46 protein-coding genes and 1 tRNA gene (1 of these 47 running past the window's edge) are annotated in these 57,671 nt (G+C 65.9%); 19 read left to right on the top strand and 28 right to left on the bottom strand.

Annotation, left to right across the window (positions count from 1 at the left end):
• Together VGK20_04235 and VGK20_04230 are read left to right on the top strand one after the other, a co-directional pair.
• A protein-coding gene (locus tag VGK20_04235; GenBank protein HEY2773245.1) for an SDR family oxidoreductase crosses the window boundary here: on the top strand, positions 1 to 331 show its 3' end. The gene continues 506 nt to the left of window position 1, outside the view; the window shows 331 of its 837 coding nt (coding positions 507–837); the start codon falls outside the window, past its left edge; its stop codon occupies positions 329 to 331.
• Positions 328 to 1,293, top strand: a complete 966-nt coding sequence (locus tag VGK20_04230) for an MBL fold metallo-hydrolase (protein ID HEY2773244.1) — start codon at positions 328 to 330, stop codon at positions 1,291 to 1,293. The genes VGK20_04235 and VGK20_04230 overlap by 4 nt, the downstream gene beginning before the upstream one ends.
• 80 nt (positions 1,294 to 1,373) lie before the next feature.
• Here VGK20_04230 and VGK20_04225 read toward each other — a convergent pair whose 3' ends face one another.
• The 3 genes from VGK20_04225 to VGK20_04215 all read right to left on the bottom strand — a co-directional run bounded on the left by VGK20_04225 (position 1,374) and on the right by VGK20_04215 (position 4,955).
• Positions 1,374 to 3,629, bottom strand: a complete 2,256-nt coding sequence (locus VGK20_04225; GenBank protein HEY2773243.1) for an FdhF/YdeP family oxidoreductase — start codon at positions 3,627 to 3,629, stop codon at positions 1,374 to 1,376.
• A complete protein-coding gene (fdhD, locus tag VGK20_04220; protein HEY2773242.1) occupies positions 3,626 to 4,489 on the bottom strand; it encodes a formate dehydrogenase accessory sulfurtransferase FdhD in 864 nt (287 codons plus the stop codon). The genes VGK20_04225 and fdhD overlap by 4 nt, the downstream gene beginning before the upstream one ends.
• Before the next feature lie 73 nt (positions 4,490 to 4,562).
• Positions 4,563 to 4,955 carry an MAPEG family protein gene (locus VGK20_04215; GenBank protein ID HEY2773241.1) on the bottom strand — a complete coding sequence of 131 codons (393 nt, stop codon included), beginning with the start codon at positions 4,953 to 4,955 and terminating at the stop codon, positions 4,563 to 4,565.
• Positions 4,956 to 5,200: 245 nt separating this feature from the next.
• Here VGK20_04215 and thyX point away from each other — a divergent pair, with 245 nt between their 5' ends.
• The gene (thyX, locus tag VGK20_04210) at positions 5,201 to 6,127 is read left to right on the top strand and encodes an FAD-dependent thymidylate synthase (GenBank protein ID HEY2773240.1); all 927 of its coding nucleotides are present in this window, start codon (positions 5,201 to 5,203) and stop codon (positions 6,125 to 6,127) included.
• A gap of 7 nt (positions 6,128 to 6,134) precedes the next feature.
• On the opposite strand, the gene VGK20_04205 is transcribed toward thyX, so the two are convergent.
• Both VGK20_04205 and VGK20_04200 read right to left on the bottom strand, forming a co-directional pair.
• Positions 6,135 to 6,917, bottom strand: a complete 783-nt coding sequence (locus VGK20_04205; GenBank protein ID HEY2773239.1) for an alpha/beta hydrolase — start codon at positions 6,915 to 6,917, stop codon at positions 6,135 to 6,137.
• Positions 6,918 to 6,933: 16 nt separating this feature from the next.
• Positions 6,934 to 7,797: a class I SAM-dependent methyltransferase gene (locus VGK20_04200; protein HEY2773238.1), complete on the bottom strand. Its 864-nt coding sequence runs from the start codon at positions 7,795 to 7,797 to the stop codon at positions 6,934 to 6,936.
• Between the two features lie 229 nt (positions 7,798 to 8,026).
• On the opposite strand from VGK20_04200, the gene VGK20_04195 reads away from it, so the two are divergent.
• Positions 8,027 to 8,893 carry an amidohydrolase family protein gene (locus tag VGK20_04195; protein ID HEY2773237.1) on the top strand — a complete coding sequence of 289 codons (867 nt, stop codon included), beginning with the start codon at positions 8,027 to 8,029 and terminating at the stop codon, positions 8,891 to 8,893.
• Positions 8,894 to 8,966: 73 nt separating this feature from the next.
• Here VGK20_04195 and VGK20_04190 read toward each other — a convergent pair whose 3' ends face one another.
• Entirely contained in the window at positions 8,967 to 9,935 is a 969-nt protein-coding gene (locus VGK20_04190) for an LLM class F420-dependent oxidoreductase (protein HEY2773236.1), read from the bottom strand.
• 106 nt (positions 9,936 to 10,041) lie between these two features.
• On the bottom strand, positions 10,042 to 12,186 hold the full coding sequence (locus VGK20_04185) for a thioredoxin family protein (protein HEY2773235.1): 2,145 nt from the start codon (positions 12,184 to 12,186) through the stop codon (positions 10,042 to 10,044).
• A gap of 376 nt (positions 12,187 to 12,562) precedes the next feature.
• On the opposite strand from VGK20_04185, the gene VGK20_04180 reads away from it, so the two are divergent.
• Both VGK20_04180 and def read left to right on the top strand, forming a co-directional pair.
• Positions 12,563 to 13,702, top strand: a complete 1,140-nt coding sequence (locus VGK20_04180; protein ID HEY2773234.1) for a phospholipase — start codon at positions 12,563 to 12,565, stop codon at positions 13,700 to 13,702.
• A gap of 53 nt (positions 13,703 to 13,755) precedes the next feature.
• Complete coding sequence (gene def, locus VGK20_04175; protein HEY2773233.1) at positions 13,756 to 14,316, top strand: peptide deformylase; 561 nt, start codon at positions 13,756 to 13,758, stop codon at positions 14,314 to 14,316.
• A gap of 81 nt (positions 14,317 to 14,397) precedes the next feature.
• Here def and VGK20_04170 read toward each other — a convergent pair whose 3' ends face one another.
• Entirely contained in the window at positions 14,398 to 17,943 is a 3,546-nt protein-coding gene (locus VGK20_04170) for a hypothetical protein (GenBank protein ID HEY2773232.1), read from the bottom strand.
• A 10-nt stretch (positions 17,944 to 17,953) separates the two neighbouring features.
• Positions 17,954 to 19,336 carry a hypothetical protein gene (locus VGK20_04165; protein HEY2773231.1) on the bottom strand — a complete coding sequence of 461 codons (1,383 nt, stop codon included), beginning with the start codon at positions 19,334 to 19,336 and terminating at the stop codon, positions 17,954 to 17,956.
• Positions 19,337 to 19,659: 323 nt separating this feature from the next.
• Here VGK20_04165 and VGK20_04160 point away from each other — a divergent pair, with 323 nt between their 5' ends.
• Complete coding sequence (locus tag VGK20_04160; GenBank protein HEY2773230.1) at positions 19,660 to 21,819, top strand: adenylate/guanylate cyclase domain-containing protein; 2,160 nt, start codon at positions 19,660 to 19,662, stop codon at positions 21,817 to 21,819.
• A 118-nt stretch (positions 21,820 to 21,937) separates the two neighbouring features.
• On the opposite strand, the gene VGK20_04155 is transcribed toward VGK20_04160, so the two are convergent.
• From VGK20_04155 to VGK20_04145, 3 genes are read right to left on the bottom strand one after another with little or no spacing between them, the layout of a single operon-like run.
• Complete coding sequence (locus tag VGK20_04155; protein HEY2773229.1) at positions 21,938 to 22,843, bottom strand: FecR family protein; 906 nt, start codon at positions 22,841 to 22,843, stop codon at positions 21,938 to 21,940.
• A gap of 1 nt (position 22,844) precedes the next feature.
• Complete coding sequence (locus tag VGK20_04150) at positions 22,845 to 24,443, bottom strand: tetratricopeptide repeat protein (protein ID HEY2773228.1); 1,599 nt, start codon at positions 24,441 to 24,443, stop codon at positions 22,845 to 22,847.
• On the bottom strand, positions 24,428 to 25,807 hold the full coding sequence (locus tag VGK20_04145; protein HEY2773227.1) for a hypothetical protein: 1,380 nt from the start codon (positions 25,805 to 25,807) through the stop codon (positions 24,428 to 24,430). Before VGK20_04145 ends, VGK20_04150 begins: the two co-directional genes overlap by 16 nt.
• Positions 25,808 to 26,155: 348 nt before the next feature.
• On the opposite strand from VGK20_04145, the gene VGK20_04140 reads away from it, so the two are divergent.
• The 3 genes from VGK20_04140 to VGK20_04130 all read left to right on the top strand — a co-directional run bounded on the left by VGK20_04140 (position 26,156) and on the right by VGK20_04130 (position 28,009).
• Positions 26,156 to 26,407, top strand: coding sequence for a GlsB/YeaQ/YmgE family stress response membrane protein (locus VGK20_04140; protein HEY2773226.1), 252 nt, complete (start codon positions 26,156 to 26,158; stop codon positions 26,405 to 26,407).
• 57 nt (positions 26,408 to 26,464) lie between these two features.
• A complete protein-coding gene (locus tag VGK20_04135; protein HEY2773225.1) occupies positions 26,465 to 26,956 on the top strand; it encodes a GreA/GreB family elongation factor in 492 nt (163 codons plus the stop codon).
• A 246-nt stretch (positions 26,957 to 27,202) separates the two neighbouring features.
• Positions 27,203 to 28,009, top strand: a complete 807-nt coding sequence (locus VGK20_04130; GenBank protein HEY2773224.1) for an SAM-dependent methyltransferase — start codon at positions 27,203 to 27,205, stop codon at positions 28,007 to 28,009.
• Positions 28,010 to 28,073: 64 nt separating this feature from the next.
• Here the strand turns inward: VGK20_04130 and VGK20_04125 are convergent, their stop codons facing one another.
• Positions 28,074 to 28,910: an enoyl-CoA hydratase-related protein gene (locus VGK20_04125; GenBank protein HEY2773223.1), complete on the bottom strand. Its 837-nt coding sequence runs from the start codon at positions 28,908 to 28,910 to the stop codon at positions 28,074 to 28,076.
• Between the two features lie 249 nt (positions 28,911 to 29,159).
• Here VGK20_04125 and VGK20_04120 point away from each other — a divergent pair, with 249 nt between their 5' ends.
• On the top strand, positions 29,160 to 29,774 hold the full coding sequence (locus tag VGK20_04120; protein ID HEY2773222.1) for a glutathione S-transferase family protein: 615 nt from the start codon (positions 29,160 to 29,162) through the stop codon (positions 29,772 to 29,774).
• A 440-nt stretch (positions 29,775 to 30,214) separates the two neighbouring features.
• Here the strand turns inward: VGK20_04120 and VGK20_04115 are convergent, their stop codons facing one another.
• A complete protein-coding gene (locus VGK20_04115; protein HEY2773221.1) occupies positions 30,215 to 31,924 on the bottom strand; it encodes a sigma-54 dependent transcriptional regulator in 1,710 nt (569 codons plus the stop codon).
• On the bottom strand, positions 31,921 to 33,750 hold the full coding sequence (locus VGK20_04110; GenBank protein ID HEY2773220.1) for a histidine kinase dimerization/phosphoacceptor domain -containing protein: 1,830 nt from the start codon (positions 33,748 to 33,750) through the stop codon (positions 31,921 to 31,923). The genes VGK20_04115 and VGK20_04110 overlap by 4 nt, the downstream gene beginning before the upstream one ends.
• A gap of 195 nt (positions 33,751 to 33,945) precedes the next feature.
• Here VGK20_04110 and VGK20_04105 point away from each other — a divergent pair, with 195 nt between their 5' ends.
• From VGK20_04105 to VGK20_04090, 4 genes are all read left to right on the top strand, one after another.
• On the top strand, positions 33,946 to 35,022 hold the full coding sequence (locus tag VGK20_04105; protein ID HEY2773219.1) for an ergosterol biosynthesis protein: 1,077 nt from the start codon (positions 33,946 to 33,948) through the stop codon (positions 35,020 to 35,022).
• Positions 35,023 to 35,138: 116 nt separating this feature from the next.
• Positions 35,139 to 37,679 carry a PAS domain S-box protein gene (locus VGK20_04100; protein HEY2773218.1) on the top strand — a complete coding sequence of 847 codons (2,541 nt, stop codon included), beginning with the start codon at positions 35,139 to 35,141 and terminating at the stop codon, positions 37,677 to 37,679.
• 122 nt (positions 37,680 to 37,801) lie between these two features.
• The gene (locus VGK20_04095) at positions 37,802 to 38,932 is read left to right on the top strand and encodes a nitronate monooxygenase (GenBank protein HEY2773217.1); all 1,131 of its coding nucleotides are present in this window, start codon (positions 37,802 to 37,804) and stop codon (positions 38,930 to 38,932) included.
• Between the two features lie 193 nt (positions 38,933 to 39,125).
• Positions 39,126 to 40,184, top strand: a complete 1,059-nt coding sequence (locus VGK20_04090) for an LLM class flavin-dependent oxidoreductase (protein ID HEY2773216.1) — start codon at positions 39,126 to 39,128, stop codon at positions 40,182 to 40,184.
• 85 nt (positions 40,185 to 40,269) lie between these two features.
• On the opposite strand, the gene VGK20_04085 is transcribed toward VGK20_04090, so the two are convergent.
• Positions 40,270 to 41,046, bottom strand: a complete 777-nt coding sequence (locus VGK20_04085; GenBank protein ID HEY2773215.1) for an NYN domain-containing protein — start codon at positions 41,044 to 41,046, stop codon at positions 40,270 to 40,272.
• Positions 41,047 to 41,205: 159 nt separating this feature from the next.
• Here VGK20_04085 and VGK20_04080 point away from each other — a divergent pair, with 159 nt between their 5' ends.
• From VGK20_04080 to VGK20_04070, 3 genes are all read left to right on the top strand, one after another.
• Entirely contained in the window at positions 41,206 to 43,917 is a 2,712-nt protein-coding gene (locus VGK20_04080; protein HEY2773214.1) for a DUF4215 domain-containing protein, read from the top strand.
• A 244-nt stretch (positions 43,918 to 44,161) separates the two neighbouring features.
• Positions 44,162 to 44,935, top strand: coding sequence for a hypothetical protein (locus VGK20_04075; protein HEY2773213.1), 774 nt, complete (start codon positions 44,162 to 44,164; stop codon positions 44,933 to 44,935).
• Between the two features lie 196 nt (positions 44,936 to 45,131).
• Positions 45,132 to 45,207, top strand: a tRNA-Thr gene (locus VGK20_04070).
• A 1,284-nt stretch (positions 45,208 to 46,491) separates the two neighbouring features.
• Here the strand turns inward: VGK20_04070 and VGK20_04065 are convergent.
• From VGK20_04065 to VGK20_04055, 3 genes are all read right to left on the bottom strand, one after another.
• Positions 46,492 to 47,190: a DUF1566 domain-containing protein gene (locus VGK20_04065; GenBank protein ID HEY2773212.1), complete on the bottom strand. Its 699-nt coding sequence runs from the start codon at positions 47,188 to 47,190 to the stop codon at positions 46,492 to 46,494.
• A gap of 170 nt (positions 47,191 to 47,360) precedes the next feature.
• Positions 47,361 to 47,510 carry a hypothetical protein gene (locus VGK20_04060; protein ID HEY2773211.1) on the bottom strand — a complete coding sequence of 50 codons (150 nt, stop codon included), beginning with the start codon at positions 47,508 to 47,510 and terminating at the stop codon, positions 47,361 to 47,363.
• A gap of 3 nt (positions 47,511 to 47,513) precedes the next feature.
• Positions 47,514 to 48,293, bottom strand: coding sequence for a tetratricopeptide repeat protein (locus VGK20_04055; protein HEY2773210.1), 780 nt, complete (start codon positions 48,291 to 48,293; stop codon positions 47,514 to 47,516).
• A 555-nt stretch (positions 48,294 to 48,848) separates the two neighbouring features.
• On the opposite strand from VGK20_04055, the gene VGK20_04050 reads away from it, so the two are divergent.
• The gene (locus VGK20_04050) at positions 48,849 to 49,532 is read left to right on the top strand and encodes an FRG domain-containing protein (GenBank protein ID HEY2773209.1); all 684 of its coding nucleotides are present in this window, start codon (positions 48,849 to 48,851) and stop codon (positions 49,530 to 49,532) included.
• Positions 49,533 to 49,887: 355 nt separating this feature from the next.
• Here the strand turns inward: VGK20_04050 and aroD are convergent, their stop codons facing one another.
• The 9 genes from aroD to VGK20_04005 form a co-directional block, all read right to left on the bottom strand.
• Positions 49,888 to 50,655: a type I 3-dehydroquinate dehydratase gene (gene aroD / locus VGK20_04045; GenBank protein ID HEY2773208.1), complete on the bottom strand. Its 768-nt coding sequence runs from the start codon at positions 50,653 to 50,655 to the stop codon at positions 49,888 to 49,890.
• 771 nt (positions 50,656 to 51,426) lie between these two features.
• The gene (locus VGK20_04040; protein HEY2773207.1) at positions 51,427 to 51,678 is read right to left on the bottom strand and encodes a hypothetical protein; all 252 of its coding nucleotides are present in this window, start codon (positions 51,676 to 51,678) and stop codon (positions 51,427 to 51,429) included.
• A complete protein-coding gene (locus VGK20_04035) occupies positions 51,668 to 51,898 on the bottom strand; it encodes a hypothetical protein (protein HEY2773206.1) in 231 nt (76 codons plus the stop codon). The genes VGK20_04040 and VGK20_04035 overlap by 11 nt, the downstream gene beginning before the upstream one ends.
• Positions 51,882 to 52,319 (bottom strand): hypothetical protein, encoded by a 438-nt coding sequence (locus tag VGK20_04030; GenBank protein HEY2773205.1) that lies wholly within the window; start codon positions 52,317 to 52,319, stop codon positions 51,882 to 51,884. Before VGK20_04030 ends, VGK20_04035 begins: the two co-directional genes overlap by 17 nt.
• 286 nt (positions 52,320 to 52,605) lie before the next feature.
• Positions 52,606 to 53,784, bottom strand: coding sequence for an AAA family ATPase (locus tag VGK20_04025; GenBank protein HEY2773204.1), 1,179 nt, complete (start codon positions 53,782 to 53,784; stop codon positions 52,606 to 52,608).
• A gap of 2 nt (positions 53,785 to 53,786) precedes the next feature.
• Complete coding sequence (locus tag VGK20_04020) at positions 53,787 to 53,930, bottom strand: hypothetical protein (protein HEY2773203.1); 144 nt, start codon at positions 53,928 to 53,930, stop codon at positions 53,787 to 53,789.
• A 731-nt stretch (positions 53,931 to 54,661) separates the two neighbouring features.
• Complete coding sequence (locus VGK20_04015; GenBank protein ID HEY2773202.1) at positions 54,662 to 55,342, bottom strand: hypothetical protein; 681 nt, start codon at positions 55,340 to 55,342, stop codon at positions 54,662 to 54,664.
• A 183-nt stretch (positions 55,343 to 55,525) separates the two neighbouring features.
• A complete protein-coding gene (locus tag VGK20_04010) occupies positions 55,526 to 56,740 on the bottom strand; it encodes a site-specific integrase (GenBank protein HEY2773201.1) in 1,215 nt (404 codons plus the stop codon).
• Positions 56,741 to 57,231: 491 nt separating this feature from the next.
• On the bottom strand, positions 57,232 to 57,671 hold a 440-nt coding region (locus VGK20_04005), incomplete at its 5' end, for a hypothetical protein (protein HEY2773200.1).

Here is a 57,671-nt window from a genome sequence, read left to right as displayed (position 1 = left end):
CCACACGAGCGCAGCGCGTGCGGGCGTTCTAGAGCTGTCGCGTACGCTGGCATTCGAATGGGGGCCGAACGTGCGCATCAACTGCGTCGCTCCCGGCCCGGTCCGCACCGAAGCGTTCGAGAACACCTACCATCCCGAGATCATGAAGCTCTGCGAGGGCATTCCGATCCCGCGCTTCGGCCGCCCGGAAGAAGTGGCCTACGCCGTCACGTTCCTCGCCTCGCCGGCAGCATCGTGGATCACCGGCGAAGTCTTCTTCGTCGCCGGCGGACAGCAGGTGTACGGGCGCAACCAGGCCATGTTCGACGAAGCGTTCGGGAGGGAGAGTTGAGCAGCGCCCCGATGGAGCTCGTCGCCCTCGACGCCGATGTCTACGCTTGCCTGCAGCCGGATCGCGGCTTCGGCTGGAGTAATTCGGGCCTGGTCGCACGCGGCGGCGGCCTCGTCGTCGACACGCTGTGGGACCTGCCGCGCACGCGCGCGATGCTCGATCTGTACGCGAGCGTTCATCCGTCGCCGCCGGGGCGCGTCGTCAACACGCACCACAACGGCGACCACTGCTGGGGCAACCAGCTCTGCACCGGCGCCGAGCTGATCGGCCATCGCCTCTGCGCCGAGGCGATGCTGAGCGACGTTTCTCCCGAACAGCTGCGCCAGCTCTGCGAAATGCACGAGAGCCCGGACGGGCTGGAGCGGTTCACGAAGGCGCTGGCGGATTACGATTTTCGCGGCATCCGGCTCACGCCACCGACCACGCTTTTCGATGACACGCTGACGCTGGACCTGGACGGACTGCGCGCCGAGCTGATCTACGTTGGGCCGGCGCACACTCCCGGCGACATCGTCGTGCATCTTCCCGAGCGCTCGATTCTCTTCGGCGGCGACGTGCTGTGGAACCGCTGCACGCCGGTCGGATGGGAAGGCACGTACGCGCAGTGGTATGCCGCGCTCGACCGCGTCATTGCGCTGGCGCCTGCGATCGTCGTGCCGGGCCATGGACCGGTGACCGACACCGACGGCGTGCGCGAGCTCAAGCGCTATTTCCAGTACGTCGAGGCCGAATCGCGTCGCTTCTTCGATGCCGGCGCGAGCGAGGTGGATGCGGCAACCCGCATCGACCTTGGCCCTTTCGCCGGGTGGAACGAGCCCGAGCGCGTGATCTTCAACGTACGCCGCGCTTACCGCGAGCTTCGCGGCGAGCCGTGGGACGCACGCTTCGATGCTTTCGAAGTGCTGCGCGAGATGGCGACGCTGGCCGACCTTTTCGAGTCGCGCCGCCGCAACGCGCGCTGATCACGCTGTTGCCGCGACCCCGAAGGGCGGCAAGGCGCGAGCGGCGAACGGCTACATCCACGCGCCCCATCGAAGGGAGCTCAGTCCGCGGCGTCCGCCGCACTCTTCTCGACCGTTACGCGAATCGACTTGTACGCCGGGGTGCGGCTCCCCTGCGCGAAATCCTCGAGCGCGACCAGCGGATTGGCTTCCGGGAAATACGCAGCGAGGCAGCGCCGCGGGATTTCGTGCCGGGCGACCCGGAAACGGCGGATGCGCCGCTCGATGCCGCCAAAAACGCTGACGACGTCGATGCGGTCTCCGGCCGCCAGGCCCGCAGCCTCGATGTCTTCGCGGTTCATGAACACGACATCGCGCTCTCCGGTGATGCCGCGGTACACGTCGTCGAGCCCGTAAACCGTCGTGTTGAACTGGTCGTGGCTGCGGATCGTCATCAGCAGGAATTCGCCGTCGCCGAGGCGGATCCCGGCGAGGGCGTTGACCGTCAGGTGCGCGCGGCCGTCTCCGGTCGCGAAGCGCCGGTCCCTGGCCGTATTCGGCAACCGGAAGCCGCCCGGCCGGCGAACCCTGTGGTTGAAATCGTCGAAGCCGGCGATGACGTGTTCGATCGAGTCACGGATGCGGTCGTAATCGGCAGCCATCTCTTCCCACGCTACCGCGCTCTTCGGGCCGAGCGTCGCGCGCGCGAGACCGGCCACGATCGCCACTTCACTTCGTTGCTGCAGGGAGGCCGGCGCCAGCGTGCCTTCGGAGCGGTGCACCATGCTCATCGAGTCTTCGACGGTGACGAACTGCCGCTTGCCGTCCTGCACGTCGCGATCGGTGCGCCCGAGCGCGGGCAGGATGATCGACTCGGCGCCGGGAACGACGTGGGAACGGTTGAGCCGCGTCGACACGTGCACCGTCATTTCGCAGAGGCCGAGAGCTTCGGCGGCGCGTGCGGAATCGGGCGCAGCAGCTGCGAAGTTCCCACCCATCGCGAAAAAAACCTTGACCCGGCCTTCGCGCATGGCACCGAGCGCGGCAACGGTGTCGAGGCCCTGCTGTCGTGGCGACGCAATGCCGAACTCCGCATCGAGGCGATCGAGGAACTCGGGCATCGGGTACGGCCAGATGCCCATCGTGCGGTCGCCCTGCACATTGCTGTGTCCTCGCACGGGACAAACGCCGGCGCCGGGCCGGCCGATGTTTCCGCGCAGCAGAAGCAGGTTCGTGATCTCGCGCACGTTCGCGACACCGTGGCGGTGCTGGGTCAGTCCCATTGCCCAGCACGCGATGACGCTACCGGCATGGATGTAGATGGCAGCGGCCTGCTTCATTTCCGCGCGGCGGATGCCGCTTTCGGCCTCGAGCTCTTCCCACGAGGCCGCTGCGACGTGCTCGCGAAGCGCTTCGAGGCCGCTGGTGTGCGCGTCGAGGAATGCATGGTCGAGCACCGTGCCCGGCGCTGCATCCTCGGCCTCGAACACGTGCTTGATGATCCCCTTGAGCAGCGCGATGTCGCCGCCGATGCGCACCTGCAGGTACAGGTCCGTCAACTCGGTGCTGCGCCCGAGAAGATCCAGCGGCCGCTGCGGATTCGAGAAGCGCACGAGACCGAGCTCGCGAAGCGGGTTGATGCTGACGATCTTGGCGCCACGTTCCTTCGCACGCTGCAGCGTCGTCAGCATGCGCGGGTGATTGGTGCCGGGATTCTGTCCGAGGATGAAGATCGCGTCGGCTTCGTCGAAGTCGTCGAGGCTGACGGTTCCCTTGCCGACGCCGAGCACTTCTCCGAGCCCGGTGCCGCTGGATTCGTGGCACATGTTCGAGCAGTCTGGAAGATTGTTGGTGCCGAGCGCCCGCGCGAAGAGCTGGTAAAGGAACGCCGCCTCGTTGCTCGTGCGCCCGGACGTGTAGAAGACCGCTTCGTCCGGCGACGCGAGGCTGCGTAGCTTGCCGCCGATCCTCGCGAGCGCATCTTCCCAGGAAATCGCGACGTAGCGGTCGCTTCCCGGCGCCATCCACACGGGCTCGACGAGGCGGCCCTGCGCCTCGAGCCAGCGGTCCTCGTGGCTGCGAAGCCCGGTGACCGTGTGCGAAGCGAAGAACTCCGCGTCGACGCTTCCCGCTCCCGCTTCGTGTGCGACCGCTTTTGCTCCGTTCTCGCAGAACTCGGCGAAGGAGCGGTCGCCCGGCTCCGGCCACGCGCAGCCGGGGCAATCGAAGCCGCCGTCCTGATTGATGCGAGCGAGCAGCCTGGCCGTGCGAAGCGCCCCCGTCGCGCTCGTCGTGCGCGCGAGCGTACGAAGCACGGCTCCGAGTCCGGCCGCGGCGCGGCCCGAATCGTCGCTCATGCCAGCACTCGCGCCTGGTTCGCGTAGACGTTCATCGTCTGGCCGCGCAGGAACCCGACGAGCGCAATGCCGGAAGCCTCGGCCAGTTCGATTGCCAGCGACGACGGAGCCGAAACCGCGGCAACGACAGGGACGCGCGCGGCCAGCGCCTTCTGCACGATCTCGAAGGAAATGCGGCCCGACACCATCAGCGCGTGGCGCGACAACGGAAGAAGACCGTGCGCGGCCGCCCAGCCGACGACCTTGTCGACGGCGTTGTGGCGGCCGATGTCCTCGCGCACCACCAGCAGGTTGCCGCTGCGGTCGAAAAGGCCGGCGGCGTGTAGCCCGCCGGTCGCACGAAAACCCTCCTGCATCGATGCGAGCTTTGCGGGAAACGCGCGGATCGTCGCCGCATCGAGGGCGAAAGCGTCATCGGCGAGGGGCGGCGCGGTGGCGAGCGCGTTCTCGATCGTCGCCTTGCCGCAGATCCCGCAGCTGCTGCTCGCGTACAGGTTGCGACGCAGCGCAGCCAGGTCGACCTCGACTTCCGCTGCGACCAGGATGCGCACCACGTTGTCTTCGGCCTCGGCCGACCGGGCGGTCGAGCAGTGGCGGACCGACAGGATCTGCGAAGCGGAGGCGACGATTCGTTCGGTGATCGCAAAGCCGCGCACCAGCTCTTCGTCGTGGCCGGGCGTCCTCATGACGACGGCAAGGGAGGCAGGGCCGAGCTGGATCTCCAGCGGCTCCTCGCGCGCGACGACGTCGCTCGACGACAGGGACCGCCCCGGTGCGATCGCGCGCCGCAGCGCGCTGCGCGTGGAAACGTCGTCGCCCTCCGGTTGAGGGATCGCGGGATCGATCATTCCTGCCTTCATCGCTTCGACGGCTCTTCGACGCGCAACGGTAGCAGAAATTGCGCGGCAGCCGGGCATTTTCGCGCTCGCGCCGTCAGCCGAATATGCGCCCGAGAATCATCACCTCTCCGACGATCGAGGCGGCAAACGCCAGGGTGCGCAGATACGGGATGCCGACGATGTAGATCCCCGCGTGCGCTACGCGGGCGACGAAGAAGATCTGCGCTCCGAGCGCAGTGGTCGCGTTGGCCTTGCCCGAAACGTGCGCAACGAGCACGAGCACGGCGAACGGCGCGAGGTTTTCGACGAGATTCGCATGGGCGCGGCGCGTGCGGGCAACCCACTCCGGCACCGCCAGGGGCGTATCGCGGTTGCCGAATCCCCACTGCATGCCGCCGGGAACCCCGTTCAGCCCGACGACGCTGACGCTGGGAATCAGCAGGCAGAGCAGGGAAGTGTAGACGAGCATCCACAGGTCGACGGTCATGGCAGGCCTCCTTTTGGTCCTTTCCGGCAGCGCCCCTCTGCCATCCTCGACGCACAGAGCACGCGCGGCCGGGCTTCGTCAAGCGCCGCGTCCCGAGGGACCGCCCGCGAGCTTCACGAGTTGTGCAGCCCGCCGCTTTCGGGAAGCCGGATTCGGAGCTAGGCTCCGCCGACTTTCGGCCAAGAGGTGCGCCAAAAAATGCGCCAGGAAATACGCGAAGAGGTGCGCGAACAGGTGATCGAGAAATGAGCGAGGACGGCGGTCGCATCGGGCGCCCGGTCGTAGAGGAGCTGGACGCGATTCTCGGGGTTCCCCTGAAGGTGCTCGACGACGGGTTCGTGCGCGTCGTCGATTACATGGGAAGCGACGAGTCGATCGTGCAGGCAGCGCGAGTCTCCTACGGGCGCGGCACCCGCAAGCTGCTCGAGGATCGAGGGCTGGTGCGCTATCTGATGCGGCACTGGCACACGACGCCGTTCGAGATGTGCGAGATCAAGATGCACGTGCGCGTGCCGATGGACTGCTGGCGCCAGTGGATCCGGCACAGGACTTCGTCGGTCAACGAGTACAGCACGCGCTACTCGATCGCGATCGACGCTGCGCAGCGCACGCGCGACGACCAGTGGCGCGCCCAGTCGTCCGACAATCGCCAGGGCAGTACCGGCAGCCTCGATTCCGTCCAGGGAACCATGCTGAGCGCGCGCGAGGCCGAGCTGCAGGATTTTGCGCGCCAGGTCTACCAGGAGCGCCTCGACCTCGGGGTAGCGCGCGAGCAGGCGCGCAAGGACCTGCCTCTTTCCACGTACACCGAGGCGTACTGGAAAGTGGACCTGCACAACCTGCTGCACTTCCTTCGCCTTCGCATGGACGCGCACGCACAGCAGGAGATCCGCGACTACGCCGCCGTGATCGGCGAGCAGGTCGTCGCCAAATGGTGCCCCGTCGCGTGGGAAGCGTTCAAGGACTACCAGTTCCACTCGGTGGCGCTGACGCGGCTGGAACAGATGGTGATTCGCGCGGCCTCGTCCGGCGATCGCAGCGCGGCACTCGAGCAGGCGAAAAAGTTCGGATGGCTCGAGCGCGGCGAAAAAGGCCTCAAGGCGAACCGCGAGCGGGCCGAGTGCGAAGCCAAGCTCACCGATCTCGGTCTCGCAATTCCCTGGAGAGATTGAGCAGCCGTCATCGGCTCCGCGGCGGCGCGTCCAGTCCGGCTGCGAATTCTTTCAGCGCCGCAGCGTACGTTTTCGAATCGAGATCGTAGGCGTCGTTGTGGCCGCCGGTCAGCTCGACGAAGCGTTTCGGCCCCGCCGCTGCAGCGTGCAGCGCGCGACCCTGCGCGATCGGGATCAGGTCGTCGCCACGACCGTGAAAAACCAGCAGCGGAACGTCGATGCGGCCCATGCGGGCGAGGCTCGGATAGCCGAGCCGCACGACGCTGCGGATGCCGGGAACCCGGAGCACCGAAGCAACGACGTCGGCAATCGACGTGAACGTAGACTCGAGCACCAGGGCGCCGACCGGACGCTCGAGCGCGAGCCACGTCGCGACGCCTCCGCCGAGCGAGCGACCGACGACGACGATGCGGGAGGGATCGACGCCGCGATTTTCCTTTAGCCAGCACCACGCGCTGTCGGCGTCGAGATACGTCCCTTCTTCGCTCGGACGCCCGCCGCTTCGGCCGTAACCGCGATAGTCGACGATCAGCGTGTTCCATCCGAGCTCGTGGAAAGGCCGGGCGACCGGCAGCCAGAACGACACGTTGCCCGCGTTGCCGTGAAGGAACAGCGCCGTTCTCGCCGTGGCACGGGCCGGGGGACTTACCGGCAGCCACCACGCGTGCAGCGTGACGCCGTCGCGGGTCTTCAGCGAGACGTCTTCGTACTCGAGGCCGTAGTCGTCGGGGCTCGCGATGGACCGGCGGATCGGAAAGTACAGGAACCTTCTCTGCAGCGATGCCAACATCCGTCGGTAAACGCGATCAGGCCCCGGCCGTCACGATCCACATCGCGCCGGCCATCTTCACGCCGTCGGGGCCCTGGAACGGTTCGAGCGAAAGCCGCACCTCGCGTGCCACCGCAGCGCGCACGTCGGCCGACTGCTGGGCCAGTGCCCTTGCGAGAGGCCCCAGCTCGAGCACGAAGCGCACCGTTTCGTCGAGCTCGAGACGCCCGCCGATCGAAAGTTCGGCGTCGAGGCCGCCAGTGGCGATGTCGCGGAATCCGGCGCGCTCCAGGATCGACTGCACCCGCGCAGCATCGGCCAGCGCGAAAGGACCCGGCGCGTCGGGCGAGGCCGGCGCGTCGAACGTGACGTGCTTCATCGCCGCCATCATCGGCAGCGCCATCCACGGATTGCGGTGCAGGGCCTGCCAGCACAGGAACGCCATGCGCCCCGACGGCTTGAGCGTTCCGTGCAGGTTCGTGAACGCGGCGACCGGATCGTCAAAGAACATCACGCCGAATCGCGAGAACACGAGGTCGTACCCGGGCCGGAAGCGGTGGCTCTGGGCGTCGGCCGCGACGAATTCCGTCTGCGCGAGCGATTCGCGCGCGGCGCGCTCGCGTGCCAGATGGAGCATCGGCCTGGAGATGTCGACGCCGGTGACTTTTCCGCGGGGTCCGACGCGGCGGGCGAGCTCGAGACTCGTCGAGCCGCAGCCGCAGCCGACGTCGATGACCATTTCGCCCGCGCGCACACCGGACGCGTCGATGGCCTGGCGTCCCACCGGATCGAGCTGCTCGTCGAGAAGCGCCTGCTCGCGTACCCAGCGCGGTCCGCCGACATCGTTCCAGAACGCGATCTGTTCAGCGTTGGCGCCGCCGGACTCCGACTCGGTCGTCATTTTCGTTCTCCACCAGGCGCGCTCTTACTCGCGAAGAGTGCCAGGCGCTCCTGCTCGGGAAGAGCGCGAGGCGCGCTCCTGCTCGGGAGAGCGCCAGGCGCTCCTGCTCGGTAAGAGGCCCCGTCCTGCCTTGTGCCAAGGCTGATTGTCGTCTACGTTCCGATGCGGCAAGTCGCCCGGCCCGGCCGGGTCGCGCCGCCCGTCGCAATCTTCCCGAAGGAGTCCTCCCATGTCCATGCCTGCCGGAATCGGCGTCATCGACCTCATGCTCGAGCTGCCCACCGACGATCGTGGCACCTGGTACGATTTCATGAAGCCGCTGCTGATGGATCAGGAGAGCCGCGAGCTGTTCAAGATGCCGGCCGAGTACATGTTCAAGGCCATTCCCACCGTGCGCGACTCGGAGGACTACATGGGTATCGCGCTCGACGAGATGGACAAGTACGGGATCGAAAAGGCGATGATCAGCGTGCGCTTCGGCAACCCTCTCGGGGCACGTGCGCTGAAGGAGCATCCGTCGCGATTCATCCCCAGCTTCGCCGTCAACCCGAACCTCGGCATGGAAGGGGTGCGCGAGCTGCGACGCGCGGTGGAGCAGTTCGGGGTGAAGGCCGCCACGGCGTTCCCGGCCGGCTGCGCTCCCCAGGTGCCGATCAACGACAAGAAGTTCTTCCCGATCTATGCCGCCTGCGTCGACCTCGACATCCCGATTTTCGTCTGTGCGGGAGTGCCCGGGCCGCGCGTGCCGATGATGTGCCAGGACGTCGCGCTGATCGACGAGGTTTGCTGGTTTTTCCCCGAGCTGCGCTTCGTGACGCGCCACGGCTGCGAGCCGTGGACGGACCTGATGGTCAAGCTGATGCTCAAGTATCCGAACCTCTACTACTCGACGAGCGCCTTCGCGCCCAAGCACTACCCGAAGAACATCGTCGATTTCGCCAACACGCGCGGCGCCGACAAGATCCTGTATGCCGGCTATTTCCCGATGGGGCTGAGCCTGGAGCGGATTTTCGGCGACATGCCGTCGGTTCCGTTCCGCGACCACGTATGGCCGAAGTTCCTGCGCGAGAACGCGATGCGCGTGCTCAAGCTCTGACCGCTGCCGCGGCGATTTTCCGGATGCTGCAAAAAATGTAGCGCTACGGTTTTTGTAGCGCCCTCGGATTCGCTCAGGCGTTCGCGCCGGCGAGGTCGCGAAGTAGCGTGCGGCCTGCATCGTCGTGCGCCGTCACCGGAACGATCCCGGCCTCATCGGCGCCGGCCCGCGCGTACTCGGCAAGCCGGCTGCGCAGCGCATCGCCGGATCCGATCGCGCCGACCGCCTGGACGAGCTCGCGCGGCATCGCGCGCAGGAGATCGCGAGGATGGGTGCCGCTGCGGGCCTGCTCGACGATGCTTCCGAACCCGGCATCGATGAACATCTCGCCGTAGCCTTTCGGTGCAAGATAGACGACGAGCTGCCGTGCGAGCTGCTCCCACGCCGCCGGCGTGGGAGCGATCGCGGCGGGCAGCCAGACGGCCAGCGGCGGGGCGGGCTTTCCCGCCGCGGCGGCTGCAGCCGCGATCCGCTGCTTGACGCGCGCCACCTGGGTGGTCGTCACGAGGTTGACGACGACGCGGTCGGCGACAGTGGCGGCAAGATCGAGCATCTTCGTGCCGAACGCGGCGACGGTGATCGTCGAGTGTGCGGCGCGCGCCGTCATGCGGAACCCGCGCGTGCGCACGTGCCTGCCGTCGAACGAGGATTTCTCGCCGGCGAGCATGGGCTTCAGCGCGGCGACCGTCTCGCGCATTCGCTCGACTGCACCATCGAAGCTGCGGCCGTGCCAGTCGCGGACGACGACCGGGGTGGAAGCGCCAAGCGCGAGGTCGGCGCGGCGACCGCCGAGCTCGCTCACCGACGTGATTCCGAGTGCCAGCGACGCGGCAGTCCTCACTGCGATTGCCAGGGGACCGACGACGACGCGAAGCTGCTCAGTCTCGCGGACGATTGCCGCCGCGAGCGCGAAGGCATCGAACGTCATCATCTCGCCGATCCACAGCTCTTCGAAGCCCGCAGCCGCCGCGCTGCGGGCAATGTCGACGGCCTCGAGCGCAGGACGGTCGAGCCAGTACGGAAGAACGACGGACACCTTCACGCAGGCGGCATTGCTGGCATGTAATGGGGTCAGGCACCAGAGGAATAGGGTCAGGCACCAGAGGAATGGGGTCAGGCACCAGAGGGATACTGCCTGTCCCCAACCGTCAGGAAAGTGCCTTGGCGAGCGCGTCGTGGACCACCGACGGCGTCAGCACCTGCGGCAGCACGATGGGATCGCGCGCGGGGTCGCGCGGATAGACGACGTAGAGCGGAACGCCGCTTCGCCCGAAGCTCGCGAGCGCCTCGGTGATGCGCGGATCGGAGCGGGTCCAGTCCGCTTTCATCGCGACCGCTCCGGCCGCGCGAAGCTGGCCCGCGAAATCGTCGCCGGTCAGGGCCACGCGCTCGTTGACCTTGCACGACAGGCACCAGTCGGCTGTGAAATCGACGAATACCGCGCGTCCTTCGCTGCGGTGGCGCGCGATGCCACCGGGATCCCACGGCTGCCAGACGACGGCGCCTTCGGAGACGGCGGTCGAGCCGGTTGCGGGCGTCGGCGCGGACGCTGCAGCAAGCGTCAGCACGACCGATCCGGCGACGCTCAGCCCAGCACAGAACCTTGCAACAGGATGTGGGCCGTCCGCTTCGCCCCCAATCATCCACGCGGCCATCGCGAGAAGGAGCAACGACAGCAGAAGCAGCAGCACGCCATCGTTTCCGGTTTCGCGGCCGAACACCCAGATCAGCCACGCAACCGTGGCCAGCAGCGGGAACGCCATCGCCTGGCGCAATCGTTCCATCCACGGGCCCGGCCGCGGAAGTCGCGCGAGCAGGCGCGGAACGCACGAAAGCAGGAGATACGGCGACGCCATGCCGACGCCGAGCGACGTGAACACGGCCACTGCGGCCGGCGCCGGCTGCACGAGCGCGTATCCGAGCGCCGATCCCATGAACGGTGCAGTGCAGGGCGTCGCGAGCACGGTCGCCAGTGCTCCACTGGCGAAGGCACCGACGTAACCGGATCCGGAATCCATCCGTCCGGCAACCGCCGACAGCGACCCGCCGAACTCGAAGACGCCGAGAAGATTGAGCGCGAGCATGAACAAGAGCGCGATCATCAGCGCGACGAACCTCGGCTCCTGGAGCTGGAAGCCCCAGCCGAGCGCATCGCCCGCCGCGCGAAGCGAAAGCAGCAGCGCCGCGAGAACCCAGAACGACACGACGACTCCGGCGCAGAACGCGTAGCCGTGACGCCGCACCGCGGCCGGCTCGCTGTGTGCGACGTGCACGAAACCGAGGATCTTCAGCGACAGCACGGGGAACACGCAGGGCATCAGGTTGAGGACCAGTCCGCCGAGGAAGGCCAGGGAAATGGCGGCCCACAGCGTAATGTCGCCGACGCCGGTCTGCGCGACGCGCGCCGGCGCGGGCGACGCAGCTTCGCCGCCGCGCGCCTCGGTGGCAGGGGTGGGTGCAGGCGCCGCGCCGGGTGCAGGCACGGCGGCAGGCACAGGCGCTGCGGCAGGCGCGGCCGCAGCCGCACTCCCGGGCGCCGCAGCTGCGACGTTGCGCGCATCGACGCGCAGCGCGTGCACGTTGCCGCCGAAATCCCAGCCGCCGTCGGCGACGACGACGAGGCCGAGGTGATCGGGGAGACCGGTCGCATGCTTGTCGCGCGCAACTTCGACGACGAAGCCGTCATCGGTCGTCGTCGTGCGTGCCTGCGCCGACGCATCGACGATGCGTCCTTCGAGCGGGAAGAGGTCGAGGCGATTGGTCGACGGGCGCGAATCTTTCGGGCCGCTGATCTCGAATCGCATCGTATCGGCGTTGCCGGAGAACTTTGCGGACCAGCCGTCGAGAGAGCGGGGGACCCCTTGTCGCGCGGCATCGAAAAGATCGCAGACACGCGAGTCGCGGACGGCCGGGGCGTCTTCGACGCGGATTTTCAGCGGAAGGTCTGCTTTCCCCGGCACGCACGCGTCTTCACGACATGCGAGCCATTTTGCAGTTGCGACGATCTGGATGTCTTCGCCGACTTTGGCCGAGTCCGGCGTCTGGATGTCGGTCAAGAGCAGCGAGTCGCCTTCGTATCCGAAGGTCACGAACGGCGGATTGCCCAGTCGAACCGGATGGGGCCACTGCAATTCACCCGCACGAAAACCGTCGGGCAGCTTCCACTCGACGCGGGTCGGGAGCCCGCTGTCGCCGGGGTTCTGCCAGTACGTGTGCCAGCCGGCCGCCGGCCTGAGTGCGATCCCGACGGTGAAGGGCTGCCCCGGACGGATCGTCTCCTGGTCGCTCAGCAATTCGGCAGTGATGTTGGTGCCGACGACGGGCTCGGCTATCGCGCAGGTGGCGGGCAGGGCGAGGACGACTGCAGCTGCAATTGCCCGCAGGCTGACGCATCGCGCCGCAGATAGCAGAGGCCGCGTTTCCTTTGGGGAACTTTGGCAGGCGGCTTGGTGCATCGCAGTCCCCGGCTCCGATTAGCACCGCCCCGGCGCGGCCGCGAGTGCGCGTTCGGGGGCCGGGCCTTCCAAGGGCCGCGGCCATCGCTTAGGGTGACGCCCGCGCAGGCCAGTAGTTTCGCGCCGTCTTTGCGACAACGGAATTATTTCGCGCAGGCGGCGCACGCAGGATCGATCCCGGACTCGTCCGCACGCCGGGTTCTCCGAGGAGTCGATGGTCGAGATCCCCGACGACTACCAGGAAGCCCTTGCCGCCGTCGGTGTCGCGACGCTCACGGTTCTTGGCGCGATGGAGACAGCGGCGCGCTATCTTCATCCGCCGGAAATCGGCCAGCTCCGCAAGGCGCTGGCGCCGCATCACGCCGAGCTCGAAAAGACACTGGACGCGTATCGCGCTGCTACGCCGCCGGCACCGATGGCAGCGTTTCACGCGCGCTTTGCCGACGGTGCCGAGCTGGCGCGCCGCTCCCTCGAGATGTTCCTGGCCGCCAGCGGCGGCGGGGAATCGATCCTCAAGGTGATCGCGAGCCTGAGGACGTTCTGCCGTGCGCTCGAGCACCTCTACGCGCTGCACCGCTTTCCGCCATTGTCGCGCTATTTCGTCGAGGCGCCGCTGCACGACCGGCTCGCCGAGCTCGAACGCACGCCGCCCGAAGGCGTCACCGTCGGCCTCCATCACAGCGGCGGAGAGCGCGGTGCCGACGTTCGCGGGGGCTTCTGCCTCTACGTTCCGGAGAGCTACGACGGCGCCTCGCCTCGGCCCCTCGTCGTCGCATTGCACGGCGGCTCGGGCTCCGGCCGCGATTTCCTGTGGACCTGGCTGCGCGAAGCGCGAGGACGCCGTTTTCTTCTCGCCGCGCCGACGGCGGCGGGTCCGACGTGGTCGCTGATGGGCCCCGACCTCGATTCCCGCAACCTGCGCGACATGGTCGCCTACATCGCGGGCCGCTGGAACGTCGATCGCTCGCACATCCTGCTGACGGGTCTTTCCGACGGCGCAACGTACACGCTCCTCGAAGGTCTCTCCGAGGATGCGCCGTACACGCACCTTGCGCCGGTGTCGGGAGTGCTGCACCCGGCCAACCTCGTCGGGGGAAACCTCGCGCGTGCGGCGGCCAGCCGCATCTGGCTCGTGCACGGGCGCCTCGACTGGATGTTCCCGGTAGAGACCGCCGAGATGGCGGCCGACGAGCTGACCCGCGCCGGCGCCGACATCACGCTGAGGATCATCGAGGATCTCTCCCACACGTATCCGCGCGAAGAGAACGACCGCATCCTTACGTGGTTCGATCCGCGCCTGGCGCTGCCGTCGCAGGCCGGCGCGCGCGAAAGCCTCGGGAGCGAGCGCGCTTGAGCCTTCGCGCGTTCGCCGACATGTAGGCGCCGCGGCGCTGCCGCACGAGTACGATGGCCATACTCCCCGTCCTGACGATCGGAAATCCGCTTCTTCGCGTGGTCGCGCGCGATGTCGAGCCTGACGAAATCGGCTCGGCCGCGCTGCAGGCGTTGATCGAAGACATGATCGACACGATGCACCATGAGCAGGGAATCGGACTCGCTGCGCCGCAGATCGGCGCATCGATCCAGGTCGCGGTCATCGAAATCGATGCCGATTCGGACCGCTATCCGGGACAGGAACCTTTCGGCCTGCGGGTTTTTCTCAATCCGAAGATCACGATCCTCGACGGCGAAGAGCAGGGATTCTGGGAAGGATGCCTGTCCGTGCCGAACCTGCGCGGGTTCGTCGAGAGGCCGCGTCGCATCCGCGTGTCCTACCTCGACCTCGACGGCGCGGTGCACGCGATCGAAGCGGAAGGATTCCTCGCGACGGTATTCCAGCACGAGCTCGACCACCTGCAGGGCGTGCTCTACGTCGACCGGATGCGCGACCTGACGAAGCTGGCAACGCTCGAGGACTATGCGCAGTTCTGGCGCGAGGATGCGGGGGAGCAGCACCTGCCCGACTGACCTCTGCGTCCTGCTTTCTCTCGACCGGGTCGCTGCTGCTGTCGCGGGCTCGTGCCCCGGCGGACGGCGCCGCGCAGGGGGTCAGAAGATGACGGTGGTGGTTGTGGTCGTGGTTTGAGTGGGCGACGGGCAGTCGAGGCTGACGGGGAGGTCCGCGCAGGTGCGCAGGATCAGCAGGGCGTCGGTCGCGCTGACGATCCCGTTCGAGTCGACGTCGCACGTACACAGCTCGCAGGTCCTCAGGTCGACGGCGCCCTGGAGCACGAACACCGCGTTGACGATGCAGCGCGTGTTGCTGAAGGGATGCCCGCAGGTGCGGCAGGCCTTGGCCGTCTCGTCGCAGGTATCGCCGCAGGCGTGTGTCTGGGGACAAGTGGGCGTCCCTACGCAGGCGCCACCTGCGCAGTGGTCGCCGGTTGTGCAGAACTGGCCGTCGTCGCAGGCGGCGGTGTTCGCGACGTGGCCGCAGCTCCCGCTGCCGTCGCAGACGTCGTCGGTACAGACGTTCGAGTCGTTCGCGCAGGGAGTGCCCCTGGCGGCATTGCAGTTGTCGGCGGCTTCGTTGCACGCTCCCGAGCAGACCGGGTTGCCCGCGCAGGGATCGCCGCTGCCGACGCAGGCACCGCTGCGGCAGGTATCGGTCTTCGTGCAGAACGCGCCGTCGTTGCACTCGGTGCCGTCGGTCTTCGCGGTCTTCTGGCAGGTTCCGCTGCGCGCGTCGCAGGCTCCGGTGTTGCACTGGTCGGAAAGGTCCGAGCAATCCAGCGCCGTGCCGGCGCAGACGCCGGCGCTGCACTGGTCTGCGCTGGTACAGGCGTTTCCATCGTTGCACGTCGTGCCGTCCTGCTTGGGGGAGGCCGTGCACTGGCCGCTGTCCGGGTTGCAGGTTCCGGTCGCACAGTCCGCGTTCAGGGTCGAGCAGTCCTTCGCGGTGCCGCGGCAGGTTCCGGCCGTGCACTGGTCTGCGGTCGTGCACAGGTTGCCGTCGCTGCAGGAGGTGCCGTCGGTCTTCGGGATGGCGGCGCACTGCCCGCTCTGCGCATTGCAGGTTCCGGTCGCGCACGCGCGGTCCAGGCTGGAGCAGTCGCGCGGGGTGCCCGCGCAGGCGCCTGCGCTGCACTGGTCGCCGGCGGTGCACGCGTTGCCGTCGTCGCACACCGTGCCGTTGGTTTTTGCGGACGCGAAACACTGGCCGCTGTCGGGGTTGCAGGTACCGGTCGCGCAGGCGGCGTCCAGGGCCGAGCAGTCTTTCGCGGTGCCGCGGCAGGTCCCGGTCGTGCACTGATCGCCGGTCGTGCACGCATTGGCGTCGTCGCACACCGTGCCGTTGGTTTTTGGTGCAGCGAAGCACTGTCCGCTGTCGACGTTGCAGGTCCCCGTCGCGCACTGCCCGCTGAAAGCCGAGCAGTCCTTCGCGGCGCCGTGACAGGTCCCCGCCGTGCACTGATCGCCGGTCGTGCAGAGGTTGCCGTCGCTGCAGGAGGTGCCGTCGGTCTTCGGGATCGCTGCGCACTGCCCGCTCTGCACGTTGCAGGTCCCGGTCGAGCACGGCCCGTTCAAGGACGAGCAGTCGCGCGGAGCGCCCGAGCAGACGCCGGCGCTGCACTGGTCGCCGGTCGTGCACGCATTGGCGTCGTCGCACACCGTGCCGTTGGTTTTTGGCGCAGCGAAGCACTGTCCGCTGTCCACGTTGCAGGTCCCCGTCGCGCACTGCCCGCTGAAAGCCGAGCAGTCTTTCGCAGTGCCGTGGCAGGTCCCGGCCGTGCACTGGTCGCCGATCGTGCAGAGGTTGCCGTCGCTGCACGAGGTGCCGTCGGTTTTTGGAATCGCTGCGCACTGCCCGCTCCGGGCGTCACAGGTCCCGGTCGCGCACGGACCGTTCAAGGACGAGCAGTCGCGCGGGGTGCCCGCGCAGACGCCTGCGCTGCACTGGTCCCCGGTCGTGCAGAGGTTGCCGTCGTCGCACACCGTGCCGTTGGTTTTCGGCGCGGCGATGCACTGGCCGCTGTCCGGGTTGCAGGTTCCCGTCGCGCAGGCTGCGTTCAGGGCCGAGCAGTCCTTCGCGATGCCACGGCAGGTTCCGGCCGTGCACTGGTCGCCGGTCGTACACAGGCTGCCGTCGCTGCACGAGGTGCCGTCGGACTTCGGAGTCGCCACGCACTGCCCGCTCCGGGCGTCGCAGGACCCGGTCGTGCACTGCCCGTTGAGGGACGAGCAGTCGCGCGCAGTGCCCGCGCAGACGCCGGCGCTGCACTGGTCACCGGTCGTGCACGGGTTGCCGTCGTCACACACCGCGCCGTCGCTTTTCGTAGAAGCGACGCAGTGGCCATTCTGGGGATTGCAGGTCCCGACGGTGCAGGCGCCGTCGAGGCTCGAGCAGTCCACCGACGCCCCGGAGCAGACTCCGGCCTGGCAGGTGTCTGCGCGCGTGCACTTGCTCCCGTCATTGCACGAGGTTCCGTCGGTCTTCCGTACCGCCTCGCATTGCCCGGTCTGGGCGTTGCAGGTTCCGGTCGTGCACTGCCCGTCGAGCGACGAACAGTCGCGGGGCGTTCCGGCGCAGATACCGTTCCTGCACGAGTCGCCGACCGTACACGGGTCGCCGTCGTCGCAGGTGGTGCCGTTGGCGACACTGCACCGGCCCGTCTGCTGGTCGCAGGTATTGGTCTGGCACGAATTGGTCGGTGGCGGGCAGACCACCGCGCTGCCGCCGCAGACGCCGTTCGTACACTGGTCGTTCGTCGTGCAGGCGACCCCGTCGTCGCAGATCGTCCCGTTCTCGCGGGCGAACGCCTCGCATTGGCCGCTGTCCGCGTTGCACTCGCCGGTCGCGCACTGGGTCGTCAGTCCCGAGCAGTCCAGCGCAGTGCCGAGGCAGAGGCCGGAACGGCAGCGATCGTTCGTCGTGCAGGGGTCGCCGTCGTTGCACGGGATCGCCGTCTCGACGGGGATCTTGACGCACTGGCCGGTCCCGCCGTCACAGAACGCGTTGTTGCACTGGTCGGATGAGCCGGAACAGTCGACCGCCGTGCCGCCGCAGGATCCGCCGGTGCACTGGTCATCCGTCGTGCACGTGTTGCCGTCGTCGCAGGTGGTGCCGTCGGACTGGAACTCGACGTCGCAGTTGCCGGTGTTGTCGTTGCAGAAGCCGGTTCCGCAAGCGTTCGTCAGGCTCGAGCAGTCGCGGGGAGCGCCGCTGCAGAATCCGCTCGTGCAGGTGTCGCCGACCGTGCAGCCGTTGCCGTCGTCGCAGGTGTTGCCATCCGGCAGCTGCTCGCCGCTCTGGCAGAACCCGTCGCTGTTGCACACGTCTCCCACGGTGCAGCTGTTGCCGTCGTCGCAGGGAGCGAACTGCGCGATGGAGTGGTTGCAGGTTCCCTGGCCGTCGCAGGTATCGCTCGTGCACTGGTTGCCGTCGTCGGGGCAGGGTGCGCCGCTCTGCTCGAGCTGGCAGAGCGAGTCGCAGCAGTCCCCGCTGGCCGTGTTGCCGTCGTCGCACTGCTCGCCGTTCTCGAGCAGGCCGTTGCCGCAGACCGCGAGCGCGGTTGCGGGGGAAAACATCAGCAGGAAAAGGGCGGCCGAGGCGGAAATCGAGCGCAGGCGGGACGAGGCGTTCGAAATCCGCAAGAAGGCCCTCCTAGGGAACGGTCGTGGTCGTCGTCGGCGGCGCGCACTGCAGGTTGGTCGGAAGATCGGTGCAGCTGCGCAGTACCATCAGGGCGTCCGTCGCCGTGATCGTGTGGCTCGAGTCGACGTCGCAGGTGCAGAGCTCGCAGGAACGCAGGTCGACCGACGATTGCAGGATGAAGACGGCGTTGACCACGCAGCGCGTGTTGCTGTACGGGTGCCCGCACGTACGGCAGGACGCGGCGTCCTCGTCGCAGGTGTCGCTGCATCCGGGAGCGCTCGCGCAGGCCGGCTTGTGCTCGCAGCGGCCGAGCTCGACGTTGCAGGAGTCCGACGTGCAGCCGCTGCCGTCGTTGCACTGGAACGGGTTGGTGCAGCCGCAGGTGCAGTCGTGCAGGCAGGTTTCGACGCCGGGGCAGTCGGCATCGGCCGAGCCTGCGAAGTCGCACTCCTCACCGGGGTCGAGGCGGCCGTTGCCGCAGGGCGCCGAGCCGGCCTTCAGGTCGAGCATCAGCACGACGAGGCTGTGGCAGTCTCCCGTGTTCAACATTCCCGTGAGCGAGAGGCTCTGCACGCCCGGCGCCGCGAAGGCTCCGGTGATGTCGAACGTGTGGATGTCCCAGAGACTGTCCGTGCCCGCGCGGCTGAAGCCTGCGTTCGGGACGGAGTTGCCGTCCCACAGCGAAGTGGTGTCGTCGATCGTCAGGCTGTTCACAGGACCCGCGAACGTCACCGAATCGTCGGTGAAGGACTGTCCGTCGCTGACGTGGAACTGGGCCACCACCGTGCCGCCGGTGTAATTGATGTTGTCGAGCGTCGCCGCCCAGCCATTGACCTCGCCAGGAAAGCCGTTCTGCACGTAGTCCGAATCGTTGCCTTCGAAGAACACGAGATCGTGGTTGTTGGTGCTGTTGCCATCGTCGAACAGCACGATCAGCGAGGCGCCGTTGCCGTTGTGGCCGGTCCCTGCGTCGAGGCCCGAGATCCCGTAAGCCCCGTTCCCGGTCACCAGGCTCGTCACGTCGGCGAAGAACGCGCGACTGCTGCCCGGCCCCCAGCAGTTGGTCTCGGAATCACCGAGGCTGACACCGGTAACCTGGGTGTTGGCGAACGTGATCGTCGCGTTGTCGTAGACCGCGTCGGCCGAGCTCGTGTTGATGCCGTGCCAGTAAAGAAATGCCTTGTGGACAGGCCCCGTGACGCCGGTGATCGTGAGCGTTCCCGGCCCGCTCCCGATGCCCCCGATTCCCGCCGACACGTAGTCGGTGTTCGTCTCGGTACGACCGAGCGTCACCGCCTTGGCCGCTGCGACAGTTGCCGTACACACCAGGCCCAGAGCGCAGCCGGTCGCCGCGATCCTGCCAAACCACACCCGTGCCGAGCCATTGAACATCCAGCGCCCTCCCGTGCCGCGACCATCCCGCAGGCGCGAGGCCGACACCTTGCCTCGTGCCCCGCAGCCACGTCAAACGTTCGCTGGTCCTGATTGCTGCGACAGCCGTCGAAAGAAAGCATCCGCCTCTTTTCCCGTGCGCGGCCGCGAAGGCCGGACGGTGTGCGAGACACGAGCCGTGCGCACGGCTGGAGCGACGATGGACGCGGCACCGGGCCCCTGCTGGCAGGCTGCGGAAAAACCCCTGCCGTCGGCCCGCACGCCGCAACCTGCTAAACTGCGCGTCGATGCCTCGCCTGCGCCTGGCCGCCCGGCTCTCCCCGATGACGATCGCAGCTCTGCTCGGGGTGGTGCTGGCGGTCCTCCGTTTCATCGGCATTGCGCCGCTGGCCCTTCTCGATGCCCGGGCCATCGACCTTCGCCTGCTGGCGCGCGGCCGCCAGCCCGGCTCACCCGAGGCAGTCATCGTTGCGGTCGACGACGCGAGCATCGCCGAGATCGGCCGCTGGCCCTGGCCCAGGGCGACGCTCGCGCGCCTGCTCGACAAGATCGAGGAGGGCGGCCCGTCGGTGGTCGGGTTCGACATCGTGCAGTCGGAAGCGACGGCGGCTCCCGACCTGACGTCCCTCAAAGGTCGCGTCGGCGACCAGGCGCTGGCCGAAGTCTCGCGGGCTCTTGCCGACGGCAGCCCCGACGACCGCGCGCTCGCCGATTCCATCGCCAAATCCGGCAACGTCGTGCTCGGCTATTTCTTCGATCGCGGCGGGAGCCACAGCGGCGGCAGCAATGTCGCCGTCGCCTCGTATGCTGCCGTGCAGTCCGAGGCGGGAGAGAGCGGAGAAACCAAGATCCTCGCGGCGAAGACGGCTGTCACGAACATCCCGGCAATCGCCGCTGCAGCGAAATCGAACGGCTTCTTCAACTCCGAACCTGACCCCGACGGGTATTACCGCCGCGTGCCTGCGGTCATGAGCTACGGCGACCGCATGGCGCTGCCGCTGTCGCTGTCGATGCTGCAGGTCGTGCACCCCGACTGGCAGGCGCGCCTTCGGATCGTGTCGCTCGAGGCCGCCGATGTGCGCCTCGGCCCCCACGAGATTCCCGTTCGCGAGGACGGCCAGATGTTGCTCAACTTCCGCGGCCCGGGCGGGACGTTTCGCCGCGTGTCTGCCGCGGACCTGCTGGCCGGCCGCGCCGATCCCGCCACCTTGCTCGGCAAAGCCGTCATCGTCGGCGTCACTGCCACTGCCGTCGCCGACATACGGGCCACGCCTTTCGACGGCATCTACCCCGGCGTCGAGCTGCACGCGACGGTCATCGACAACGTGCTGCGCGACGATCTTCTGAGCCAGCCGCGCTGGATCGTGCTCGTCGAGATCGGCGCGATCCTCGCGAGCGTGCTCGTCCTCGGCGCGGCGCTGGCGCGCGTGCAGGGCGTCGCGGCGGCGCTGGTCGCGCTGTCGCTGGTCGTCGGCTACCTCGGGCTGAGCCAGTGGCTGTTTCTCGCCGAGGGAGTGCCGCTCGGCATCGTCTATCCGCTGGTCGCGATCGCGCTCGTCTACATGACGATCAGCCTGCACCACTTCGTCACCGTCGAGCGCGAGAAACGCCGCACCCGCGAAGCGTTCAGCCGCTACCTCAACCCCGAGCTGGCGCGCATGGTCAGCGAAAATCCCGACCTGCTCGCGCTCGGCGGAACGCGCAGGTGCCTTACCGTGCTGTTCTCCGACATCCGCGGGTTCACGTCGATCTCCGAAGGACTGGAGCCGGAGACGCTCGTCGAGATCCTCAACGTCTATCTCGGGGAGATGACGGGGATCGTATTCGAGCACGAAGGAACTCTCGACAAGTACATCGGCGACGCGATCATGGCGGTGTGGGGCGCGCCGGTGGAATGCACCGACCACGCGATGCGCGCGTGCGCGGCGGCTCTCGACATGAGCACGCGCCTTCGCCAGCGCAGCGAAGAATGGACGTCGCGCGGATGGCCGCGCATCGAAGCCGGCATCGGCATCCACACGGGCGACATGGTCTCGGGCAACATGGGCTCGGCTTCCCACCTGAGCTACACCGTGATCGGCGACAACGTGAACCTCGGTTCGCGCCTGGAGGGGCTGACCAAGACGTACGGCGTGAGTCTGCTCGTGAGCGAGGCGGTGTGCGAGCAGGCCGGCGATGCGTTCGTGACGCGCGAGCTCGACGTCGTCGCCGTCAAGGGCAAGGCACTGCCGGTCCGGATTTTCGAATTGGTCGGACGCGCGGCCGACGCCGCAAGCACGAGCGACCTCGTCACGCACTTCGCGACCGCGCTCGGGCTGTTCCGCAAACGCGAATGGGCGCGCGCCGAAGCGGCATTCATGGCGCTGCTCGAAGCGTATCCCGGCGACGGCCCGAGCAACCTCTACGTCAAACGCTGCCGCATCTTCGCATCCGACCCACCCCCCGCCGACTGGGCCGGCGTAACGGTAATGGAAACGAAGTAGCCAGGGCCCGGCACTATGCCATTGGTGTAATGGGGTCAGGCACCAGCGGAATAGGGTCAGGCACCAGCGGAATGGGGTCAGGCACCAGCGCACGCGCCTGCTGCCGTCCCCGGTTCCGTTAGAAATGCACGTCGATCCCGGTCGCGTTCAGCACGGGCTGAGGCTGGCCGAGCACGTCGCCACCGGTCTTGGCGGGAACATCGGGCGGAAGATCCGGATCGGGAGCTCCCGGCCCGAACGTGCCGCCGGGGTTTTCGCCGGCCGGTCCGGTCGGCAGCCCTCCGGCCGTGATCGGGCCGTTTCCTTCGGGCGTATCGGTCAGCGGGACTTCCTTGCCGCCGATCGTCGGGTCGTTGAGGATCAGCGATTCCGGATCGCCGGCGCCAGGCAGCGAGAGGCCCTGCATCAGGCGTCTGTAATCGTCGTCGTCGCTCGTGATCTGGCGCGGAGGCGTCGGGAACTTTCCCTTGGCCACTTCGGTCAGCTGATGGTCGTGCACCAGGACGCCGTGATTCTTGAGGTCGCGCGGGCTGTGCACCTCGACAGTGCCGCCGAGTCCGAGCACTTCGCTCAGCTGGTTCTTGGTATTGTACGCGACGACGAACTCGGTGCCGCGCACGCCGGCCACCGCCGTGGTCGTCTCGATCTTGTAGGACGCCTGCGCGCCCGAGTAGTAGTCGCTGACCAGCGCACGCACCTTGCCGCCGAGCAGGTGCAGCAGCGTCGTCGCGCTTCCCTTGTTCGGATCGAACACCGTTTCGTCGACGACGAGGGTCGATCCGTCGGCGATGTTCAACACGGAGTCGTCGATGAAGAGCACGCGGGCGCGGCCCGGAGTGCCGGTGCGAATCGTGTCGCCCGTTTCGACGACACTTTCGACGCCGGCCTTCGCGAATGCGCCGCCGTGGCCGATCTCGACGGTTCCCTCGAGCGTGACGATCTTGCCTGCGTCCGCGGCGTCGGCCACTGCCGCCGCCAGCGCCAGGCCCGCGACAAGCAGGGTTGTCAGTGCCTTTCGCAGCATCTCAGTACCTCGCCTCCAGTCCGAGCGACGTGATGTGGCGCGTGTACTGGAACGAATTCTCGTCGGACGAGTTGAACCGGAAGATGTACGACGCGTTGAGCCACAGGTACTCGTTCAGTCTCTTCTCGACGCGTGCGATCACCGTGTGGCGGTCGTCGTCGCGGCTGTCGCCGGTCAGCGAAACGAAGCCGCTGGCGTGTGCGTAGTTCTCGAGCTTGTACGCGTAGACTGCGTCCGCGAACCAGTCGTGGCCGAAGTCCCACTGCACGCCGCCTTCGAACTGGTCGCCGTGGTAGTCGTATTGGTGGCCGTTCAGCGCCGCAGTGGCCGACCCGTGATCGGCCTCGTCGGAGTCGAAGCGGTAGCCGATCACGATGTTGCGGGTGGGCATGCCGAGCGAGAAGTACTGGCGAATGCCGGTTGCGTTGTTGAGCGAGTCGCGCACCGGACTGTATGGCTGCTCGACGAAGTTGCGGTGCCGCAGCCGGTAGTAAACCTCGGTGTGGCCGAAAGCACCCTCGTCCCAGCGCGCCCACGGCAGCAAGTAGCCGCCGACGTCGAGGCTCTTCTCGTCGAGCATGTCGTAGTCGAACGCGCCCGCCATGCCGAGGGTCAGGGGCCCGCGCACCCACGACGTCTCGACGCTGGCCTGGTGGCTCTGGACGTCGAACGAGTCGAGGTCGAAGTGCAGGCTCTGCAGGAAGTCGTAGCCGATCGCGACGTTCCATGACGGCGTCGACAGCAGCGAGTACTTTCCGCCTGCGGTGAACACCGTGCGCCCGTCGTCCTTGTTGCTGATCCCGTAGACGCCGTGCGAGAGGCTGTCGCTGTCCGGGGCCAGCTGGACGTTGCTGTCGTACTCGAGCGCGACACCAGCGTAGAGACGGTAGCGCTTGGCCCCGTTCTGGCGCATCGCATCGAGGAACGCGGACGCTTCGTGGGGAAAAGGCCCGCCGCCCGGCTGCTGGCTTACCCACGTGAACTCGGCGACCGCCGTGCCTTCGTCGCCGGCGCGGTACGCCGCCAGGCCCTGGTAGTAGCGCGCCTGCAAGGCCAGCGAGGCATCGAGCGCTTCGACTTTGGCCAGGTTCGCGCGCGCGACGGCGTAGTTGCCGCGGCGGATCTCGACGATGCCGAGCAGCAGCGTCGCTTCGCCCGCGGCGCGCGGCCGCTGGACCGCGGACTGCAGCGCAGCGGCGGCGTCGTCGAAATGGTTGAGCCGGTATTCGGCGTAGCCCAGCTCGAGAGTGTCGCGGTAGATCGTCGGATCGCCGGCCGCGACGACGATCTTCAGGTCGGCGGCTGCTTCCTTGTACTGACCCGCGTGCCCGTAACCGAGAGCGCGGTAGTAGAGCGCGTGAACGTCCTTCGGATCGGCAGTGACGGCCTGCTGGAACAGCGCGAGTGCGGCGGCGTCGTGCCCCGCGTGCATCTCGGCGAGGCCGCGCGTGTAGAGGCGCTCTGCGTTGCCCTTCTCGGATGCGAACGACGGCGCAGCGACGGCAAGCGCAAGCACGGCGCACGCAAGGCCGCGACGGGCAGGCGCCTGCCAGCGAAGGACGGGACGGCGGGGACTGCGTCGCATCACTGTGCTGGGCATTGGATTTCCTCGATGACGACGGTCGCATCGGCCGCAGACAGGTCGGGCGCAGTCGCCTCGGTGACCTGCACGATCAGGTTCGCGAGCACCAGCGGCGGCGACTGCTGGAAGCGGCACAGCGCCAGGTCCACCGGTCCGCTGAAGGTCTGCGCGCTGACGATCGCCGCGTGCAGCTCGTCATTGGCGTCATCGTCGTTGAACGTCGCGAGAGTCTCGTCGGGATTGGTGCTGAGGAGCTTGGTGCACGCGACGTTCTCGCCCGTTCCGATGAAGTCGCCGCCCGTGGTGCCGTAGGACGTCGTCCACGAGATGCCGACGAGGTCGACCGCGTTGCTGACCGAGTATTTGAGGCAGAACGTCTGCGGCGGCAGCAGCGTCGTGGTCGTCGTCTCGCCGGTGGAAGTCGTCGTCGACGAAGTGGACGTGGTCGAGGTGGCTGTCGTCGTCGTGGTCTCGCCTCCGGGCACGGTGAAGGTCGTGTCCGACTCCATGCTCTGCGTCGGCGAGCCCGTATTGGTCGCGCGGATCGTCAGGTTGGCGGTGCCCGGCGGGAGGTCGCTCGGCGACTGCGAGAGAATCTTCAGCCCGCGCACATCCAGGGCCCCGCCGCTGCTGCATTCAGGAAGCTGCGGATCGTTGTCGGCACAGTGCAATGCGGAGAGGATGTCTGCGGCCGCGGTAACCGGCGGGTCGCTGAGCTGCACGTCGATGCTGTCGGCGTTGACGTCGTGCACGGCATCGACGACCGTGAACCGCACGTGAGGACGCACGCCGTCGGCCGTTCCTGCGTCGGGAGGATTCAGGTCCAGCAGGAAAGGCAGCGAGTGCACGTCGACGTTGACCACGTTCTGCTGGCCGGGAACGACGTCGACCGGGATCGCGTCGCTACCGAAGCTGGGCAGGGTGTTCTGCGGGCCCGAGCACGGCGAGCCCTGCCCCGGAGGCAGCGTCGCGCACGTCGCTGCGACGCCGCGCGCCGGCGCGAAGTCGGTCGGGAACCCGTTGACCTCGAGCTCGGCCTGGCCGTCGGCGATTCCCGTAAGAAGAATGTGACGGTCGATGAAAGCCTGGCTGTCGCGCAGCACGGCAATGCAGCACTGCGTCCCCGTTGAGGGGGTGACGATGAAGCGAATCGCATTGACGGATAGCGGGATCGGCGTTGCGAACTGGCTCTCGGTGCCCGGGGCGCCGGCTTGCTCGCTGGACGCGGAAACCGCGGCTTTCTGCTCCCAGTTGACCGAGAAGGCCAGGTTGGTCGCGGGAAGCCCGCCGCCGCCACCGCCTCCGCCGCAGCCCGAGGCGGCGGCAAGGATCGCGGAGCCAAGCAGAATGGAGCGGGGCCGACTTCGGGATGTGTTGGCCATGGATGTTCCGTTCTTAGGAGATCGTCGATGCAGCTCGAAACTGCGGGCAGCTATACGAAGTCGCCCCTAGCTACACAAGCGGCGGGGGAGCGAACAACCCCTTTCAGCGACTGATTCATCGGTCAGTCCTCGTAGACGGGGGGGGCGACCGCTCGCCGACGGGCACAGATGGCGTCGTCCAGAAGTCCGCTCGCCGACGGGCGGCGTTCGATGGAGAATCGCAGCACCGGATCCGAAGCGATCGGCCAGCGATGACGTCTGCGATGACGAGTGTTCGATGACCCGGGATACTGGTACGCGAGCGCCCGCAGGTCGGCTCGCGCGAATGTCCGAGACACGGAGGCTTCGATGTTCCACGTGATCTGGTCCGTCCTCGTAGGGTTCGTCGTCGGTCTCATGGCCCGCCTGCTGATGCCCGGCGCCGACAGCATGGGGTTCCTCGCAACGTCCATTGTCGGAATTCTCGGCTCGGTGGTCGGAGGATTCCTCGGCACCGTGCTGAAAAAGCCGGAGCCGGGCTCGAATTTCCATCCTGCGGGATTCGTGCTGTCGGTCGTCGGCGCCATCGTGCTGCTATGGGCGTTGCGTATGGCGCACTGAACGGTCGTGTCTTTTTCGCACCGTCGGCGCTGCGTGACCGTGCATGAGGATTCCAGGATGTCGTCGATCGACAAGAGGGCCGTCGTCGCGGCGCTTCGCGCGCGCATCGTCTTCGCACTGGAAAGCCTGACGGCCTCGCACAAGGCCGTGCACGCCGGCGCCGTGCATCCGGACGCGAAGCAGGAACACTCCAAGGACATGCGGGCGACGGAGGCGAGTTACCTGGCGCGTGGCCTCGCGGAGAGAGTCGAAACTCTTCGGGACGCAGTCCGCGCGCTGGACCTCATGCCGCTGCGTGCGTTCGGCAACGACGAAACCATATCCACCGGCGCCCTGGTCACCATCGCGGACGGCGAGGACTTCGAGTCCAGCTATCTTCTTGCCCCGGCGGGTGGAGGAGAGCGGGTGTCGATCGCCGGTCGCGAGGTGCTCGTGCTCACGCCTCAGTCGCCTCTCGGCTCATCGCTTCTCGGGCGATGCCTCGGCGAAAGCGTCAGCGTGGACCTCCCGGCAGGCCGCAAAGCGGTCGAGATTGTCGACGTGCAGTGAGGCGCGTCATTCGGGCTGCGCGAGTGGTGTCGAGCGACTCCGCAGCTCCACGTCGCTGCGGTTGGAGGCACGACGTTGAATGATCATTCGATCGCAGACAACGAGGGCAGGCAAAAAGTTGTTCCCTGCGGTCAACGAAGGCAAGCTCGCCGTGCTCTACTGCTTCGCGTTCCTGTTCATCGCGACACGCGGCTCCAGGCGCCTCACCCTCGATCGCGGCCTGTAGTCGCAAAAGGAAAATTCCCCATGCAACATTTGAAGATGATTCGATTGCTGCTGGCGTCTGTCTTCGCTGCGCTGCTGCCGATCCTCGTGGTGCAAGGCTGCTCCATGACCGGCCACGATGGCGCCGGCATGACCTCCGCGGCGAAGATCGACGCCGATGCGATCGTCGCGGCGCCCGACCGCAGCGACGCCGACCGCGCGCTCGATACCGGGCGCAGGCCAGCCGAGTTGCTGCGGTTCATCGACGTGAGGCAGGGCATGCACGTGGCCGACCTGATGTCCGGCGGCGGCTACACGGCCGAGCTGCTCGCCCGCGCCGTCGGCCCGACCGGCGTCGTCTACAGCCAGAACAACAAACTCATCGTCGACAAGTTTGCGGACAAGCCGTGGAGCGCGCGGCTTGCGACGCCGGCGATGAAGAACGTCCGGCGCGTCGAGCGTGAACTCGAATCGCCGCTGCCTCCCGAAGCGAAGAACCTCGATCTCGTCGTGATGGTGCTCTTCTATCACGACACGGTGTGGCTGAAGACTGACCGGGACGCGATGAATCGCGCGATCTTTGCCGCGCTCAAGCCGGGCGGCGCGTACGTGATCGTCGATCACAGCGGGCGCCCGGGTACCGGCACGAGCGAAGCGCAGACGCTGCACCGCATCGAAGAAAAGGTCGTGCGCGAGGAAGTTCCGCGTGCGGGTTTCAAGCTCGTCGCCGAGGCGGATTTCCTGCGCAATCCCGCTGATCCGCGCGACTGGAACGACTCGCCGAGCGCGGCAGGCAGCCGGCGCGGCACCAGCGACCGGTTCGTGCTGAAGTTCGTGAGGCCGCGCTAGACGATTCGGGACATCGGACCGCCAATCGCCCATCCGCTCGAGATCCGGGCCTCTATTCTCTGCTTCAGTCTTCGTAAACGGGCGGGCGTCCGTCGCGCCGCGCGCGGATGGCCTCGTCGAGATTCTGCGTCGTCATGCGCACGAGCAGCTGGTTGCGGTTTTCGAGGTCGATGGCGGCCTTGAGGCTGCCCGCCTCGAGGTTCGACCACAGCACTTCTTTCGTCATCGCGAGGCCGTGCGCGCTGAAGCCGCACATCTGTTCAGCGATCTCGACGGCCGTCAGCAGGAGCGCATCGTCGTCAACGACGCGCGAAACCAGGCCGATGCGCTCAGCTTCCTCCGCGCCGACCTCGCGACCCGACAGGATGATCTCGTACGCGCGCGACGCACCGATCAGGCGCGGAAGCAGGAAGCTCACTCCGCACTCGGTGCCGGTGAGCCCGTTGTTGATGCCGGCGCCGCGAAAGGTCGCCGAGCGCGCCGCGATGCGGATGTCGCAGCCGAGGGGCAGGCACATGCCGCCGCCGTACGACGGACCGTTGATCGCGGCGATCAGCGGCTGGGGGATCGCACGCATCGCCGGCACGACGTCCGACATGAACGCCATCGCGCGGATCGCGATGCGCGAGATCGGAAGGCCATCGCTGCCGGGTGGCATCCCGACGTCGGTAAGATCCATTCCCGAACAGAAGCCGCGGCCTCTTCCCGTCAGGATCGCGACCGTGCATTCATTGTCGGCGCCGACTTCGGCAAGCGCTGCGTACAGCGACTCGACCAGAGGAAACGACATCGCGTTGAGGCGCTCCGGATGGTTGAGCGAGATGACGCGTACCCGCGGTCGCGGGCTTTCGATCGTGACGTAGGGCTGGCCGTCGGAACGGACGAGGAGGCGGTGGCTCATGACTGCGCCATTTCCGCCGCGTGGCGGGAAGTCAATCGCGGCGCGCCGCCGGGCCGCCGTTGAGTAGTGGGTCACCACTACTCGCCATTGGGTAGTGGGTCACCACTACCCGCTATTGGGTAGTGGGTCACCACTACCCGTCGTTGTTCGGCGTCGCGGCGCGGATTGACTTGGGCCGCCGCCGCCGCAGAGTTGCCGCGGCTGCATCCGCGCCGCGGACAAGGTCCGCATTCACGAGGAGGTTCCCTGATGATCACGCTTTATGGTGTCCCCGGTTCCCGCGCGTTCCGCACGATCTGGATGCTCGAGGAGCTCGGCGTTGCTTACGAAAACGTCCCGACCCACTTCGCGAACGGCGACACGAAAAAACCCGACTACCTCGCGCTCAACCCGAACGGCCACATCCCGACGCTGGTCGACGACGGCGTTGCGTACTGGGAGTCGATGGCGATCAACCTTCACCTGGCCAGGAAGTACGACAAAGGCCTGCAGCCGAAGAGCATCGAGGACCAGGGCCACGCGACGCAGTGGAGCTTCTGGGCGATGACCGAAGTCGAGAACCCACTGATCGAAGTGCTGATGCACCGCATGTTCTATCCGCCCGAGCAGAGAAGCCCGCAGGCTGCCGATGCAGCCGTCGAGAAGCTGCAGGGTCCGTTAGCGGTGCTCGACCGTCACCTGGCGGGTCGCAACTTCGTCGTCGGATCTTCGTACTCCGTAGCGGACGTGAACCTTGCGTCGGTGCTTGCGTGGGCGGCGCTGGTGGGCGTGGATCTCGCAAAGTTCCCGAACCTGGCGCGCTGGCTCCAGGAATGCTCGTCCCGTCCGGCGGCGAAGACCGCGACGGCGAAGGCGATGGGCTGACGGGCGTCGCGCCGGCCCGCGCCGGATCGTGTCAATGCCTTGGAAGGGCGGGGAGACTCAGCGGGGATGTCGTAAAAAAAGACCCGGCGTTCCTCTGGCCTGGAACGCCGGGTCCGGTTAGCTCGAAGCCTCGGGGGGAGGTCAGACTTCGAGCGAAAGCTGCACCGATGGGGGGATGGTCAGTCGGTACAACTCCCGTGACCCGTCAAAAGCACGCGACGTGCCACAAATCGCCGGTGTCAGGCCGTTCGCTAAGATGCCGCGAAGATTAACGATTTTTCGGCCCCGTGCGGGAAGTTTCCCCCACCGGTGTCTCGATGCCCCTGTCTCACCCTGTCTCCTCCCTGTCCGCGTGAGACAGTTCTGAGACAATGGGTTCAGGCACCACAGGAATGGGGTCAGACCCCATTCCTGTGGTGCCTGACCCCATAACACCAACGTTATGCGCCGAGTTCGGCGAGGCGGCGGTAGAAGGTTGCGCGGCTGACGCCGAGGAGCCTTGCGGCCTGGGACCGGTTGCCGCCGCAGCGATGCAGCGCTTCGAGAAGCTCCAGCCGCGAGGCCACCGGTCCCTGGGGCACCGATGCAGCCGCTGCGGCGCCGTCGAGAATCTCCACGGGCAGGTCCTCCGGCTGGATCAGGTCGCCGAACGCCCGCGCCGCGGCCACGGCGACCGCATTCCTCAGCTCGCGCACGTTGCCCGGCCAGTCGTACAGGTGCAGCAGCCTCAGCGTTTCGTTGCCGATTCCGCGCACCGTCTTGCCCGTTACCGCCGACTGCGTCGCGAGGAAGTGCCGCACGAGCTGCGCGATGTCTTCCTTGCGCTCGCGAAGCGGAGGCACGTTGATGCGCGCCGCTCGCACTCGGTAGTAGAGGTCGGCGCGGAAGCGTCCGGTACGCACTTCTTCGGCAAGGTCGCGATTGGTGGCCGCGACGATGCGAACGTCTACCGGCTCCCCGCGCGTTCTTCCGACGGGATAGACCACGCGCTCGTCGAGCACGCGCAGCAGGCTCGCCTGCACTCGCGCCGACAGCTCGCCGATCTCGTCGAGAAAGAGGGTGCCGCCGTTGGCCGCACGGAACAGTCCTTCGTAGTCGCCGACCGCGTCGGTGAACGCGCCGCGCGCGTGACCGAAAAGCTGGCTCGCCGCCAACTCGTCGCTGAGCCCCGCACAGTTGACCGCGACGAAGCCGCGCTCGGCCCTGCTGCTGCTCTGGTGGATCGCGCGCGCGACGAGCTCCTTGCCTGAACCGGTTTCGCCGTCGACGAGCACGGGAACCTCGACAGCGCCGTAATCGCGGATCAGCAGGAAGATCTGCTTCATCGGATCGCTGGTGCCGACGATGTCGCCGAAGCGAGCGCGCTCGTCGAGAATTCGCTCCAGCGTGACGACGCGCGAGACGTCGTAAAGGAAGAAAAGCCGGCCTCCCGGAGTGCGGTGGTCCTCGCAGACTTCGACTTCGACGGCGCTGGCCAGTCCCGCGCGCCCTGGCACCTGCACGAGCACCGTCGCGCCGTTGGAGGACGGATCCACGGCTGCGTCCTCCAACCTCGAGCGATCGGCGGCGGAAAGACCGAGGGCATCCTGCCACGGCCGGCCTCGCACCTGCGTCTCTTCCTTCGCGACGAGCGCCAGCGCTGCGCGACTGGCCAGCGCTACGTGGCCGTCCGCGTCGATCGCAAGAGTGCCGTGGCGCTGCGCATCGAGCACACCTCTCAACTCGTCGTGAGCGCGCTGCAGGTCGCGGTGGATCGCGCCGCGCCCGAGCGCCGTCTGCACCGTCACCTCGATGTCGCGCTGGTCGAAAGGCTTGACGATGTAACCGAGAGGCGCGGCGGCGCGTGCGCGCTCCAGCGTGACAGGATCGGCGTACGCGGTGAGGAACACGACCGGAATGTCGAAGCGCGCACGAAGCCTGGTGGCAAGGTCGATGCCGTCCTCGTCGCCTTCGATGCGCACGTCCATCAGCACGAGGTCGGGACGGTGCTCCTCGCACAACTGCCAGGCCACCTCTGCGCTGCGCGCCGTTCCGACGACGACGTGGCCGAGGCGCCGAAGCCTGGTGGCGATGTCGAACGCGACGATGCTCTCGTCCTCGACGACGAGGATTCGTGCCGGTTGCGCGGGAGCGGCAGTTTCCTGTGTCATGCCGCCAGCCCTCCCGTGCTGCGCACCGAAGCTGCAGCGGCTTCCAACGCAGGCGCAACGGCCGCGCGGTGGCCCGGAAGCTCGATCGAAAAGCGGGCGCCGTGCTCGCCGCTCGCCGACAACCGCCCGCCGAGCTGCTCGACGAGGGCCTGCACGAGCTTGAGACCAAGGCTCTCGGATGCCGCAAGGTCCAGCTCGCCCGGAAAGCCGGAGCCGTCGTCGGACACGACGAGCGTGCGCGACTGGTCGCTTCCCGTCAGCTCGACGGTGATGCAGCCGGATCGGAGTCTTGCAAAGCCGTGCTTGACGGCGTTGGCCACCAGCTCGTTGACGATGAGACCGATCGGGATCGCCTGGTCGACGCTGACCTCGCGCACTGCTTCCGCGACGCGCACGTCCACGTGGCAGTCGTCGCGCCCGAAATAGCGGATGACCTGGCGCGCCAGCGTTTCGAGGTAGCGCGCAAGATCGACTCGCGAGAGGTCGCCGGAGCGGTAGAGTTGCTCGTGCACCAGCGCCATCGCGCGAATGCGGATCTCGCTTTCGTGGAATACCTGGCGCATCTCGTCGTCGCTGCTGCGGTCGCTCTGCAGGCTGAGCATCGACGAGATGATCTGCAGGTTGTTCTTGACGCGGTGATGGATCTCCCGCAGCAGGATTTCCTTTTCGGCGAGCGACCGTTCCAGTTGTTGCTCTGCCGCAAGGCGCGCGGCCACGTTCTGCATCACGTAGACGTAGCCCGAGGGTCCGCCACCGCTGCGAAGCGGAGCGGCTGCGACGCGCACCGGGATGCGCTCGCCGGCGGGGCCGCGCAGCTCCGACAAACCCTGCGCCGACGCGGCGCCGGATGCAGAAGCCGCATCGGGTTCGGTCAGAAGCGCGCTGATCTCTCGCCCGCGCAGTTCCTCCTCGCTGCAACCGAGCTCGGAAAGGCAGCTTGGATTGGCCGTGACGATGCGCCCGTCGCTATCGGTGACCACCAGCATGTCCGCCATCGAGCGCAGCACGCTGTCGAAGTAATCCTTGGAGACGGTGGTCCTCTCCAGCGTCTCGGCCAGCTCGTCGAACGCGCGCGCGAGGTCGCCGATTTCGTCGCTGCGACGCGCGTCGCCGGCCTCGATGCGATCGCCCTGGCCGATGCGCCGCGCCAGCGATGCGAATGCGACGACGGGACGTGACAACCCGCCGGCAACGCCGATCGCCGAAACGATCGCGACGGTGACGAGCACGATGCCGACCGCGATGCCGGTGAGCGAGAACGACGTGGACTGGACGCCGATCAGGCCGTGAAGGCGCGTTTTCTCGATCTGGATGTCGCCGCGGACTCCGTCCATCGCAAGATCGACGATCGCGGCGCCGAGGACGCGCTGTCCGGATACGATCGGTGCGACGACGTGCACGGTGTCGCCGTCGCGATGCATGGAAGGTTTGCCGCGCGCCAGCGCCTCGCGGATCCACGGCTGGACAGGATCGTCGCCCTCCTCGCGGTGGATCGCGCCGGTGTCGCCGATCATCAGTCCGTTCGGGTCGAAGACGTTGGCCGATTCGACGCCGCGCGTGTCGCGCTGCTCGACCGCCTCTCGCGTGACGTCGCGGAAGTCGCCGCGCTCCAGCGGTGCGGCGACGCGCGCCGCCAGCGCCGCGGCCATCTCGGCGCCGTGCTTTTCGATCTCGCGCTCGAGCGAATCGCCGAGGCCGTTGACGGCGACCTCCTCGATTTCCTGGGCGTAGCGGCGCTGCTCGGCCAGGAGCGCCGCCCCGAGCACGACGACGCTGCTGGCCACCAGGCCGCCGATGACGATCGTGTACTGTCCGCGAAGGCGCACGGCCTACCCCCGACGCAGTGTCTCACACTGTCTCGCCCGATAGGAATGGGGTCAGGCACCAGAGGAATAGGGTCAGGCACCAGAGGAATGGGGTCAGGCACCACAGGAATGGGGTCAGGCACCAGCCCACAGGCACCAGCCCACAGGCACCAGCCAGCTGTTGACCTGACCCGCGCCGACCGACAATCGAAGGGAATGCCCGCCGTTTTCTGGCCCGCCGCCATCTACGCTGCAATCCTCGCTCTCCACGTCGCGTTGCCGGGCCGCTGGGTCACCGGCTACGTCGCCCACCACGAAACCGGCCGGAAGCTTCGCTACCGGCTCAATGGCCCGCTGGTCCTGGCCACCGTGACAGTCGCGTGGATTGTGCTGTGCTGGTGCGGACTTCTGGACTGGGACGCCTTCTATGCCCGGCGCTGGGAGATGCTGGCCGGTGCGTTCGCCGTCGGCATCGCGTTCACGCTGGCCATCGTGCTCTCGCAGCCTCCGTTGCCGGGCAGGAGCTTTCTCGTCCAGCTCTACGAGGGCCGCCACCCGAATCCCCAGTGGTTCGGCGGCCGGCTCGACGCGAAGATGGTGCTCTATCTGGTCGGCGCCGTGATGCTGGAGCTGAACGTCCTGTCGTTCGCGGCCCACCACGTCCTGCTCCATCCCGACGACATCTCGCCAGGGGTCATGCTCCACGTGGCGCTGTTCAGTTTTTTCGTCATCGAATACCTGCACTTCGAGGAGGTGCACCTCTATACCTACGATTTCATGGCAGAAAGGGTCGGTTTCAAGCTGGGCTGGGGATGCCTGGTCTTCTACCCGTTCTTCTATCCGGTGGGCCTGTGGACGACGGCCGAGCTTCCCAATCCGCATACGTCCGAAGGCCTGCTGCTCGTCTACGGCACCCTCTTCTTTTCAGGATGGCTACTGTCGCGCGGGGCGAACCTTCAGAAGTTCGTATTCAAGCGCGACCCGAAGGCTCTGGCTTTCGGGGTTCTCGAGCCGAGGGCGATCAGCGCCGGCGACCGGCATGTGCTGGCGGGAGGATTCTGGGGCCTTTCACGGCACATCAACTACCTCGGCGAGATCCTGATGGCCTCGGCCCTGGCGCTCAGCCTCGGCTATCCACTGGCGGTCGGTCCGTGGCTCTATCCCCTCTATTACGTTGCGCTTTTGCTGCCGCGCCAAGCCGACGACGACCGCCGCTGCGCGGCCCGTTACGGCGAGCTTTGGGCCGAGTACTGCCGCCGTGTCCCGTGGCGCATCGTTCCATACATTTACTGACCGAATGTCATTTATCAGAATTAGGAATATGTGTTAGGAGGCACAGTTCCCGGCGCGCGCCGCGTGTAGCGAGCGTTCATCCGATGCCAATGGATGCGGGGGAGGTCGGGGGCCATGTGACGGAGATCAATCGAAGCGCGCGCAACGGAACTCAGGGAGGACCCGCCAGCACCGCCCCTTCGGGCCAGGTCGCCGACTACCAGCTTCTGTTCCACACGCTGCCCGGCCTTTACGTCGTTTTCGATCCCGGGCTGACAGTCGTCGCCGCCAGCGACGCGTTTCTCAAGGCAACGCTCACCGATCGCGATGCCCTCGTCGGACGCTACCTGTTCGACGTGTTTCCCGACGGGCCCGGCGACGCCCGCGCCGCGGGCGTCCGCAACATGCGCGAGTCCATCGCGCGCGTGCTGAGTGAGCGCAGGCCCGACGGGATGGCCGTCCAGCGTTATCCGATCTCGCGAGCCGACGGCGACGGTCTGGAGGAACGTTGCTGGAGTCCGGCCAACTACCCCGTCCTCGACGACAGCGGCCGCGTCGTCGCCATTCTTCATCGCGTCGTCGACGTGACGGCCTGGCTGCTCGAGCGCGAAGGTGCCGCGGTCCCGGGAGTCCTTCCGTCCAGTGACGGCAACGGCGATGAGATCGAGCTCGAGATCTTCCGTCGCGCCCAGCAGATCCAGGAAGCCAACCGCATGCTGCGCGAGGTGAACATCGAGCTGGCCGAGCGCCACCAGGCACTGGAGCAGGCCGTCGAGATGCGCGACGAAGCGCTGCGATCGAGCGACGAGCGCTTTCGCCTCCTCGTCCACGGCGTGCGCGACTACGCGATCTACATGCTCGACCCCGGCGGCAACATCACGAGCTGGAACCCCGGCGCCGAGCGCATCGAAGGATATCGCGAGGACGAGGTGCTCGGTCGTAATTTCTCGATCTTCTATACGGAAGAAGAGGCGACGCGCGGCGATCCTGAACAAGATCTTTCGCAGGCTGCCGAGCTCGGCAGCATCGAGCAGCGCCACTGGCGCGTGCGCAAGGACGGCTCGAAGTTCTGGGCTGCCGGTGTGCTGACCGCGCTTTACGACAGTGATCGCAGCCTGCGCGGTTTCGTCAAGGTGCTGCGCGACCTGACCAAGCAGCGGCGTTCCGAAGTGCTGCTGCAGTCGGTCGTCGACACGGCACTGGACGGGATCATCACGATCAGCGCGGAAGGAACGATCCAGACCTTCAATCGGGCCGCCGAAGCGATCTTCGGTTACTCGGCCGGCGAGGCGATCGGCCACAACGTCAATACCCTGATGCCCGAGCCTTACCACCGCGAGCACGATGGCTACCTCGGCGCCTATGCGCGCACTGGCAACGCCAAGGTAATCGGCATCGGGCGCGAGGCCAGCGGGCGCCGCAAGGACGGTTCGGAGTTTCCGCTGGAGCTGGCGGTGTCGAGCTTCGAGCAGGACGGCAGGACCTGCTTTACCGGTCTGGTGCGCGACATCACCGCACGCAAGAAAATGGAAGACCAGCTGCTCGTCGCGCACAAGATGGACGCGATGGGGCAACTGGCAGCCGGCATCGCGCACGACTTCAACAACATGCTCACGGTGATCTCCGGCTACAGCGACCTCGTGCTGCGCACGCTGCCGGACGCCGATCCGTGCCGGTCGCTCGTCCGGGAGATCCGCAGCGCGTCGGCCCGCGCCAGCGCGCTGACGGGCCAGCTGCTCGCTGCCAGCCGCCAGCAGATGCTCGAGCCGCGGGTGCTCGACCTGAACGAAGTCGTCGCCGACACGTGCACGATGCTGCAGCGCCTGATCGGCGAGGACATCGATCTGTCGACCTCGCTGGCCAACGATCTGTCGAGGATCCGCGCCGACCCGGGCCAGATCGGCCAGGTGCTGATGAATCTTGCCGTCAACGCGCGCGATGCGATGCCGGTCGGAGGCACGCTCACGATCGCGACTCGCAACGTCGTTCTCGACGGCGATTTCTCCCGCAGTCATCCTGGATTCGTCCACGGCCCCCACGTTCAGCTCGCGGTCACCGACACCGGTACCGGCATGACTCATGAGCTGGCCGCGCGAATCTTCGAGCCGTTTTTCACGACGAAGGGCGTCGGGCACGGCACGGGACTCGGTCTGTCGGTGGTGCACGGCATCGTCAAGCAGAGCGGCGGCATGATCGACGTCGAGAGCGAGCCGCAAGCCGGCGCCGCGTTCAAGATCCACTTCCCCGCGATCGACCGCAGCAAAGAGTCCGCTGGCAACCCGAAGACGACGGTACTTGCCAGCGGCAGCGAAACCGTGCTCGTCGTCGAGGACGACCGCGCGGTGCGCGACCTTGCCGCGCTCGCGCTGCGACGCTTCGGCTACGTCGTGCTCGAAGCGGGTGGCGGTCCCGAGGCGATCCGTCTGCTCGAGCATCACCAGGGACGCGTCGACCTGATCCTCACCGACGTGGTCATGCCCGAGATGGGCGGGCGCCGCCTGGCCGAGCTGATCCGCGAACGGTGGCCCGGTGTCCATGTGCTGCTCATGAGCGGCTACACCGATGACAACCTCGTGCGCCAGGACGTGTTGCACTCGCAGGTCGGGTTCCTTGCCAAGCCGTTCACGCTGACCTCCATGGTGCGCAAAGTCCGCGAAATCCTCGACCACGCCGCTTGAATCCGGGACACGTACGCATTACCGGCGTCGCCAAACCCGCGTCGTGCGGGACAGGTGCGCGTTACGGGTACGTCGTTCTTCCGTAAAGCGGGATCGGTTTCGGATTTCGTCGCGAGGATCTCATGCGAACCACTGTCACGAAGATGCTCGGCATCGACTTTCCGGTCTTTGCGTTCACGCACTGCCGCGACGTGGTCGCTGCCGTCACCAACGCCGGCGGCCTCGGCGTGCTCGGTGCCGTCGCCCATTCCCCCGAGCAGCTCGACATCGACCTCAAGTGGATCCGTGAGCAGGTCAAGGACCGGCCGTTCGGCGTCGACCTGCTGATTCCGCGCAAGTACGCCGGCTCCGAAGAAGGCGGCGTCGACGGCGACGCACTGCGTTCGATGATTCCGGACGAACATCGCCAGTGGCTCGAGCAGCTGCTCGAACGCTACGACGTGCCGGGTCTTCCCGAGCCCGTTGCCGGCGAGCGCGGCATGGCGCGCATGCGCGTCGATCCCAAAGGCATGGCGCCGCTGATCGACGTTGCATTCGACAATCGAGCGTCGTTTTTCGCATCGGCGCTCGGCTCGCCGCCGCGCTGGCTCGTCGACCGCTGCCACGCGGCCGGTGTTCCCGTCGCTGCGCTGGCCGGTCGGGTGGACCATGCGATCGCGCACAAGGAAGCTGGAGTCGACATCATCATCGCGCAGGGAACCGAAGGCGGCGGACACACTGGTGAGATCGCGACGATGGTGCTGATTCCGCAGGTCGTCGATGCGGTCGGTTCGATCCCGGTGCTCGCCGCCGGCGGCATCGCGTGCGGACGGCAGATGGCCGCAGCAATGGCGCTCGGCGCCGAGGGCGTCTGGTGCGGATCGGTGTGGCTGACGACGAACGAGTCCGAGACGTCGCCGGTCATTCGCCAGAAGTTCCTCTCGGCCTCTTCGGCCGACACGGTGCGCTCGCGATCGCTGACCGGAAAGCCGGCGCGCATGCTGAAGAGCCCGTGGACCGACGCCTGGCAGCAGCCCGGCGCGCCTCAGACCCTGCCGATGCCGCTGCAGAGCGTGCTCGTCGCCGAATCGCAGCGCCGCATTCATCGCATCGCGCACAAGGAAGGCAGCGGCGCGCAGCAGCTCGCGACGTACTTCGTCGGGCAGGTCGTCGGGCAGATGAACACGCCGATGCCCGCGCGGCGCGTGGTCGCCGAAATGATCGAGGAGTTCGTCTCGGCGATGGAGCGACTGAACGGACTGATGGAAGACTGATTGGGGACAGGCACCAGGCGCCGGATCCTCGCCACGGATTCGGGCCGTCGTCACGGCGCGTGGTGCCTGTCCCCACGCAACGCCGCAACCGAACCATGCGCCTGGTGCCTGTCCCCACGCAACGCCGCAACCGAACCGAGCGCCTGGTGCCTGTCCCTACGCAACGCCGCAACCGAACCGAGGAGCAATCCGCATGAACTTCGGCATCCTGCAGATCTTCCAGAACCACCAGAGCGCCGATCCCGATCCGGTGATGTGGCAGCAGGAGACCGCGATGGCGCTGGAGGCCGAGCGCCTCGGCTTCCACTCGGTGTGGGTCGTCGAGCACCATTTCCGAGACTACGCCGCCTGTCCCGACAACCTGCAGTACCTTGCGTGGCTCGCCGCCAAGACGAGCCGCATCGGCCTTGCCACCGGCGCCGTGATCCTGCCGTGGAACGACCCGATCCGCGTCGCCGAAAAGCTCTCGGTGCTCGACCACCTGAGCGGCGGCCGCGCGATTTTCGGCATGGGCCGAGGCCTGGCACGCCGCGAATACCAGGGCTTTGACATCGACATGGACACCTCGCGCGATCGTTTCGACGAAGCGGCGCGCTCGGTGCTCGACGCGCTCGACACCGGCGTCTTCCAGAGCAAGGGCCCGTGGTACACGCGCGAGCCCACCGAGATCCGCCCGCGACCTCGCGCGGGTTTCCGGGACCGCGTCTGGTGCATCGCGATGTCGCCCGATTCGGTCGAAGCAGCGGCGCGCCTCGGCACCGGCATGGCGATGTTCTCGCAGGCCGCGTGGGACTCGGCCAGGGAATCGATCGGCCATTACCGCACGATGATGCGCGAACAGCATCCGGGGATCACGATCCCGCCGGTGGTCACCGCCGACATGATCGTCTGCGACGACGATGCGTCACGGGCGCGCGAGATGGCCCGCAAGTACATCGCCGGCTATCTCGTCACGGTGTTCGACCACTACGAGCTGATGAGCGATCACCTGAAGAATGCCAAGGGGTACGACATGTACGGCAACGCCGTCGACGTGCTGCGTGCGATCGGTCTCGAGCACGTCGTCGAGACCTACGTTGACGTGCAGGCCTGGGGCACTCCGGAAATGATCATCGACAAGCTGCGCAGCCGCGGGGAGAAGATCGGCGATTTCTTCTTCAACGCGTGCTTCCGGTTTGCGGGGATTCCCAACGACTATGCGCAGCGAAGCATGCGCCTGTTCAGCGAAAAGGTGATGCCGGCCCTGGCATGACGCCTTTGTAATGGGGTCAGGCACCAGGGGAATGGGGTCAGGCACTATTCGCCTGGTGCCTGACCCCATTACTTATCCGCATACCTCAGGCTTTGGAGCGGATCTTGTAGTTGCCGCGACCCTGGTCGTACTCGAGCGCAACGACTCCCCGGGTTTCCGCGTCTTTCAGCAGCTCATTGAAACTCGCGTAGCCGTAGCGCTCTTCGCGAAAATCCGGGTGCACGCGGCGCATCGTCTGCTTCGCGAGCGATCCCCAGACCGGATCGTAATCTTCGGCCAGCGACGCGACGATCGCGACGAGCATGTCGACCGCATCGGACTTCGGGTCGGGCTTGCCCTCTTTGGGCGCGCTCTTTTTTGTCCTGCTGCGCGAGCGGGCCTTCGTCTTCTCGGCCGACTGCACGAGGTCGTCGTAGTAGAGGAACTCGTCGCACATCGAGACGAGCAGCTCGGAGGTCGAGCTCTTCACCCCGCAGCCGATCACGCGCTTGTTGTTCTCTTTGAGCTTATTGACGAGCGGCGAAAAATCGCTGTCGCCGGTCAGCAGCGCGAACACGTCGATGTGGTCCTTGCTGTGGCAGAGGTCGAGCGCGTCGACGACCATGCGGATGTCGGCCGAGTTCTTGCCGCTCATCTTGCCGGCCGGGATGTCGACCATCTCGAAACCCTGCGCGTGAAAATCGCGTACGGCGCCGCGGTAGCGATTCCAGTCACAGTAGGAGCGCTTGAACACGATACGCCCCTTCTCGAGAAGGCGCTTCTGGACGAGATCGATGCGGAACTCGCCTTCGTGCATGTCGCGGGAGCCGATCGCGAGGTTCTCGAAATCGACGAAGATGGCGATCAAGGATTCTTCAGCCATTCCCGCACCATAGGTGGAACCCGGGACGGGTCCCAACGGGTAACTGCATAAGAGGAGTTGCAGATCCCGCCCGGACTTTCCGGCAAAAACCAAACCTGCCCGGACATCCCTTGACCGCGGCAAATGCAGCGTGATAGCGCCGCCACGGGGTCCCTTTCGATGAGCCGATTCTCCCGGGCCGCCGCGCTCGGCGGGTTTTTCTCGGCGATGGCCGCGACCGCTGCCGCGGCGCAGACCATCGATGTTCCGACCTTCCAGGCCGGCCAGCCGACTTTTGCCAGCAACCTGCAGCAGGTCGACGTCGCGCCGGCCGCCGACGGCGGGTTCATGGTGATCTGGGGCGAGTTCAACGGACCGCCCGATCGCAACAGCAGCATCGTCACGCACCGCTTCTCTCGCGCCGGCGTCGAGCAATCGCCGCCGCTTCGCATCGACGCCAGCGGCTACGCGCTGTATCCGAACATCGTCGCCGACCGCGACGGGGGATACGTCGGCGCGTGGATGTACTCGAAGGACGGAAGCCCGCGCGCCCTGTACGCTCGCAGACTGAACAACTCGGGCATCGCGGTCTCCGGCGAGGCGCGCATCGACACGCCGAACACCGGACCGATGAATGCCGATCACGTCGCTTACCGCGACGGCGGCGCCGTCTACACGTGGAGGCAGAACGGCATCTGGGTGCGCTCGTACGACAAGCTCGGCAATGCACTGACCACCGCCGTCAAGGTCGCCGAGAATACGGCCGGTTTCGAGATCGATCTCGATACGCTTCCCGAAGGCGGTGTCGTCGTGGTCTGGGCCGACAATTGGCAGCCCAACCAGAGCTGGGCGCGGATCTTCCACGCCGATCTGACGCCGGCCACCGATGCTTTCGTGATCGAGAGCGTTGGAATCGTCGACGAGGTCGCAACGAGCACGGACGGTCAGATCGCGGTGTGCGGCCATGCCAACTTCGACGCAATCAACGGAGGAGCCGCCGGGCCCCGCGCCGAAATGTGGATGCGCCGTTTCACCAGCAGCGGAGATCCAGTCGGCGCGCGCACCGTCATCAAGACGCTCAGTTCCGATTACCTGAACCAGGCCGACTGCGCGTACGATTCGCACGGAAACCTGCTCGTCGTCTGGCGCGAGTACAACTCGACCGCCAACTTCATCGGGCCGGCCCACGCGCGAGCTTACGACGCCAACGGCAACGCTCTCGGTCCGGACTTCGCGCTGTCGGACGTACCGGCAAGCCAGGTGCAGACGACGGCGCTTCGCGACGGCTGCTTTGCCAACGGCTGGTACTCCGGCAACCGCGCGTACGTCAACGTCGTCTGCCTGCGAAGCGCCGGCGCCGGCACCTGCGGCGACGGCACTGTCGATCCCGCCTTCGAAGCCTGCGACGACGGCAATACCGCAAGCGGCGACGGCTGTGACGCCAACTGTACGATCTCCGCGTGCGGCAACGCCGTTGCCGCCGGCGACGAGCAGTGCGACGACGGCAACCTCGTCGATGGCGACGGCTGCGATTCCAACTGTACGCGAACGGCGTGCGGCAATGGCGTCGTCACCGCCGGTGAGCAGTGCGACGACGGCAACCTCGTCGACGGCGACGGCTGCGATTCCAACTGCCGCTTTACCGGCTGCGGCAACGGCAACGTAGGCGCAGACGAAGAGTGCGACGACGGGAATCTCACCAGCGGCGACGGCTGCGATGCCGATTGCACCGTCTCGCGATGCGGCAACGGCATCGCCGCGGGCAGCGAGCAGTGCGACGACGGCAACGCCGTCGACGGCGACGGGTGTGACGGCAACTGCACGGTTTCGGCGTGCGGCAACGGCATCCGCGTCGGCGAAGAGGAGTGCGACGACGGAAACCGCACAAACGGCGACGGCTGCGACGCCCACTGCCTGCTCGAGCAGTGCGGCGACGGCCGCGTCGAGGGCAACGAGCAGTGCGACAACGCCGGTACTACCGGCACCGGAGCTGCGGCGTGCAATCCCGACTGCACGTTCCCGCAGGTGCACGACAGCGTCGTGCTGACGTTCGATCCCATCGAGGTGTCGATTCCGGTCGGCAACGATCCGTTTACGTCGAACATCACCGTGCAGGTGAAAAATGCCGACGTGAACCCGGTACGCGAGGATCCGGGTCACCAGATTCGCCTGGTCGCCACCGACGGCGACTGCCCGCAAGGCACCGTGACCGGACAGCCCGATTTCGACCGCGGCGCCGAAGGGGTGCAGGACACGACGCTCGTAGCCGGCGGAACTCCGGCCACGGCGATCGCGCAGGTTACGGTTTCACGCGATATGTTCGCGCCCTTCGATCACCGCACGCCGACGCGCTGCACGCTGTGGTTCTTCGCGAGCGAAGCCAGCGGCGACAGCGAGGATCCGACCCCGGACAACAACGCGTACGCCGTGAACCTCGACGTCACCGACAGTGCCGACCCCGTGGGACAGACCGGCGATGAGTTCTGGGTCGAGAGCATGAAGCCGGTCGCGATCAAGATCCCGCCGGGCCAGGCGAGCGTCTCGCAGCAGATCAAACCATCGGTGCACCGGTCGAGCAGCATCCCGGCCGGTTCGTCGGACATGGACGTCACGGTGAGCGCGAGCGACGGCGACTGCCCGCCGGGGACGGTGGGCTACGTCGATTTCGACCGCCGCCAGGCCGGCCACCAGAGCCAGTTCCTCCTGCGCCGCGGCAAGAGGGCGCGAGGGGTGCTCGGGCTGACGATCCGCGCGGATGCGTTCACCTCGCCGAGCAACGACTCACCGCGCCGCTGCACGGCGCTGATCACGGCGACGGGGCAGGGCGACACCGATCCGTCGAACAATACGACGCGGCTGGTGATCGACGTGACGGATCGCAACGACTTCTGATTGCTGACTCGCGAAGCGGCGTCGCGTCGCGCGCCGCGGCGGACTGCAACTCCAGATAGCAAGTATTTGAGCTGGGTGCCCCGGCGCCCGCTTTTTGCTGGGGTTACGCCAGATTTGCCATAGGGTTGGTCAGCGTGGACGATCTGCGGCCGTCGCCACTCGGCGGCCGGTTCAGATGACTACTCACAGACTATAGGGGGAAGAGATGCGGACACTCGTCATTGTGTCGAGCTTGATTACCTTGATGGCCACGGCAGCCGTTGCGGGACCTTCGCCTGCCGACAAGTGCGAAGCCAGCAAAAACAAGCTTGCGGGACAGTACTACTCGTGCCGCGAGAAGGCCGAAGCAGTGGCGATCAGCACCGCCGGCACGCCGGACTACAGCGCCTGCACGACGAAGTTCGGCGCCAAGTGGGACAGCGCCGAGGGCAACGGCGGAGGGATGTGTCCCGACAACGTGGCGACCGCGCAGATGGACAGTTACATTGCCGCACAAACGGCCGCGACGGCGGCCATTCTGTCCGGAGCGAAGAACATCCCGACGTGCGGCGACGGCGTTGTCAACGCCGTAGGCGAGCACTGCGATGGCTCCGATCTCGACGGCTACAGCTGCTCGTCGTTCGGCTACATCGTTGGTCAGCTTGCCTGTACCGGCACCTGCGACTTCAACGCGAGCGCATGCAACAACATCTGCCCTGGCGAGGTTTACGCCGGCGCATGCTTCTTTCTCGGCGCGGCTGGCGATAGTTGCGACGACGCGTGTGGCGCCCAGGGGATGAGCTTCGACAACGCGACCATCACTGTCGCGGGGTCCGGTGGTACCGATGTTGCGTGCCAACAGCTGCTCGACGACCTCGGCGCACCGGGAACCGGGCTGGACTTCCCGAGCGACCCGAACTGCGGCCTCGGCGTTGGGTGCTCGTACCAACTACCGTCGTTGCGTGGTCGTTGCACGGTTCCCGCCACGACCTCGTCTGCGGGTACAGGCGGCGTAGCCCGGATCTGCGCGTGCCACTGAGGCGAAGGGCCTGATCGCGGGACGCGCAATCCGCGATTGGTCAGCGATCGAGGACGGGGGCGGAGCCGAACGGGGCAGGTCGATGGGACGGAAATCCGCCTCGAATCGGCCGTTTCACCGGGAATCTTGCTCGTCCGGCGGCATGGGCTATAAGGCTCGGCTCCGGGCCGCCCGACGGCAGCCCCTCCCTCGGCACGCTGACGTAGCTCAGTTGGTAGAGCAGCTGATTCGTAATCAGCAGGTCCCCGGTTCGAGTCCGGGCGTCAGCTCCATGAAATCAACTAGTTAGGCTCACGTTGCGGTAGTTTCTCCCGACTGCGGCATCAGGGCGGCATCAGAGACCGGAAATCGTGCCCCCCGCTGTTGGCTGTCGGACTACCGCCTCTTCTTCAAGGGAAAGTCACGGCAGCGGACCGCGGATCTCGCGTACCGAAAGGCACGGCAGAAGTTGCCGTCCATAAAAAGGGCAGCCGAGCGTAGGGGTGCGATGCCAATCCTGCCGGCGTGGAGTCGGCTGCGTGCTTCTCTTTCCACTCGACGAGCACAAGTGGCTTGTCGTGTGTCCGCCCGATGTGTTTCATTCCCCCGTCCCCCAATCCACATGGATCTAACCACACAGCGGAACATGGCGATTGGCGCAGCGGTGATCGCCATCGCCCTGGCAGCATTCTTCGCATTTCGGCCGGTCGAGTCTGATTGCCAGCAGGCAGCTCGGATTAGGTGCCCCGGACCTAGCGGTACTCTCGACACCGAGTGCTACGCGGACGACCTGTTCCGTTGCGCGCGGCGAAGTCCGTAGGCTTCTCAAACTAAGACACCACCGAGCGTAGTTGCGGAGTTGCCGCGCTAGAAATGGCGGGGAGACCCCTACGGATTCTCGCCCTAGGCGTACCCTTCGCGAATCCAGCGCAGCACCGGCGGACCGAGGAAGAACAGAGCAACGTAGGCGAGAAACGGGGGAAGGGGGCTAACTACGACCACCGTGAGCAGCGACGTACTCATGCCAGAGCAAGTCTCTCTCCATTGCGACGCCCAGTTGTAGACCGTTCTTACCGGGCAATGCTCCGTCTCGGCGAACCGCGGCGCAACGACCGCCCAAGTACACGCACAGACCAGAAACAGACGATGGGGGCCGTCGAGGCAGCTTTTTGTCAACCACTCGATGACTGCGCGCCGTCGGCTTTGATCTTGAAGCAAGCCCGCCGCCGCAGACGCGACGCCCACGAACAGGACCACTAGGATAGGCTTGGCCGAGTCAGAGCCGGGGAAGGAATCCTGCGCGACGAGCCGGGCAAGCGAGATAGCGAAGAGGATCAGGACGCATCTTCACACAAAGTGCGCGGAGCCTTTTGGTGGCCACGACTCGAGCGCTGGATCCGCTCGCCGTTCGTTCGATGTTTGAGGCGCGGTCTGCTCGCGACTTCTTCGTGCTTCGGCGCTTTTGCACACACGTCGAAGAAAAGTCCGGCTCGCTGACCACAATCGCAGCATTTCGCCAATGTCATCCCTCCCTTCGATTCTCCGAAGCTCTCACTGGGGGCGGTCGGAAATTGAGACTAGGGCGTGCTGCGGACCGCGCGGACGTACCAAGGGTTTTGCGGGGCGCCGATGCCGGAAGTCCCGGACCATCCGCTCACTGCCCACACCGCGGCGTAAGGTTCGTCGGAGTCCACATCGTTAGTCCAGCATCCGCCCTGCGGTGACGGGAGAAACGCTGGATCGATCACGCAGGGGGGAGCGGGACAAAGAGGGACGACGATGCCTTGCAGTTCCTCCAGGGATGGTAGTCGCCAATCACAGTGCCCCGCGTAGCAGTGTCCAGTGTGCGGGTATAGCTGGTCATCCAGCTCAGCGAGGAAGTCCGTGAACACTGAGCCGTTTGGCTCCGGTTCCGCGCCGAAAGCGCCGCCCCACGAGTACAGATTATCGACATCGTGAGGCCCGCTGCTCTGCCCAGCGCCGGCGCCATCCTTCTTCTCCCATTCAAGGCCTGTTGAATGGTCGATGATGGTCGGGCCGGACGCATCGAACCGCTTAGCGAAAGAGCAGCCGCTCGTGTCGAGCAAGCAGTTCGGTGAGCAGACAAGCGTCCCTCCTATGGAGCCCTCGGTCACGCACGTCGCACCGGCGAGATTGTTTCCATCACACTCTTCTCCAGGATCGATAAGACCGTTACCGCACAGCGTGGTACATACGCCGCACTGCATCTCAATCGGTATGCCCACGGCGGCCTTGAGCACCGTCAGCGCATCCACGGCGGTTAGATTTCCGCTGTCATTGACATCGCCACAGAGAGGCTGAGCGGCCAGCGCGACTCGCGCAGAAAACAGTAGAGTGACGACGGCCCAAGCGCGAGTTGTTTTGCTCACGGGTCTGATGTTGTTCCGAAGGCTTCGCCAACGCCATTCCACATGAGTGTCGCGCGTCACGGCGGCGGGCCGACCGATCTTGCCACGGCCTCGATTTCAGCCAGCACCTCCGCGAGTTCGCGAGCAGCGTCGGCTCCTACTCGTCCCGTCAGGATCGCCGCAAGAAGGCGGTCGGCACGGTGAAGGAGGAAGGCGAGGTCGGACACAGCTTATTTCTCTGCTCGCTTCGTGGGCTTCGGCTTCCACTCACGCGCCAACTTCTGCGCCTCGGCAATCTGTTCGCGCGTCATGTTGGCCGCCACCGTGTCGCGACTTTTGCCGGCATCCGGGCGGCCCTTCGCGGCGGCAAGATTGTACCACTTGTGTGCCTGCACGTAGTCCTGTGGAACGCCTTTGCCCAGCGTGTATGTATCGCCGAGCAAGTCCATTGCGAGAGGGCTCCCTTGATCGGCGGCCTTGCGGAACCACTTCAGTGCCTCGGTGTAGTTTTGTGGTGTACCGTCACCACTAGCGCACGCGCTACCGAGCCCGAGTTGCGCGACCATGTTCCCTTGCTCGGCAGCCTTGCGATACCAGATCACCTCTTCAGCGTAGTCTTGAGGAACGCCGTGGCCGGTTCCGTACATCCCGCCAAGGTTAAGCTGTGCCACGGCGTTGCCGTGCTCCGCCGCCTTGCGAGTCCACTTCACCGCCTCGGCATAGTCCTGCGGCACACCATCGCCTTGCGCGTACATCCAACCGAGACTGGCCTGCGCATCCACACTCCCGCCCTCCGCGGCTTTGCGATACCACGTGACCGCTTTTTCAGCGTCTTGGGGAATGCCGATACCGTGGGCGTAAATGACGCCTAGAGTGTTCTGTGCTGCAGCGTCGCCGTGATCGGCTCGCGCCCGAACGGCGTCCAGCGGTTGATCGGCGGCAACGGGGGACGGCGCGCACCAGCTGAGCAGCGTCAAGAAGGCGGCGGTCGTCAGGCTTCGCGCTTCCATCGGACTAGGTTGCCAGACTGGCGGTAGCATGGCGACACCCGCGGTTGGCAAGAAGCTACGAGCTGGCGGCGACGCTCCGTTCTAACTCGGTGAACACCTCCCGCGCGGCTTCAGCCCCGGCCCGCCCGGATCTGCCGCATCGCCGCTAGAAAAGAGGCCATTGCCGCGGGGATAGCTGGCAGCGCGGCCTGAGGCTACGCGAGAGGTGTCGTTTTGGACAAATCGTGGCGCGCTCGTATCTCACGATATGCGTCAGGCGATCCATTGTTCCCCGCGCCGCTAACGTCTACGCGATAGCGTCATTGTTGGGTGCGAGCTACACTTTTGATAGGGCTTCCCATCTATGACGACGATGGCAGATTGGGTCTAGCGAAGTACGGATAAAAGTAGCGGCGGCCGTCGTGAATAGGCTCGACGGCGTATTTTCAACAGAACGCACAGCGCGCAGCGTCACGCAATCTAGAGTCCATGAAACACCAAAACGCAAAAGCCAAAAACGGAGTTCGGACACTCCAGTTGAAGTCATGGAAAGACTTTGATCGCGCAATAGAAGACTTGGAAACTGAGATCCCAGGTCACGACATAGTCTGGCGAGGTCAGCGGCTCGCCAGTTGGTCCTTGGAATCTAGTCTGGATCGGCTCGCACGCACGCTTGGTCTGCAGCAGGACGCAGACCTCCGCGACAGACATCGAAGCGAATTTCTGTATGCCATTCGCGGACGTCGCGGGGAGAATCCGGTTGAGCTAAAGGCTGAACAGGATGTCTTTGCGCTCGGCCAACACCAGGGCCTTGTGACGCCGCTCGTTGACTGGACCGCAGCGCCATTTGCCGCGCTGTTTTTCGCCTTCGCCGAGGATCACGTCAAAGGGGAGAGAACGCATAGGGCGGTATTTGGGCTCGACCGCACTGTGGTGGAGGAATATTGCAACGCAAAATTCAAAACCAACCCCGCTCCCCAACTTCAATTCTACCGCCCGATCACGAACGACAATCCCAGGTTGGTCAGTCAGTGTGGATTGTTCACGTTGGCGCCCACCGGCAAAACCATCGAACAATGGCTGGCCGAGCATTTCAAAGGTGATTCGGTCCCAGTACTCACGAAGTACTCCATCCCCGGGACTGATCGTCCCGAGGTGCTAAAAGCCCTCCACAGGATGAACATCAATCATTTGTCCTTGTTCCCCGATCTCTACGGGGCCTCGATGTTCTGCAATCTCAGACTCGAACTCAGTCGATAACTCGCCGCAGCGGCTCACCCGCACTGCTGACCCATACCACGTGGCGCGAGACTTGGAATGAGGCCTCAAATGCATAGCGGCACGCGTCACCTCTCCACTTCCGCCAAATGTGAGGGACGGCTACACAACCGCCACCCGCAATTGCATCAATCAGAGACCGGGCGCGGCGCCTGAGCGCAGTTTCACACCGGCCGCGCCAGCGACCAACGGATGGTTAGGTATGGATTGGGAGATACCGCGGCAGGGGAATCGGACGCTATCTCGTCTGCCTGCTGCCTCAGTTTCGATCCTTAGTGGGGAGCAGCGTAGTGCGCGACTCCCCACTAGGGATTGAGACTATGCGTTCACTTGCGAACTAGTAGTTCTCAACAAGTCGCAACTCACGGATCTTCTCTTCGTTGAAGGAAGGATACATCAGCCGCAGCTGTTCAAACATCATATCTGCGTCAAGTTGGCCTGGCGCAGTAGGCTGTCCAATGTATGCATACGTGAGCAGCGATCCGAGCGCCGGTAGGAATACGCGCGTGAGAACTCCGAGCGCCCCCATACCAATGATCGCGACATTCGAGTGAGCCCTACTAAGGGTCAGACGCGCGAGGGTTTGGACATCCTCCATGGTCTGCACCATGGTCGCGACTTTGACCACATCGGCGCCAGCAGCCTTGGCCTCATCCACAACAACCAAAAGCCGCTCAAGAGACGGTGTGGCCTCGAAGTCATGGAACGAAACCAAGGCCAACTTCCGATTCGCCGCCGCGAACTCGACTACGTCGTCGCGAATTTCCGCCGCGAGCTCAACATCGACCGCGTCCACCTCACCAATGATGGCCTGGAACAGGCGAAGCCGCTCGGTCGAAGACTTACGGTACCGTCCGCCTTGATCTCCGGTGCGGATCGTCGCGATCGTCGGCAAACGACGGAACTTCCCCACTTGGGCAAGGACGTAGCTTTCTTCGTGGGACGAGAACTGGTCGATTCGGAGCTCGGCGATATCAACGCCGTGGTCGAAGGCCGCCCGCGCCGTCTCGGCGGACACGGTATCGGTGAAACCAACAACAAGTCGAGGTGTGCCGTTGAGCACAACAGGCCCCAAGGCCGGGTGCTTGACCTTCTCGATTTTCATGACTGGTGAAGATCTCCTTTCTTTCCGGTCGCCGTCACTGCCGGCATGCAATAACAAGGCCAACCCGACGAAATTCGGGCCTTGCTGCGTCCGTCTGACGTTTCCCCTCACTGACATGTTCAGCCCGAAAGAACCACAGGCTGAAGACTTCCCCACCCCCGGGCGACGGCGGCATTAGATGCAAGGCCACCCATGCCATGTCAATTGATATCGAGGCGCTAACGGGTTTTTCATCGCTCCTTCCCCGAAATTTGCCCCCGCTACGACCGTCGGACCTATGATTCAGGCTACCGGAGAATCGCCGTCAGAGCGACGCCCTCTCCCCTTCAACTCGATTCGAGGCCGGGGGGCAGGACGGTCATCACGGATGGTCAGGGGCTCATCTGCGCCCCCCAGGCCGCCATTCGGATGCGTACGCTGTACCCAACCCCCCAGGCTAATGACGGCGTTGGCGGCCACCCCTGGATTCCGAGATTCGGGAGTCCCGAGGCTCCCTTAAGCCGAGTATCGGAATACCCCCATGCCGCGAAACTGCGGAGGCCCGCCGTCTGGCTCAACCCGGTGCGGGCATCGTACTCTTGCTGCGCCGACGAACCCCCGACACAAGGGAAACGTCAGGCGGGAGGGGACCGACGATGGAAGATGTCACTCGCGATTCACAGCAACCCGACCAGTACCGGTGGACGCAGGTACTCTCTCGCCCCGTTGAAGCCTCTCCCCTACACAGCGACCGCTTCAGGTGCGACTCCCAGCGGGCGGCGTGCTCAAGCGTCACGTCACGCGTCGTTGCCGCTGCGGCGACCGGAGCCGGGCCTCTTCGTTGCGCTCCGGGCTCCAGTTCTCCTGCTCCCGCACGGCGGCCCGCACGGCCTCGACGCCTCCGCCGCTCGCGCGGTCGATCTCCCCTCGCAGGACGGCCAGCATCACGTCTTGGGGGCAGCCCTCGGGGACGCCGCACGCCGCGCGGAGCTCCTCGTGGGTCATCTGCTCGGGCTTCTTCCTCGAAGCGGGCTCAGGCTTCATGGTGACCACGAAGCGACAGGCATCGGGCTTGCTCTCCACGTTCCGGGCTCGATGACTGCTGTTCCGGTGTGGCCGCCTTTACGGTCTGGATGCCTTCGCGGGTCAGGTCGGCGACTCTCGCCTCCGTGAACGCGCGCAGCACGTCGTCTGGGCAGTCAGCTGGTATGCCGATCCGCGTGCACAATTCCGCGTCGGTCATGTCCTCAGCCTTCTTCCGCATCGCAGCCTCCTTCATGTTCGAGGCGGTCCAGGCGCCGAAGCTTGAGCATGACGTCGGCCAACGCCTGCGGATCACTAGAGCCGGCAAGGGCCGCAAGGCTCGGTGCGATCTGCGCCCACGTCGGCGCGGGAGGCTCGGTCGAGAGGCGCACCAGTTCCTCGCGTGGCGGGGGAGCCCAACGGAGGCGAGTCTTGCACCAGAAAATCATCGCCGTCACGTTCCCATCGGCCGTCGCGGCCCGGAAAAGCGACCGTGCGACGGCCGCGTTGGCGACGGCCATGCCCCGGTCCAGCTCCTCGCGGTAATGAAGCCGCAAGGTTTTCTCGCTGACGCCGATCAGGAGCCCGACCTGGGCTTGCGGGAGTCCGAGCCCGGAAGCCTCTTCGACTACTCGTCGCGTCTCGTCTGTGGGTTCATGCATCGGCCGTCACCTTCCCGAGTTTCCCGCCTATCAAAACGGGTATCTCCGCCATGCTACCCGTTCGTTTCTTTATCGTCGGTTCCGACACGCTCCGACATCGGCGCCATGTCGCTCGTGGCGGAGCTTGTCGGAGATCGCTGTTGAACTGTCCTGACAGGCGTCTGCCCGGATCGTCCGTCACCGACTCCGACACGACGCCCGCCACTCTTTAGGGTGGCGGGGCTGTCGGGGTTGTCGGAGCGCCCGCGGCCGGTGACGGAGCGCCGTTGAGCCCTGTCGAATCGGATCATGGGGACACCTTCGCCGAAGGTGTGCGGTAAAAGCCCGTCGCTGGTCGCAGGACGCGACCGAGCCCGAATTGTTTGTCGAGCGCCCGCTCGATAGTGCGCTCGCTCGGGGCCTTGCCAGATTCGGAGAGACGGCGGGAGACGGCAGCCACTAGGTCTTTGCGCGCTACCCGCTCGCCGGCAGCATCGAGCACGTCGAGGATTGCACGCTCGGCTCGGGATACCTCGGCGAAGCCGTCAGCGTCGGGCGCCAGCTTGAAGCCGCCATCCCCATCGCGCATCAGCCGGACAGGGCCGTCGCCCCCGAGCCGGTTCTTCTCGATGGTGAGGACGTAGACGGCAGAGTCCGGGTCCGCTCCCTGGTCCGTGTTCGCGCGCCCGAATGTGACGACGACAGAGGCGGAAGCACCGATAGCGGAAGAGCCGCGGTAGCCCGTGTGATTGTTCTTCGACTGATGCGTGACGACTAAGAGCGCGCAATGCGCCTCGCGCGCAACTATGTCGAAGTCCTCCATAACCCGAGACATTTCTGAGCTCTTGTTTTCGTCTTCGACGCACGTCGCACGCGCCAGCGTGTCCACGACGATCAGCGCCACGCCGAGTCTTTGTGCTTCTGCGGCGACTACCTGCGGATCGAAGGGCGCGTAAGCATCGTTTACAAAAAGATTACTGACGTTTGAGAGGTCGTCTCCGCAGACAAGTTTCCAACGGGGTATGCGGTAGGCGCCGGGTGTCTCGTAGTCGAAGTAGATCACCGCAGCGCCATTGGGTGGACCTCGGAAGCCGCAAAACTCGCCGCCCGTCGCGACGGCAACAGCGATACCTCGCGCGAACGTCGTCTTTCCCGCTCCGGGTTGGCCCGCTAGCACCGTCGTGGCGCCGCGGAAGAGAAGATCGCCCCAGAGCACGTCCTCGGGCTTTACCGGGTCGTCGGGCAAGGCGGAGAGTGGGATCAACGCATAGGGTCCAGATCCTGCCTTCGTGCACACACGGCCACCTTCTTCGTGACCGATACGGGCGGCCCGAAAGTCGTCGCTCGGTCCAGGGAATTGCCACTCGTGCGTTGAGTCCTGCGAGCTTTCGCCGGAATCGAAGAACCGACCGGCGATGCTCGCCCACGGTGGCGCGTCCGTATCGGTCGGCGACGCTGTATCCTCCCACGGGCATCCGTTCAGCATCGTCACGCAGGCTCCTCGGCGAGTCGCTCGGCGTCGCGATCGAGTCGCTCCGCGCGTTCCCGCTCCGCGTTCGCCGTAGACGCCAGCTCGCTTGCCCGGTCGGTGAGACCCATCCGCCAGACAATGCCGGCAGCCTCGGCGTCCATGTCGGCGAGTCGCTCAGCACGCCCCGCCTCCGCGGCGAGCAGGGTTAGACGCCGCGCACGAAGCCTCGCGGTCCGTCGTCGCAGATCGTCCAGTGCCACGAGACGACGTAAGCGCGACGGGACCGGCTGCTTGGGGTCGATGCCAGCCTCGCTCGCTAGTTCCGCCAGGGCTTCCCGCGGCGAACAGCCACGAACAGCCCGCACGAGGTCGATGGCGTCTCCGTGAGCCCCACAGGCGAAACAGTGCCAACGGTGATCGCGAACGCTGAAGGCTTGGGAGGTGTGCGAGGTTCCGCAGATAGGGCAGGGGCCGCGCCCGCGGACCAACTTGACGCCAAGGCTTGCAGCTAGCCTATCGATGGGCACAGCTTCACGGACGGCGAGCGCCGTCTCGGCAAAAGTCGCGACAGCTCTCACTGCGAACGGCCCGCGTCGCCTTCGGGCTCGATGGCGTGCCTCGCAAGCCATGACTCGAAATCTTCGACTCGGTAGTAGCAGCGAGTCGAAATCTTCAGATATCGAGGCCCGCGTTTCTGCCAGCGCCACTGGCGAAGCCGAGGTTCGCTGAAGCCAAAGCGAGCGGCTGCATCCGCGGAGGAGAGAAGGTCAGGTGAAGGGTTCATCGTGCCTCCGTCGAGCGACGCTTCAAGACGTCGTTCGACGCTGGCAGACTATTCGGTAGGGCCTCGGCGCCCGTCACCCGGAACTCAGATAACTCGCTGATAGATCGGTCAGTGTTGGGCCTGTGCCCATCTCTCGATCGCCCTGAGTGTCGGAATTTGGGTTCCAGGGTGCGCCTTCTTCACCTCAATGAAGAACTGGCGTGCGAACTGGCCAAACTCGCCGTGGATGAGGGCACCGTGCTCTCGATCACGGGCCGCTCTCGGGCGCCGCTCGCCCGTAAGATCGCGGTAGATTTCGGCTAGCAAACGAAGGGTTCGTGCCGTGGCTCTGTCCGCGGGACGGTGTGCCGGTCGGCGTCCGAGTGCGGCCATCTTGAAGGTTTGCATCGCGTAGTGCGCGCGAAAAGCTGCGGCTGCGATGGATCGCGCTGCTTCCTCGTCCAGAGCCTCGCTATCGACAAGTTGAAGAGCGTACTTGGGCCTAGGCGGAGGCGGATGCCCGCTTGGAAAATCGAAGGCCTCATCGGGAAGGCGATCCATCGCGGCCTCGTCTCTGCCCCATTGCTGGAGGAAGCCGGCATGGTCATCGTCGGCGAGTGCATCCCTCATCGCTACGCGAAGTCCGAGCCGGGCGTTCGTCAGCGATATGGGTTTCCGTCTGGTCTTCACCTCGCCGAGGATGTCAGCGACTCGCTCGGCGGATCGCTGAAGGCTGTGCAGCGCCTCACCGCACTGAACGAAGGTTCGATGGGGGCCGCTCCCGCGTGCGTGTACGTAGGCATCGGCCACCATAGAGTCCAGGTGACGGTGCAGGTTCCAATGCCATCGTGGACTCAACGTTGGCACCGTATTCACGGCCCACCGCCAGTTGAGGATGGCAGAAGCGGGAACGTCGAGAGTCCTCATGATGCGCTTGAACGCGGCGCGATCGAGAACAAGCGGAGGTTTGGGCCAAGGAGGCCGCACGCAGCGCTACTTCTTGGCCGCCCGTCGCTGCTTGACCTTGGTGTTGGCCTGAGCGCGGGTCCGATGCGCGGAGAGCTGCGCCACTGCGGCTCGCTGCTCGCTCTCGATCAGGTGCGCGTAACGCTGCGTCGTCGCCGCGCTGGCATGGCCGAGGAGCTTCCCCGTCTGATGAAGTGTCAGACCTGCGCTGATGGCACGGGCGCCGAAAGTGTGTCGAAGATCGTGAATTCTGACGTCCGTGAGTTTCGCGGCTTCGCGGATGCGTCGCCATGGATGTTCTAAATCGCCGACCGGCTTCTTTGGGCTTCGAGGACTAGGAAACACGAAGAACGAAGTCTTGGGCTGCGCGCGTAGGAGCGCTACGGCCTTCGGCGAGAGATAGACGGTTCGCGCTCCGGTTTTGCTGTCCGCGAGGTCCAGCGCCGCGCGCTTCAGATCCACCTCTGACCATTTGAGACTGCGGACCTCGCCGAGACGGCAGCCGGTGTGTAGCAAAAGGCTCAGGGCGGCGACAACGCACGGCGCCTCGTCTGACTTGGCCAACTGCTTCCACAGCTCAGCCTCTTCCTTGTCGGAGAGTGGCCGTGTCACCTTGCGCTCCGGGTAGCGTGCTGCGTGCTTGCACGGATTGGCCTTTCCTTCGGTTTCCCCCCACGCCTCGGCTTTGGTCATGATCTCGGAGAGTAAAGCGAGACAGCGATTGAAGGCCGTTGGCTTGTCGGCCATCGAGTCGTGCAGGCGTTCGACATCGGCGCGAGTGATATCGCGCAGCTTTAGGTCACCAAGGGCGGGTAGCAGGTGAAGACGAAGGTTGAGCCGGTCATTTCGTAGCGAGCTGTCCTTCTTCTTCGGTTTGGCATGGCGCGTGATCCAGCGCTCGGAGAAGGCGCTGAACGTCTCGGCCTTTCGTTCTTGCGCCTTGTTCTCGGCCGGGTCCTCCCCGCGACCGACAGCGGCGCGCTTCTGTTCGGCGTTCTCCCGGGCCGTTTCCACAGACACGAGCGGGAACTCGCCCAGGCTGATTCGCCGGATCGCCCCCGTTCGGTTGCGGTACTGGAAGATGAACGCGCGGCGCCCGGTGGCGTAGACGCGCACTCCGAAACCGCGCACTACGCTGTCGAAGCGCTTGGTGTCACGTGAAGCGCCGGTTGGAGCTGGGAGAGCCTCGACGGATCTCTTGGTGAGCCTGACGGTATGGCGCTTCTGTGGTGTGTCGCTCAAGGTGGCCTCCGAGGTCAAGAACCCAGTGAGGCATCAATGCGGCATCAAGCGGGCAAAGACAAGGGGAGACGCACACAGATTGCGCTAGGCGCGAATCTGCAGGAAAATAGGCCGAACCTAGCGGGTTTTGTGTCTCGCCTTGTCGCGGTGTATCGCCCGACGATAGGACATCCTGAGATTCGTAATCAGCAGGTCCCCGGTTCGAATCCGGGCGTCAGCTCCAGCAAAATCAAAAACTTACGGACTGCCAGCTTGCGCCGTCGCGGGGCGCTACCGATGAGCTACCGATGCGCGGCGCCTTCCGGGTCGAAGAAAAGGCGGCTTTCGGTCGTAAGTCCCGTGAGAAGGCTAGGTACGGCATCACCTACTTCTGGTTCTGATCTGAAAACCCTGGCGTGCTCGCGCTGGCATGGGGATGGGGTCTGCAAATTCTTGAAGCTCAGACGCACCTGACGGAGCCGAGGTTATGCCGCGTCGATCCTCGCGAGAAACTAAAAAATCCTCGTTCCTTTTATGACCCACTCCGGGTTGAAAATATCCGTCATCGTCTTGATTGCGACCGAGGTGTCGCCAAACAGAGAGCCTGGGAACACAGGCGCAACGCGAGTGCCGTCTGGGTATCGCAATGCATCTATGAATAGCCGGATAAGATGAATCGGGTTTTGTCCTTTGTCTTCCTCCGCCCAAACAAACTGTCGTCCGATGTCGCGGATCGCACTGCCGTCGATCACAAAGAGATCCTTCCCCTCGTTGGCGAAACGCATCTCCGCGTAGTCAGGCTTGGCCAATCGTGCCGTCATCAACACGACCCGCATTGCCGCAGCCACACTCGTAGTTCCAGGCATCGCCGTGATGTCTAGCCGCATTACTCTGTTCTCGATGGTAATTGACATCACGATCCCGGCCGCCGAGGGGTCCTGATTTATGCGCT

Source organism: Candidatus Binatia bacterium (assembly GCA_036493895.1).
Classification (GTDB): domain Bacteria; phylum Desulfobacterota; class Binatia; order UBA1149; family CAITLU01; genus DATNBU01.
The sequence above is the reverse complement of the archived record's forward strand: the minus strand, read 5'-3'. Positions and strand labels throughout refer to the sequence as shown.

Coding starts and splice junctions, on each gene's coding strand:
- VGK20_04225 (HEY2773243.1), bottom strand. CDS start 3,629: ATGAGCGACGATTCGGGCCGCGCCGCGGCCGGACTCGGAGCCGTGCTT.
- fdhD (HEY2773242.1), bottom strand. CDS start 4,489: ATGAAGGCAGGAATGATCGATCCCGCGATCCCTCAACCGGAGGGCGAC.
- VGK20_04215 (HEY2773241.1), bottom strand. CDS start 4,955: ATGACCGTCGACCTGTGGATGCTCGTCTACACTTCCCTGCTCTGCCTG.
- thyX (HEY2773240.1), top strand. CDS start 5,201: ATGAGCGAGGACGGCGGTCGCATCGGGCGCCCGGTCGTAGAGGAGCTG.
- VGK20_04205 (HEY2773239.1), bottom strand. CDS start 6,917: ATGTTGGCATCGCTGCAGAGAAGGTTCCTGTACTTTCCGATCCGCCGG.
- VGK20_04200 (HEY2773238.1), bottom strand. CDS start 7,797: ATGACGACCGAGTCGGAGTCCGGCGGCGCCAACGCTGAACAGATCGCG.
- VGK20_04195 (HEY2773237.1), top strand. CDS start 8,027: ATGTCCATGCCTGCCGGAATCGGCGTCATCGACCTCATGCTCGAGCTG.
- VGK20_04180 (HEY2773234.1), top strand. CDS start 12,563: ATGGTCGAGATCCCCGACGACTACCAGGAAGCCCTTGCCGCCGTCGGT.
- def (HEY2773233.1), top strand. CDS start 13,756: ATGGCCATACTCCCCGTCCTGACGATCGGAAATCCGCTTCTTCGCGTG.
- VGK20_04165 (HEY2773231.1), bottom strand. CDS start 19,336: ATGTTCAATGGCTCGGCACGGGTGTGGTTTGGCAGGATCGCGGCGACC.
- VGK20_04160 (HEY2773230.1), top strand. CDS start 19,660: ATGACGATCGCAGCTCTGCTCGGGGTGGTGCTGGCGGTCCTCCGTTTC.
- VGK20_04155 (HEY2773229.1), bottom strand. CDS start 22,843: ATGCTGCGAAAGGCACTGACAACCCTGCTTGTCGCGGGCCTGGCGCTG.
- VGK20_04150 (HEY2773228.1), bottom strand. CDS start 24,443: ATGCCCAGCACAGTGATGCGACGCAGTCCCCGCCGTCCCGTCCTTCGC.
- VGK20_04145 (HEY2773227.1), bottom strand. CDS start 25,807: ATGGCCAACACATCCCGAAGTCGGCCCCGCTCCATTCTGCTTGGCTCC.
- VGK20_04140 (HEY2773226.1), top strand. CDS start 26,156: ATGTTCCACGTGATCTGGTCCGTCCTCGTAGGGTTCGTCGTCGGTCTC.
- VGK20_04135 (HEY2773225.1), top strand. CDS start 26,465: ATGTCGTCGATCGACAAGAGGGCCGTCGTCGCGGCGCTTCGCGCGCGC.
- VGK20_04130 (HEY2773224.1), top strand. CDS start 27,203: ATGCAACATTTGAAGATGATTCGATTGCTGCTGGCGTCTGTCTTCGCT.
- VGK20_04125 (HEY2773223.1), bottom strand. CDS start 28,910: ATGAGCCACCGCCTCCTCGTCCGTTCCGACGGCCAGCCCTACGTCACG.
- VGK20_04120 (HEY2773222.1), top strand. CDS start 29,160: ATGATCACGCTTTATGGTGTCCCCGGTTCCCGCGCGTTCCGCACGATC.
- VGK20_04115 (HEY2773221.1), bottom strand. CDS start 31,924: ATGACACAGGAAACTGCCGCTCCCGCGCAACCGGCACGAATCCTCGTC.
- VGK20_04105 (HEY2773219.1), top strand. CDS start 33,946: ATGCCCGCCGTTTTCTGGCCCGCCGCCATCTACGCTGCAATCCTCGCT.
- VGK20_04095 (HEY2773217.1), top strand. CDS start 37,802: ATGCGAACCACTGTCACGAAGATGCTCGGCATCGACTTTCCGGTCTTT.
- VGK20_04090 (HEY2773216.1), top strand. CDS start 39,126: ATGAACTTCGGCATCCTGCAGATCTTCCAGAACCACCAGAGCGCCGAT.
- VGK20_04085 (HEY2773215.1), bottom strand. CDS start 41,046: ATGGCTGAAGAATCCTTGATCGCCATCTTCGTCGATTTCGAGAACCTC.
- VGK20_04080 (HEY2773214.1), top strand. CDS start 41,206: ATGAGCCGATTCTCCCGGGCCGCCGCGCTCGGCGGGTTTTTCTCGGCG.
- VGK20_04075 (HEY2773213.1), top strand. CDS start 44,162: ATGGCCACGGCAGCCGTTGCGGGACCTTCGCCTGCCGACAAGTGCGAA.
- VGK20_04055 (HEY2773210.1), bottom strand. CDS start 48,293: ATGGAAGCGCGAAGCCTGACGACCGCCGCCTTCTTGACGCTGCTCAGC.
- aroD (HEY2773208.1), bottom strand. CDS start 50,655: ATGAAAATCGAGAAGGTCAAGCACCCGGCCTTGGGGCCTGTTGTGCTC.
- VGK20_04040 (HEY2773207.1), bottom strand. CDS start 51,678: ATGAAGCCTGAGCCCGCTTCGAGGAAGAAGCCCGAGCAGATGACCCAC.
- VGK20_04035 (HEY2773206.1), bottom strand. CDS start 51,898: ATGCGGAAGAAGGCTGAGGACATGACCGACGCGGAATTGTGCACGCGG.
- VGK20_04030 (HEY2773205.1), bottom strand. CDS start 52,319: ATGCATGAACCCACAGACGAGACGCGACGAGTAGTCGAAGAGGCTTCC.
- VGK20_04025 (HEY2773204.1), bottom strand. CDS start 53,784: ATGCTGAACGGATGCCCGTGGGAGGATACAGCGTCGCCGACCGATACG.
- VGK20_04020 (HEY2773203.1), bottom strand. CDS start 53,930: ATGGACGCCGAGGCTGCCGGCATTGTCTGGCGGATGGGTCTCACCGAC.